Here is a 54818-nt window from a genome sequence, read left to right as displayed (position 1 = left end):
CAATCCCACTTTCCAGGGCTGCCCGAGTCGCATGAATCGCGTCTTCAATCCTGAATTTTTTCTCTTTCATTTCGGTTTCGGTCACGGCGCCGACTTTAATCACTGCCACGCCGCCGGAGAGCTTGGCCAGCCTTTCTTCGTATTTTTCTTTGTCAAACTCTGATTCTGACTTTTCTAAAAGCGAACGAATCTGTTTGATTCTTTCTTCAATTTTGTTTTTTTCGCCTTTGCCGCCAACTATCGTGGCGTTGTCTTTATTAGCCACCACTCGATGGGCCTGGCCAAGCATATTTAAATCTGCGCCTTCCAGTTTTAAGCCAAGATCTGGAGAAATCAGCTTGCCCCCAGTAATCGCGGCAATATCTTCCAGCAACTCTTTTCTTCTGTCGCCAAACCCGGGCGCTTTAATTGCCAAAGCATTAAAAGTGCCGCGAAGCTTATTGACCACCAGAGTCGCCAAAGCTTCACCCTCTATGTCCTCAGCAATCAAAACAATGTTCTTTTTGCCCGATTGGATAATCTTTTCCAGAACCGGCAAAAGCTCGTTCATAGCCGAGATTTTCTGGTCAGTAATCAGAATATAGGGATCTTCCAAAACCGCTTCCATTCTTTCTGCGTCAGTAATCATATAAGGAGAAACATAGCCCCGGTCAAACTGAAGACCCTCAACGGTTTCCCGAGACAAACCTAAGGTTTGGGATTCCTCAACCGTAACCACGCCTTCTTTGCCAATCTCATTAAACACCTCGGCAATCAGCTTGCCGATTTCCGGATCGTTATTCGCCGAGATTGAGGCAACTTCTTCAACTTTTTTCTTATCCTCTATTTTTACGCTTTGCTCTGACAACATCTCTAAAACTTTTGCCAAAGCTTTGTCGATTCCTTTCTTCAAAAGCACCGGGTTAGATCCGGAAGCAACTTGAGAAAATCCTTCATTGACAATTGCCTGAACCAAAAGCGCCGCAGTCGTGGTGCCATCTCCAGCAATATCAGCGGTTTTCTGGGCTGCTTCCTTAACCAATTCAGCCGCAATATTTTCCAGTTTATTTTCCAAAGAAATCTCTTTTGCCACGGTAACGCCGTCTTTGGTAATTATTGGCGAACCATAGCTTTTGTCTAAAATTACATTTCTGCCTTTTGGGCCTAAAGTCACTTTAACCACATTGGCGACTTTATCAACACCTTTTTTTAACGCCTCCCTAGCTTTATCTTTGTATAAAATTTGCTTACTCATAATTTTCAATTTTACAATTTTTAATTTTCAATAAATTTACAATTTTACAATTCCCAAACATATAAGGTTGATAAATCAATGAGAATTGGAAATTGAAATTTGGGAGTTGGGAATTTTGCCATTATTCTATAATGGCGAGAATGTCTTCTTCTCTGGCAATTAAATACTCAACCTCTTTGCCGGACTCGTCTCTGACCTTAATTTCGTCTGGCCCGTACTTTTTGAAAAGCACTTCTTGGTTAACCTTAATCTCCATCGCTACCCGCTCGCCTTTATCATTTAATTTGCCCGGACCAACGGCAATAACTTTACCTTTTTGGGGTCGCTCTTCTGAAGCGGTCTCCGGAATGATAATCCCGGAAGAAGTGGTTTTTTCTTCTTTTAATGGTTCAATCAGAATATAATCTGATAATGGTTTTATTTTCATAACTCTTTTAATCAGTTAATTATTTAATTAGCAATCTACAATATAGATTGCTAATAAGTCATTATAATCTATCTTCCCCTTTTGTCAAGATAAAACAAAAAAATACAAGCAAAAACTAATCCAGATTAACTGAAAGACCAACCCCGGAATCATTGGAATTTTTCTTTGGATATTTTTATGGAATTCAAAAACAGAAAGCTTTTTTAATTTGGCTGAAGGATAAAAAATATAAGCCAATAATAAAATGTCCGGCAATAAAGCGCCAAAAACTCCGGCAACCCAGGACAAATTAGAATGAAGAATGATGAATAACGAATTAGGGTTAGGAAAATCGGGCCAGAGCGGGCCTTTGATTGATAGAAATAAAAAAATAATCAAACTGATTAAGATATCTAGGCCTAAAATAATCTTGCCCTCTCGGGTGAATCTTATTCGGCATTCAGCATCATTTAGCCCCCCTTCTCCATCTCGCTCCGCTCGGAACAAAGACGCATTAAGCGTCTTTCCTTCCACCTCCGCTTCGCTTCGGAACAAAGACGCATTAAGCGTCTTTGTTCCACCTTGTTCGGCTCGCAACAAAGCTACGCCAGCTCTCTTTGTTTCTTCGCTCGCCTCACTGCGGAGAAAAGACTTTGAAAAAGTCTTTTCTCCCACCTTCGCTTCGCTTCGGAACAAAGACGCATTAAGCGTCTTTGTTCCATCCCAATGAGGAATGGCGTCTAAAACAAAATGGGACAAAACTCCAGCGCCAAAAGCCAAGATAGGATTTTTCAGATACTTGCCAATAACCAAACCAGTTAAAACATGGGTGGTGTCTAGCATAAACCTAAAGAATTTCTAATTTCTAATTTTCAATTTTCAATGAATTTTCAATATTTCAATTTTCAGAGGTTTAAATTTTTTCAAATTTTGAGATTTTTTTACATTTTAATCTGTCATTTTGACTTTTGATTTATTTCATTCATTTATTCGTATAAATCCGCTATTCGCTGATAAAATATTAAGGAGATTAATTCATCATTCCTGATTCATCATTCACTTTCCCCTTCCGGTTCTTCTAGCTCGCCTTTAACTTTAATTGAGGTTAATTGGTCAACTTTGCCAACCATTAAATCAAGCCGTTTTTCAGTGTTGTTAAAAGCTGACTGGGCATTGCCCAGGTGCTTGCCCAAAAGCCGGAAATCTTCAGCTAATTTTTCGCCGTCTTTTCTGATTCTCTCAAATCTCTTTAAAATACCTTGGGTTTGTTTAGAAATCTGAACATCACGAAACCAATGCTCAACTGTTTTTAAAGTCAGGTAAAACAGATTTGGCGAAGCAATAATCACTTTCTTAGACCAAGCATAAGAAATCAAGTCGTCCTTGCTTGCTTTGGTCGCCGGATTAACGATCTCATAATAAACCGCTTCAGCCGGCACATACATAATCGCGTAATCCAAAGTCCCCTCTGAGGGCAAAATGTATTTTTGGCCAATCTCGTCAATCCGGGCTTTAACATCCTGGATAAAGGTTTTTTCTATTGCTTCTTTCTCCAGATCAGTTTCCACCACTTGAAGTTTGGAAAAGTTTTCCAAAGGGAATTTGGCATCAATCGCAATTATCTTGCCATCGGGCAGTTTAAACGCCGCATCGGCCCGTTCGCCTGAAGAAAACATATGCTGAAGGTCGTAAAGCTCTTTGGGATAGTGCTGGGAAAGCAGATGCTCAAGAGATGCCTCGCCCCAGTTGCCCCGTAGCTTTGGCGATTTAAAGATTTTTTGAAGATTGTCAACGCTTTGGTAAATCTCGCCGACTCTTTTTAAATCTTCTTTAACGCCAACAAACTCTTCGGAAAACCGCTGAATGTTTTTGCCCACAGTATTATCCAAACTGCCCCTAACCGCGCTTAATTGATTGGCCAAATGCTCCATCAGCTGAACCTGCATCTTGGAGATTGACTCGCCTAAAGAATTGATTGACTGATTTTGAATCTGGTCGTCTTGCTGTTTTTTTAAAAGCAGATAAATGACAAAGCCAAAAATAAACGCCAAAACCACAAACCCCAAAATTACAATCACTAAAATAATATCCATCCCGTTAGAAATTTAAGCAAGTTAATTCTTTATTCAATAATACGAAGATAGTTGTCGGTTTTGCCTTAATCAAAAACTTAATTCGTTTAATTATCGTTGAATTTCTAACGGGATCCATGGCAAACTTTAATTTTCAATTATCAATTCTCAATCAAGCTCCAGTTTTTAAATTTTCAGACTTCAAGAAATTTGAATTATAATCATTAAAATTTATCTGAATTTTAGTGTTTGTGATTTGAGATTAAATTATTGAAATTCACTGGAAATTGTCCGCCAAAGGCGGATCTGCCTCTGGCAGAGAAATTGTAAATTGAAAATTAGGATTTATTCATCTTATCCTACCTCCTTGAATATTTTTTGGGAAAACTCGTCAATTACCTGTTTAAGTTTTGGCTCCAAACCGGAAACTCCGGCCAACTCGACAGTCAAAACCACTCCTTTAGGCCCCTGGTAGCTTAACCGAACAATCTGTTTGGGAGCGGTTTTAGTTCTTGAACCAAATCCGCCTTGATACTGGCCAGAAAACCCGGCTCCGGCCATGCCGCCGAAAAACTCGGAAAGCAGATCGTCTAAGCTTTGCCAACCATAACTGCTTTGGCCGGAAAACCCAAACGGGCCAAAGCCAAAATCAAATCCGCCAGCGCCGAAATTCCGCCTGGCATCATACTGCCGCCTTTTCTCTTGGTTAGAAAGCGTTTGATAGGCTTCATTAATCTCCTTAAACTTAGTTTCATTCCCGTCTGCCCGGTCCGGATGATATTGATGGGCTAATTTACGGTAAGCTTTTTTAATTTCTTCGATTGAGGCAGTTTCAGAAACGCCTAAAATTTTGTAATAATCCTTCATAAAAATACGATGCTAATCTACAGATTACAGATAATAATATAATGCTAATTTACAAATCTTGTCTATAAATTCTAAATTCTAATATCTAAGCCCTAAACAATTCCAAAATCCCAATATCCAAATTCTAAACTGTTTTACATTTTCAATTTTGGTCATTTTAATTTATTTAGGATTTAGGATTTAGAATTTTTGTTTATCTGCATCAAATAGTAAATTGGCACCATCTGGAAATCATATAGTCAGAACTTCTTTTTCTACGGTAATAATACTCACTTTAATCACTTTTAACAACAGTAAAACTTCTAAAATTAGCCAAAAAACCGCGTAAAGAACAAAGCTGAATAACTGAAAAATGCCAAACCAAAAAGCAAAAAGCGCGGCCAGAATCACAAAATCAATTATTCTCCGGGTTGATTCAGGCAAATTTTGGTAATAAAAATTAAATGAAGACTCAATCGCTTGAGAGATTGTTTCTTGAGGCGAAATCTCCCGACCAACCAAACTGCTGATTTCCTTTAAAATGCCGGTTTTAGTTTCTTGCTTAACCCCCTGTTTAATAATCTCGGCTTGGGGACCAGGCAAGCCAGAAGGCAGCATTGTCTCCAAAATCTTGCTTAATTGTTTTTCCGTCAAACCCTCGGTTAACTCATCAACGGTTTTCTCTTCGCCAAAACTCGGATAAAAACCGCCGAACAGACCAATAAAATCAATTTTGTCCGGAGCTGATAAGCTGCCAAACCTGACTGACCATAAACTCAAAGAAATCAGCAAGCTTAAAACAAAGATTAACCCGCCCCGGCTGACCGCAATTATCTGAATCGGACTTAACTTTAATGAATTATTAATCACCTTTTTTCCTGCTTGCCTGGATAACCAGGCAAAAACCAAGCTCAAACCAAGCAAAATTCCGAAAACCGTTAAATCAACAAACCGAAAAAACGGGGCAAAAACCAAACCAAAACCAACTAAACTCAAGCCAAAAACCGCGCCAAAAGAAAAAACTAATCCAGAGATTAAATAAACGCAAAGCCAGACAGAAGCTGTTGCTAACATTAAAATCTGGTCCAGCCGAGTATAGCTGTTAGCCGGATTGGTTAAACGCAGAATCAGCCCGGCCACCGCAACGCTCAAGCCCAAGTTTAAAGCGATTAAAAACGCCTTTTTAAAAAATAAGCTTTTTGCTTGAGGGTCAGAAACTGAAACTAATTTGGTTTTTAATTTGTTTTCAAACACAGCAGTATCTATCTTTTGTCCTGATTATATCATGTTCAACGCGATTGTGCCACGCCGAACAAAAAACATCAGATTAAGCTACTAAACAAATTAATCCTCGCTCTTTTTCTGGTCTTTATCTGATTCTGAACTTTGGTCTGATTCTGGTTTTTCTTGGCTTGTTTGAGTCTGCTGATACATTTTTGCTCCAATTTCCTGAAGCAATTTAGTCAGCTCTTCGGTCTTGGTTTTAATGGCAAGCAAATCATCGGTTTCTTTTATTTTTTTCAGCTCTTCGGTTTTTGCTTCTAACTGTTTTTTTAGCTCCTCGGCTATCTTGTCCCCCCAGTCGCGCAAAGACTTTTCTGTTTGATAAATCAAATTATCGGCCAAGTTTCTTGCCTCAATTAACTCTTTCTTTTTCTTGTCTTCTTCCTGATGGAGCTCGGCTTCTTTTCTCATCTTTTCAATGTCTTCTTGGGACAGATTGGTTGACCCCTCAATTCTAATTGACTGCTTTTTGCCGGTGGCTTTATCTGCCGCGGTCACAGAAAGAATCCCGTTAGCATCAATATCAAAAGTGACTTCTACTTGGGGCACGCCCCGGGGCGCCGGCGGAATCCCGTCAAGAATAAACCGTCCCAAAGATTTATTGTCTTGAGCCATTGGCCTTTCTCCCTGCAGAACATGAACCTCAACCGAGGTTTGGTTATCTGCGGCAGTGGAAAAAACTTCGGTTCTGGCAGTTGGCACGGTGGTATTCTTGGGAACCATTATGGTGGAAACTCCGCCCAATGTTTCTATACCCAAACTCAGCGGCGCGGCATCCAGAAGCAAAACATCTCTAACTTCGCCCTGAAGAATCCCGGCTTGGACTGCGGCACCAATTGCTACCACTTCATCCGGATTGATATCTTTGTGCGGTTCTTTGCCAAAATATTTCTTCACTGCTTCTTGCATTGCCGGCATTCGGGTCTGACCGCCAACCAAAACGACTTCTTCAATCTCTTCGGGTTTTAATTTTATCTCTTTTAAAGTTTGGTCAACCAGCTGAATTGACTTTTCTATATAATCCCTGACCAGATCTTCTAACTGGGACCGGGAAAACTTCATTAGAAGGTGTTTCGGGCCGGAAGCATCAGAGGTGACAAAAGGCAGGTTAATCTCGGTCTCAAACATGGTTGAAAGCTCGTGTTTAGCTTTTTCTGCCACTTCTTTCAAGCGCTGCAAAGCCAAGCTATCTTTTGACAGATCAATTCCTTCTTGCTTTTTATATTCAGCGACAATGAAATCAATAATTCTCTGGTCAAAATCGTCGCCGCCCAAGTGAGAATCCCCGCCAATTCCCTTAACCTCAATCACGTCGTCGCCAATCTCCAATACTGAAATGTCAAAAGTGCCGCCGCCAAAATCATAAACCAAAATTTGCTCGTTTTTTCTTTTGTTAAACCCATAAGCCAAAGCCGCAGCAGTTGGTTCGGGCAGAACCCGTTTGACTTTGAAACCGGCAATCTCTCCGGCGGCTTTGGTCGCGGCCCTTTGGGAATCATCAAAATAAGCCGGGCAAGTAATGATCGCTTCTTCAATTTTTTCTCCCAACTTATCTTCAGCATCCTGTTTAAGTTTGCTTAAAACCATGGCTGAGATCTCTTCTGGTTTATAGTTTTTCTCTCCCATCTTAACCTCAACTCCGCCATTATTGGCTTCAGTAATCTCATAAGGCAGCATTTTCTTATCACTCTGAATCACCGAATCAGAAAAATGCCGGCCGATTAATCTTTTCACTGAAAAAATCGTGTTCTGGGGATTAACCGCGGCTTGCCTTTTAGCCGTGATTCCAATCAAACGCTCGCCGGCTTTGGAAATCGCCACCACTGAAGGAGTTAATCTTGAACCTTCTTTATTCTCCAAAACTCGGGGCTGGCCGCCTTCTGTGATTGCCACCACCGAATTAGTTGTTCCTAAATCAATTCCAAGTATTTTTGCCATATGTTTTTAATTTTTTTAAAAAAATTAATTATCTATAATCTTTAATTCATATAATCCATGATCTGCCGCGGCTATTTCGCCACTTTAACTCTCGTTGCCCGAATCAATTTCCCGTTCAGAATGTAACCATCAGCAATAATTTCTAAAATTATTCCTGATTCTCCGTTTTCTTCCGCTTCAACGGCTTCGTGTTTCTCCGGGTCAAACTTATCTCCCTTTCTTGCTCCAATCTTCTCCAAACCATGCCTTTTTAAAATGCCCTCAAGCTGGGAGTAAATCAAGAAAAGCGGTTTTGAATTTTCTTTGTCTTGATCCTTTAAATTGTTTTTTAACAAAGCAAAGCTGTCTAAAACAAAAAGCAGTTCTGAAATTAATCCTTCGTTTGCCAACTTGATTAGACCGCTTAACCGTTCCTCTTCTTGCCTTTTGTAATTCAAAAAATCTGCTTTTGCTCTTTGCCAGCCAGCCAGATACTCGTTCCGAAGCTTTTCGCACTCCGATAATTTTTCTCCAGCTCGCTGGTCTTTATCTTTAGTTTTTTTGCTTTCTGCCATTGTGATTTAAAATAATTAATTCTTAATCTTTAAAAAAACAATCCTTCAGGCGACAAAATGTCTGCCAGTTTTTTTTGTAAAACATTCTGGTTGGTCCGATGCTGATTAAAACTCCAGGGGAGCAATTTTCCCCGGGGCCGCTAACCAGCCAGCTTAACTCATCGCTGCCCTGATAAAAAGGATTTTTCCTGCCAACAAACATTGCCGCCGGGAGATTCTCCGCTTTTTTAAAAATCTCTTCCCTTGCTTCCCGCAAAAAATCTACCACCCGGCCCAAAGCCAGATACTGGACCCGGGTCTCAAAATCCGGCTGATTAAACAACTCCTCCAAACCATCAACAAACAAATTCAAATCCTGGTCAATCCCAGCAGTTAATAAACCGAGCTGGCGGCTTAGAAGTTTGACTAATTCAGACAAAGACTCTATTTCCGGCTCCAAACCAAATTCTAATTCTGCTGCCAAGACCTCCTCTCCTAAAATCTGCTCAACTAAAAACCGATAAGCTTTGTTGGTTGGCAAATTGCCGGAGGAAAAATAGATTTTCCTCAAATAGCCTTCAGCCAAAAGCTGAGCCAGCTCGTTCCTGACTGTTGCCGGACTAAAATCCAGATGATGCTGTTCAACTAAAAAATTAGAGCTAATTGGCTTAACTTCTTTGACATAATCGTCAATTAAAGCGGAAAGGATTTGCTTTTGCCGAGGATTCATTTTAGAATTATCTGTATTATACTCTTTAGCAATCTAAAGTCAAGACTGCTAAAAATAGTTTGTGTTTATGCTAAAATAAAAATATGCGCTTAATCAAAGAAAACATTGTCTGGTATGACCTCTATCCCTCAACAGACGAGGAAATCGATTTTCTGGGGAAATCTTTTGAACTCAACTCCAGCTTAATTGAAGAGCTTAAAAACCAATCGCCGAGACAAAAAATAGAAAAACACCAAGACTTTATTTTTTTAGTCATCCGTTTTCCAATTTACAATGAAAGCAAAAAGACCTGCACTCCGGTGGAAATTAATTTTTTAATCAAAGAAAAAGAGGTTGCCACAATAAGATATGAAAACTGCCAGCCAATTGACGAATTCTTCAAAAATGCGGAAGAATTAGAGGGTTTTAAGAAAAAATATTTTGACCAAACCACAGCTGAATTTTTAAATGGTTTGTTCGGCCATCTATTCAGTTATGCCAACCGGGAACTGGCCCATATTGACAAAGAGGTCAACTTAATCACCGACAAAATCTTTAAGGGCAAAGAAAAAGAAATGATTAAACAGCTTTCGGTTGCCAAAAGGGACATTTTAGATTTCCGGAGAATTATGAAACCAATCCAGGGATTGTTAAAATCTTTAGCCGGCTTAAACCAAGAGCTTTACCAAGAAAATAAATCCTCTTTGTTTGATCAAATTTACGGACTTTATCTGGACACAATTGACTTGGCCGAAAACCAAAAAGACACCATTGACAGCTTAGAGGCAACCAACTCTTCGCTTTTATCTTCAAAACTTGATGAGGTGACTAAAATTCTTTCCTGGTTGGCTTTTCTTTTGGCGCCGTTTACAATTATCGGCACGCTATTCCAGATTAACACCCAGTTTACGCCAATTATTGGCAAACCGGCTGATTGGTATATCATTACCGGCATCACTCTTGTCTGCAGCTTTGGCTTATACCTTATTATGAAAAAGAAAAATTGGCTGTAAGAAAATTAAACTGCTTCATTGCTCCATTGTTTCACTGCTATACCCCTGTTTAAAATTATAATTTAAGGAAGTGGGACACAATTTAACAATAAACTATGTTGACAATCAAAATTTACAATACTTTAACCGGGAAAAAGCAGGCTTTAAAACCTTTAAGTAAAAACAAGATTAATCTTTTTGTCTGCGGCCCGACAGTTCAAGACCAGCCCCATCTCGGCCATGCTCGGACTTATTTAGTTTATGATTTTTTTGTTAATTTTTTAAAATTTGCCGGTTTTGATGTTTTTTACCTCCAGAACATCACTGATATAGATGACAAAATCATCAACAAAGCCAGGGAAAAACAAACTACGTCTAAAAAAATCGCCCGGGAATATGAAAAAATCTATCATCAACAGATGAAAAAACTGAAAATTAATTCAGTCACTCGGCATGCTCGGGCAACTGAATTTATTCCCCAAATTATCAGCCAGGTCAAAAGAATGTTTGATAAAAAGATTGCTTACCAAACCGGCGACGGAATTTACTTCAACGTCAATAAATTCAAAGATTACGGCAAATTAGCCAAAAGAACCGGCTTGCAAGCCCAAGATTCGGTTTCCCGGATTGATGACTCAATTGATAAAAAAAACAAAGCTGATTTTTGCCTTTGGAAATTTTCCAAGCCCAATGAACCAAACTGGCCCAGCCCTTGGGGCAAAGGCCGGCCTGGTTGGCATATTGAAGACACGGCTATTTCCGAGCATTTTTTCGGGCCCCGGTATAATATCCATGGCGGCGCCATTGATTTAATTTTCCCCCATCATGAATCCGAGATTGCTCAAATGGAATCAATCTCCGGGAAAAAGCCCTTGGTTCAGATCTGGATGCATACTGGTTTTCTTTTAGTAAACAGCAAGAAGATGAGCAAATCTTTGGGCAACTTCATTACCGTCTCTCAATTACTTGAAAAAGAAAGGCCAGAAACCGTCAGGTTTTTTATCGCCAATTTCCATTACCGAACTCCGATTAACTTCAGCTTCAAAGCTTTTAACCAGTCTAAACAAGCTTGGGAGAAATTAAATCAGTTTTATTCCCAGATTATCGGATTAAAACCAGGGAAAACCGTTAAACCCAATCCTAAACTTGAAAAACTAATCTCAAAAACAGAAAAAGAATTTCTTGCCAACTTAGCTGATGATTTTAATACCGCTAAAGCTCTTGGCTTATTATTTGAATTAATCAGAAAAATATACCAAGATGACCCGTTTTTAACTCAAATCAGCCGTCAAACCCAAGAAGAAATAATCCGGTTGCTTGAAAAAATCAACTCAATCTTTAAGATTTTTATCAGAAAAAAATCTGAAGTTATACCCAGGAAAATCACAGTTTTGCTTGCCCAGCGAAAAAAACTAAGGGAAAATAAAAAATGGGAGCAAGCAGACAAAATCAGGCGGGAAATTGAAAGGCTCGGCTGGCAAGTGATTGATTCTCCCAAAAAACCAATTGCCAAAAAAATAAAAAATGCCTAAAAAGAAAGTTCAAAACTTAGAAAATCTGGCCGGACAGTTGCCGCCTCAAGATTTAGAAGCGGAACAATCTGTCTTGGGCGCAATTATGATTGATAAAAATGCGATTACTAAAGTCGCTGACCTTTTGGTTCCGGAAGATTTCTACCAGCCCAATCATGCAAAAATCTTTGAGGTAATGCTGGAGCTTTTTTCTAAAAGCCAACCAATTGATGTTCTAACTGTTTCCAGCCGGTTGAAAGAAAAAAAGCTCTTAGAAGAAATCGGCGGAATTGGCTACCTTTCTGAACTGGTCAACGCCGTGCCAACTTCAAGCCATATTGAACACTACTCAAAGATCGTCAATAAAAAACGGGTTTTAAGAGATTTAATCAGCGCCTCTTATAATATCAGCGAACTGGCTCGGGAAGAAAAAAAAGATGTCAATGAAGTCCTTGATCTGGCTGAACAAGAAATTTTCCGAATCTCCCAAAAAAGCGCTGGCCCGGCCTTTGTCCATATTGGCGATGATTTAAAAAAAGCTTTTGAAAGAATTGATGAACTGCATCACCAGCGGGGAAAACTAAGAGGCGTGCCAACCGGATTTGCCCCGCTTGACAACCTGCTTTCCGGGTTACAGCGGTCTGATTTAGTGATTTTAGCCGCCCGGCCTTCTTTGGGGAAAACCGCTTTAGCTCTTGATATTGCCCGGAATTCGGCTTTGAAAGAAAACGTTCCGGTCGGAGTTTTCAGTTTGGAGATGTCCCGGGACCAGATTATTGACCGATTAATTGCCGCTGAAGCCAATGTTGACCTCTGGAAAATCAGAACCGGCAATCTTTCCGAAAAAGGCGAACCCAATGATTTTGAGTTAATCCAAGAAGCAATGGCTAAATTAGACGAAGCGCCGATTTATGTTGATGACGCGCCTATGCCGACCATTATCCAGATGAGAGCCATGGCTCGACGCTTACAAGCAGAAACCGGCTTAAGCCTGTTAATTGTTGATTATCTCCAGCTGATCCACTCGCCCTCAAATTCTGACAACTTGGTCCAGCAAATGACCGAAATCTCCCGGGGCTTAAAAGCTTTGGCCAGAGAATTGAGCATTCCGATTTTGGCAATCTCCCAGCTTAGCCGGGCAGTTGAGCATCGGCCCCAGCAAATGCCCAAATTGGCTGATTTAAGAGAATCCGGCTCAATTGAGCAAGACGCTGATGTGGTGATGTTTATCTACCGGGAAGACCGGGTAAAACAAGAAACAGAAAGGCAAAACTTGGCTGATATTATCATTGCCAAACACCGGAATGGGCCTCTTGGCAAAGCAACATTGTATTTTAACCAGGACTTTGCCAGTTTTAGAGAACTGACCAAAGAAGAAATCTCAGAGCGCAGCCTTGGCGAAGAAGAATTTTAAACAATTTCCAATAAAACCCTGTTGATTTACCAATTATTAGTAAATTGGCGGGAGGACATAACAATAAAACGTAGATTTTAGATTTTGGCTCTAAAATCTATCTTAATTCCATAATTCATTATTCATTATTCATAATTCATTTTTTATGCTCCCGGATTCATTAAAAAAATTCATTGAGTCGTTTTCCAAAATCCCGGGTATTGGACCAAGACAGGCCCAGAGGATTGCTTTCTGGTTTTTGAAGAAAAACAAAAACCTTATTTATTCTTATGCTTTTGCCTTAAAGGATTTAGCCGATAAAACCGCTATCTGTCCTAAATGTTTTTTTGTTTTCGAACCAAACTCTGGCCCCAACCGGCTTAACTTCTGCCAGATTTGCCGTAATCCAAGCCGGGACAAAACCATCTTAACTCTGGTTGAAAAAGAGACTGACTTAATTAGTTTGGAAAAAACTAAAAAATATCAAGGGCTTTATTTTATTTTAGGCGGCTTGTTCTCACCCTTAAAAAAGAGCAATGGCCAAGAGATAAGAATCAAAGAGCTGTTGGAGCGGCTGAAAAACGATTCTTCTATCAAAGAGCTGGTTTTGGGATTAAGCCATACTGCTGAAGGAGATCTGACTGCGATGGAACTGGAAAAACTTCTCTCGCCATTTAATCTAAAAATCACCCGTTTGGGTTTGGGTCTGCCCAGGGGCGCGGAGATAGAGTTTGCTGATGAAGACACCCTAACCAACGCCTTAACTTCAAGAAGATAAAGCGTTGGCAATATCTAATTCCTAATATCTAATTTCTAAATAAATCCACAAATCTTAAAATATTCTTAAAGACCAGCGATATTGATATCTTAAAATCTGCATAAGTTCAGAAACATATTGGTTTCCATAAAGACCTAGTTTTAGAAGCCCGACTTCTTTAGACGCGGAAAACAATTTATTGAAGTGAGACTTCAATAAATTAAGAAATCCTAAATTGAACTATTCCTGCGTTTGACAGCGGTATTTTTTCTTGCTATAATAAATATACTGATCGGGCAACCCGAGACATAGTCTCGGGTTGCCCACGCGTCTAATGCCCGGGGGCAGAAATTACACTCCCGGGCGAAAAAACATCAGGGGTGCCAATGGCGCCCCTGTTTTCATTTAAACATTTTTTAAATTTTGGGCTTTTAGAATTATCTGAAAATTGTCTGCTAAAAGCGAATCAACCCGTAGCTAAAAATTTTGGTTATTGGAATTTTGGATTTAAAATAGAAATCACTAGCTAATGCTAGTGATTTCTATTTCAGTATATTCCGGCCTAAAGCCCCGCTTAACTCGGCGCCTGGTTTTTGGCCCGTATTTAAAAGCGATCACTTTTCTGCCTTTTAAATGGCGGAGAATTTTAGCCTCAACTTTTGCTTTTTCTACTCTTGGTTTGCCTAAATGAAATTCCTTATCATTAAAAACTAAATAAACATCTTCAAAAGAAATTTTCTCATTAGACTCGGCTTTGATTTTCTGAACCTTAAGCTTATCACCTTTAGCAACTAGATACTGGTGGCCTTTAATTTTCACTACTGCTTTCATATCTATTAAATGAATTATGAATAAAGAATTATGAATTATGGAACTAAATTAATAAGTATTGATGAAGATTGCAGCAAAAGCATAAAAGAGAACAAAAACCTGCCAGAAAAGATTTATTAAGCCAATTAAAAAAGCAAAGGTTTTTTCTTTGCTTAATAAAGCTAAAGCCAATATAGCATTAATCGCTAAAATTATCAATCCTAAACTTGGCAGAGAAAATAGGGCGGTTTTATCCCCAAACAGATCTTTACCTAAAAAGATATTGTATTTGACAATAAAGGGGAAATTTTCCTCTGGCACCTGAAAATAAATTAGAGCCCAGGCCAATAAATTCAAAGCTAAACCCAAGCTAAATAAGATTAAGATTTTTTGTTTATCGGTCATAAAATTACCTTAACACACTTTGATTTTTTTGAAAAATCTGTTATAATATAATTTAGCTCTTTAAAAAGCGCGGCAGTTTCCTCCTTACTGCCGTGCCCAGTGTTACTAAAACTCTTTAATTTTTAGTGGTGCTGGGCATAACAAAATCCCGCTTTAAAAGCGGGATTTTGTTGTTTTTATTGAAAGAAACGCATGTTTTTAACAACTTCGTTTTCATATAGTTTAGCAGCCCCAACGGGATTTGAACCCGTGTTTTCGCCGTGAGAGGGCGATGTCCTAGGCCGGGCTAGACGATAGGGCCATCTATATTGTTACAAGATTTTAACAGAATGGTGCGCAGAGTGAGAGTCGAACTCACGCGGGCAACGTGGCCAACGGTTTTACAGACCGCTCCCGGCCCCTACGGGACTACCTGCGCAAAAATTTTCTTTTATAAAAATATAGAATCTTTTATGCTTAATAATAATTTTTTATCAATATACCTTAATGCTATATAGAACAATTACGATTGACTATTGGGGATTGTCTTTTCATCTATCCCGCCTGAATTATTCCGACTGTCTCTTTAAAGCCTATCTGCTCCCTCTTTACTCCCTATATTATTATCCGCTTCCTCTTGTTTTTCAATCTCTTGTTCTTGTTTTTGTTTAATCTCTGTTTCCTGGACTTTTAAACTGAATTCTTCAATCAGTAAAGACAAGCTCGAGTTTTTTTCGCCTTTTAACCAAATCTTAGCCAAAAGCCGCCTCGCCTCTTCCAGCTCGCCTTTTTCTAAATAAAACCTGACTAAATGAACCCATTCATCAAGCTGGTTGACTCTTTTTTTGATTAATTTAAGCTCTTCTTTAAGCGGGTCAAATGATCGGGAGAGCGATTTTTTCGAAAATGTCTGCTCAATCTTTTTTTCCAAAGCGCTTCTCCTGACCGAAAGCCAATAATATGGGTCAAACTTCGGCCGGTTTCTTAATTCTTTTACTTGGTCAATTTTCCCGGTCAACCAATTCTCTGTTTTTAGAGTCAAAATTCTTAACCAGCGCAAAAACTTTTCCAGCAAAATCAGAAATCTATTTTCTAACTCTCGGGATTCAAGCCTGGGTTTGATTTTGCTTTGGTAAAAATTGCTGATTTTCTCTACGGCTGAATTTTGTTTAATCAAAGCTTCAATCTCTTGATCTGAAACAGATTCGGTTCTTTTAATTAAAAAAACAAACGCTCCGCCAAAGCCGATTAAGATTAAACCCAACGGGATTAGTTCCCAGATCATATTTCAAAACGGACAAATTTCCCTACCTTTATGTTCTCGCCCAATTTGGCCACTGTTTTGACAATCAAGTCATTAATTGTTTCTTCCTCGTTTTTAAAATGGGGCTGGTTTAAAAGGCAGGTTTCTTTGTAAAAACTATCCAGTTTTCCTTGGACAATTTTCTCCGCTACTTCTTTGGGCTTGCCCAAAGCTTCAGCCTCTTTTAGCCAAGCTTGCTTTTTCTCTTTAATCTCGTCTTCGGGAACGGTTTCCGATGAAACCCATCTGGGCGAAGCCGCGGCAATCTGAAGGCAAATTTCATGGGCCAGGTCTTTAAACTCCTGGTTTCTGGCAACAAAATCAGTTTCACAGCGCAAGTCTAAAAGAACGCCAACTTGGCCGCCATTGTGGATATAAGCATTGATCAATCCGGCGCCAACAGAACGCTCTGATTTAGCTGCGGCCTTAATCGCTCCCTTTTCATTCAGCCAAGCAACTGCTTTTTCAAAATCTCCGGCTGAAGCAACCAAAGCTTCTTTGCACTTCATCATCGGCGCCAAAGTCGCCTGTCTTAATTCTTTTATCTGTTCAATTGAAGGCGAATACATGCCAATAAATAATTCCTAATTTCCAATTTCTAATTCCTAATTGTTAAATTGCGAACTCTTGACAAATTCATTCTGCGGTTTTTGTTGGTTTTTCCCCCGCGTCAGTTTCAATTGTTTTCTCCTTTGGCTCTTCAGAAGATTTTTTAGCTGCCTTTTGCTGTTCCTGGTAAATTTGCTTTATCTGCTCCATCACAAACTCAATCCCGATCCTAGTGTTATCATTTAAAGGGATAAATTGATTCGCCTGATCCGGGTCATCTTCTAAACCCAAAAGCCCAAAAATTTTCACCCCTTTTCTTTGGGCTTCTTTTAAGGCAGTCCGATGCTTTTTGCCGCAAAAAACAAATAGGGCGTCAGGAAGAAACTTGAGCTTAACCAATCCCTCAAACTTTCCCCTTATCTCTTCACTTTCTTTTTTCATTAAACCCCGCTCTTTTTTTGTATAAGTATCAACCTCCTGGGAGTTTAATTTTGCTTCAAGCTCTGCCAAATAATCCAGTCTTTTTTTAAGAGTTTGAAAATTAGTAATTGTTCCGCCCAGCCAGCGGCCGGTAATATAAGGCAGATTCAGCTCTTCTCCGTATTTTTTCAAAACCGGCCCAGCCGCCGGCTGAGTGCCGACAAAAAGAATCGTTTTGCCTTGCAAAATTAGATTTTTTAACTCTTCAAAAGTCTTTTCCCAAAGTTCAGCTGCTTTTTCTAAATCTATTAAAGCTAAATCATTTTTAAAAGTAAAAACGAACTTTTTCATCTTTGGATGAATAAAAGACCGCCGGCCGCCCAGATGCAGGCCCCTGGCAACAAATTCTTTGATTAAATCGTTTCTTTCCATTAATTTAAAAATCAGTTATAAATCCCGCTAAGCGGGATTAGGACTAAGTATAAGCCAAAAATTCCAAAAAGTCAAAGTCGTATCGCATGCTCTGACGAAGCGAGCCGGGTAACAATAGCAAAACCGTGTCTGATGACGCGGCAAGGCCATCTTGCATAAAATGATCAAAACAATTTTTCCTGATTCAGTTCTTTATCCAAAGCTAAATTAACCAATTTATCGGCTAATTTGTTTTTCTCCCGCGGCACAGCTTCGAATTTCACTTCGCCAAAATCTTGTTTCAGGTTCCAGATCTCAATAAAATACGGGAAAAACTCTTTTTCTTTTAATTTGTATTTTCCTTCCAGCTGGCTGGCAATTAATTGGCTGTCTGTTTTCAGTAAAATTTTGACTTTTTTTGCTTTGGTTTTGCCGAGCAAAGCCTTAGTTTTCTTCAAAGCAAAGATAATCGCTTGGTATTCAGCCTGATTATTTGTCGCTTTACCAATATATTGGCTCCACTGGTATTCTTTGTTTTTATTGCCGCGCAGGTTCGCGGTTAACCCGCTCAAATCCGCTACCACGCCAATTCCTGCCGGCCCCGGGTTATTCCGCGACCCGCCGTCTGTATAAATAATTATTTGACCCATGAATTATAAATAAAGAATTATGAATTTTATTTGCGGTAAAAAACCAAATAAAAAATTAATAATTCAACGTTTCAATTCCAGGCAATTTCTTTCCGGCTAAATACTCCAGCATCGCTCCCCCGCCAGTACTAATAAAAGTATTTAGGAATTGAGAATTAGAAATTGGAAATTCCGCTTTTCTTAAGAAAGCGGCAGTATCACCACCGCCAATCACCTTAAAAGCTTTTTTGTTAGCAAAAATCGCTTTGGCTATCTCTTTTGTCCCCAAAGAAAAAACCGGGTTCTCATAATAGCCCATTGGTCCGTTCCAAAGAATCATGCCGGCGCTTTTAATTATTTTTTGATATTGCCGGATTGTTTCTGGTCCGAGATCTAAAAGATAATCAGTGGCCGGTAATTGATTATCAGTAAGGCGAAATTTTTTGCTGTTCTTAGATTTAGCAATGGCAAAATCAATCGGCAGATAAACCTGCTTTAATTCAGCTAACCGGCTTGCCTGTTTTAAAAAATCTTTTTCAAAAACAGACCGGCCAATTTCTAATCCCAAAGATCTTAGAAAGGTATTTGCCAAGGCGCCGCCAAGAAGAATCTGGTCAGCTTGCTTAATAAAACTTTTTATCAATGGCAGTTTTGTTTTCAGCTTTGAGCCGCCTAAAATAATTACCAAAGGTTTTTTAAAGCCTTTTTTTATCCGGTCCAGATTTTTTATCTCTTCAACTAAATTAAATCCGGCAAAACTGGGCAGATATTTGGTAATCCCAACAAGAGAAGAAACTTTTCGGTGCGACTCGCCAAATGCCTCGTTAATATAACAATCAGCCAAACTAGCTAATTTTTTAGAAAAAGAAACTGAATTAACATAACCGGATTCTGAATATTCGCCAGAATAAAATCGGATATTTTCCAATAAAACCACTGACCCCTTGGGCAAGCCGGACAAACTTTGTTCCAACTGCTCAAGCCGGTCAAAAACAAAATAAACTTTTTTATTCAAAAGTTTTGACAAATACTTTGCTACCGGCGCTAAAGAGTCGAGTCGGCCGCCTTCTTTAGGATTGCCCAAGTGACTGACCAACAAAACATACCGAGATTGAGAATTAACATATTTGATTGTTTTCAAAGCCCGGACAATCTTGAAATCATCAACCACCCGATTGCTTTCAATCTCGACGTTAAAATCAGCCCGAATTAAAACTCGCTTATTTTTAAAATAAGTTTTTTTAGGCAATCTCCTCACTTAACTTTATAGGTCAGGTTTACATTAACAATGACCTCGCCGGTACCGGGTTGAATCGGTGAAGCCGGCAGGGAATCCCCGCCCAGACCCAAAGCGGATTTCTCTAAATAAGCCCCGGGATAAGAAGATAAATCATTAATGCCGGTTAAGCGAAACTTTTTAAAGCCAAATTGAGATTTCATTTTTTGAAACTCTGCTTGGGCTTTTTCAATTGCTTGCTGTTTAGCTTGTGATCTTAATTCTTCAGTCTTTTCATCGCTCAAACCAAAAGAGATATTCTCAATGTTATTAGCCCCTTTGTCAGTCAGGCCGGCCAAGATCTCGCCTGCCAAACCAATCTCTCTAACTTTAAAGCCCAGCCCTTGATTTAAAGAATAGCCAATAATCTCCAAGGGGTTAACCCCGCCATAGGGGCTGTCCGGAGTCAGCTGCTCATATTCAGGATAAAGATTATAATACCTGGTTTTAATATCTTCTTCCTTAACGCCTTTTTCTTTTAGATAATCAACTATCGCCCGGACTTTTCCGTCATTTTCCCGCTGAACTTGATCCGGCGCCCCGCCTTTAGTAATCACCGAGATATTTATTTCCGCCAAATCCGGCTGATAAATCACTTTGCCTTGCCCAGAAACATTGATTACTGCCGGCGCGCCGGAAAAAGAATAATTAATTAAATGGAAAAAGAAAGCGGTTCCCAAAGCCATCAGGGTAAATAAAAACAACGACAAAGCAATGAACAAAATGTTTTTAAAACGGCTTTCTATCATAGAAACTTTTTTAAATTAATTCTCTATAAAAGATAGCACGTTCAACCGGCAATTGCCATAATTTCCTTTGCTTGCTGCTGGTTCAAAGAGGCTCGGCCAATCAAAAAACCGTCAACCTCCGGGTACTTCAAAAAATCAGCGATATTTTTACTATTGACCGAACCGCCGTAAAGCACCTTCGGAATCGGCAATTGATAATCAGCAACCAATATTTCTTTCAAATATTTAATCGCCGCGGCAGCATCAGCCGGATTGTCAGCCAGATTGCCGGAATTATCGCTGATTGCCCAGATTGGCTCATAAACAAGAATCAAATTGCTTTTCTGGGACAAAGACAGCCTTTCCGCGCCCAGCAGACTTTGAACTAACTGACTCTTCAAAAAAGAATTAACTGCTTTTTCTCCTTGAAAATGGGTCTTTTCATCTTCACCAAGGCAGAGCATTGGTTTTAAACCAAAACTTAAGGCCGAGATGAGTTTTTTATTAATCATCTCATTAGTTTCATCCAAGTATTGCCTTCTTTCCGAGTGCCCCAAAATAACATAATCAACCCCAGCGGTTTTTAAGCCCAGAGGCGAAATCTCGCCAGTATAAGAGCCGGAATTCTCCCAAAAACAATCTTGGGCGCCGAAATAAAGATTGCTGACTTTAGCCCCAAGATTTAAGATTCTAAACAAATGCTCAAATGGCGGGCAAATAACAATAACAGAGTTTTTGGCTTTTTTTGAGCCCGTTTTCATTGCCTCAAACAGTTTTACCGCCTGGTTAAAGTTCTGGGGATTAAGTTTCCAATTAAAAACCAAAAGCATGTTCTTTAATATTTTTAGTATAGCAAATTTATCTGATTGATTTTTAAGAGTTGTCCTAATCCCCAAATTTACCAAAATAAATTCTAACAAACTCAAACAACGCTTTTATCATTCCTTTTAACCTGACTTTTGACTGCTTGCGGTTTTCCCATTCAATCGGAATCTCAACAATGTTTAAGCCAAGTTTTTTTGCCCGCACCAAAAGCTCAACATCAAAGCTCCAGCCAGAAATTCTTTGCCGGGCAAAGACCTGCCTGGCTTTGCGATTAAAAACCTTGAAGCCGGCTTGAGTATCATCATAAGGCAAACCAAATAAAAACTTGGTAGTTAATCTAAATACCTCGCCTAAAAACTGGCGATGAGCCGGTTGGGACTCAACAATCCTGGACTCTTTTAGCCGCCGCGAGCCAATCACTAAATCAGCGCTCTGTTTAAATAAAGGCAGGGCTTTTTCAATTTCTTGAATCTTGGTTGAGTTATCTGCGTCCATAAATAAACCCAGCTCTCCTTTAGCCCGCAACATCCCTTGTTTAACGACAAAGCCCTTGCCTCGGTTAATTTCATTATCAATAAAAATTAGATTAGAAAAAGACTTTTGGTATTCCAGAATCAAATCTTTGGTTTTGTCGGTTGAACCGTCATTAACTACAATTACCTCAAAATCATAACTTTGTTTCTTAAGATAAGAAAAAACCGAGTTTAAAGTTTCAATAATATTGAACTGTTCATTATAAGCTGGGATTACTACTGAAACAAAGACTTTATCTCCCATGTTCTTTTAAACGAGTTAAATAATCCTGTAAAATAATCATCGCACTAGTTGAATCTTTGTTTTTAGTTGATTGATTAAGTTTTTTCGCCATCTCGGTAGTTAAAACCTCGTTGACAAAAGCAATTTTAACTCCGAATTCTTTTTCTGCTTCCAGAGCAAAGCGCCTAATTTTGCCGCAGATTGGAGTTTCTTCAAATTTAAAACTCAAGGGCAAACCAAAAACCAAAGTTGAGGCGCCTTTTTCTTTAATAATCTTGCTCAACTCTTTTTTTGCTTCAGTTAAAGAAGAAAAGCTAATCTCTCCAAGCAGCAACGCTACCTCTGTTTTTGAGTCCGCTGATGCTAAACCAAAGCGCTTTTCTCCAAAATCAATTGCTAAAATAATCATTCCGTTTAATACTTAATACTTTCTACTTGATACTTTTCAATTCTGTTACCACTAATGGTTTATCTTGAGTGATTACTACTGTATGTTCAGACTGAGCGGACAAAGAGTTATCCAAAGTAATAAAACTGCCGTCTTCTAACTCTAAAATCTCGCCAGAACCGAAGCAGGCCATTGGCTCCAAAGCTAAAATCATGCCGGGTTCAAGCTTTACTCCTTGGTTTTTTTTGCCAAAATTGGGCACTGCCGGCTCTTCATGGACCGCATAGCCAACTCCATGGCCAACCAGATCTTTAACCACCGAAAAACCGGACTTTTTTATGGTTGTTTCAATAGCAAAACCAATATCGCCAATGGTTTTACCAACCAAGCATTGTTTGATTCCTGCTTCCAAAGCTTTTTCTGTTGCTTTGATTAGTTTCTTTGTTTTAGCAGGAATCTTACCGATCCCAACCGTAAAAGCTGAATCAACATACATCTCAGCATAAATCAAACCAGCGTCAACTGTAACCAAATCTCCTTCTTTAAAAACTATCTTTTCTTTAGGAATCCCGTGGACAATTGTTTCATTAACCGAAACACAGATATTAGCCGGATAGGGTTTTAAATGCGGCGCCGGCCGGTATTTAAAAAACGAAGGCCGGCTATGATATTTTTTCATCAAATAACCAGCCCGGCGGTCTAATTCGGCCGCAGAGATGCCTGGATAGCAAAGCTTTTTCAATTCACTCAAAACTAAAGCCAAGCGCCTGCCAGCTGCTTGCAGCAGCTTAATTTCCTTATCAGATTTAATCGTAATCATTATGATACCAATAATATACGAATCTAATGCTAATCAGCTAATATGCGAATAAATTGTTTATAGATTTAATTTTATAATCTCTGTTATTCGCAAATTTGTAGATTCGGATAAAATTTGTAGATTAGTATAATAAATTGTTATTCGCAATTCGTAGATTAGCATAAGATTTGCAGATTAGCATCATTTTATATTATTTTCTTTAGTTTACTCCACAGTTCTTTAAAAACCTCAGGCACGTCTTGCTTACCGTTAACATAGATCAACCGTTTTTTAGTTTTATAATAATCAATTGTCGGCAAAACCTCTTTTTTAAAAAACTTCAGCCGGTTTAAAATTGCTTTATTATTGTCATCTTTTCGTTTTATAATTGGGCCGCCGCAAACCGGACAGATTTTAGGATTTTGATCCAACAGTTTATACGGCACTGGCTGGCCGCATTTTTTGCAGACCAATCTTTTTAACAATCTTTTTTTTGCTTCTTGGTCAGAAATATCCAGATGAATTGCGATTGGCTTTATCCCAAACATCCATTGGCAAACCTCATCCATCACCAAAGCTTGGGCAATAGTTCTTGGCGTGCCTTCAAAAATAATATTTGGAGTTGAAGCCGGAAGATTTAACAGCTCGGTTTGCCAGAGATAATCAGTCAGCCAATCCGGCGCCAAATAACCTTTATTTATCTTAGCACTAACTTTTTTTGCCAAAGCCGAATCTTGCTTAATAAAAGCCCGCAGCATATCACCAGAATAAATATGCTTAACCGGCTTAAGCTTGTTTTTTAAAAGCTCTATTTGGGTGCCTTTGCCAGACCCAGACTTGCCGATAACGCAAAAAATTCTAAATTTAGCCATACATAACAATGTTAATAATTGAAATTATAACAAGTTTTATGTATTAAAAACAAACCCGCACGGTTAAGTGCGAGATTATTTAAATTTTAAATCTTTAAAAACAGCAATTTAAAACGCTTCGTATTCGCGCATTAACAGCTGAGCCCGCAACTGGCGAACAGTTTCTAAGGCCACTGAAACAACAATTAAAAGCGAGGTCCCTCCTAAGGTTAAAGTGCTGATGCCGGTCATTGATTGAACCGCCAAAGGCAGAATCGCAATAATCCCCAGAAAGATTGCTCCTAAAAAGGTAATCCGGTATAAAATTCTGCCTAAAAACTCGGCCGTGTTTTGGCCCGGCCTGATTCCGGGGATAAATCCGCCTTGGTGCTGAAGATTTTTTGAAATCTCGTTCGGATCAAAAGTAATTAAAGTATAAAAATAAGTAAAAGCAAAAACCAGAATAAAATAAGAAAATCCATAAATCAACTGGTTATTGAAAAATGACTGCAGATTCAAAGCTAATTTCAATAAAGTTTCGTTTTTGCTCAAGCTCAAAATCTGAGCTAATAAACCCGGAAAAAGCAAAATTGAGATGGCAAAGATAATCGGAATCACGCCGGCCTGGTTAATCTTCAGCGGCAGATAAGTGTTAGCTCCGCCGTAAACCTTCATTCCCCGAACCCTTTTGGCATAACTAATCGGCACCCTCCTTTCCGCCTCATTAATTAAAACCACACTGCCAATCGTCACCAAACCAAGAACAAGGAAAATCAGATAAGATGGAATCTGGGAATAATCAAAAGTGATAATATTTGTTCTAATCGCATTCGGCAGATCGGTGACAATACCGGCAAAAATAATCAAAGAACTGCCATTGCCGATTTTCTGTTCTGAAATCAGCTCGCCTAACCACATAAAAATAACCGAACCGGCAGTAATCAAGCTTAGGTTGCGGAAAAGCTCAAATCCGGAAAGCTCTAAAATCACTCCCTGGTTTTTTAAATAGCTCAAAAAAGCAAACCCCTGGATAAAAGCCAAAACTACGGTCAAGAATCTGGTATAGCGGACAAACTTTGCCCGGCCGGCTTCGCCTTGCTCATAATACATTTCTTTCAAAGACGGGAAGATCATCGTCAGAAGCTGAAAAATAATTGAGGCAGTAATATACGGGCCGATTCCGAGCATTGCCACGGAAAAATTAGCCAAAGCGCCGCCGGAAAAAATATTCACCAAACCAAGATATTGGTTCTGCAAGAAAAAAGCTTTTAACCTTTCCGTGTCTGCGCCCGGAACCGGCACCGCAGCAAAAAATCGGGTTACCAATAAAAGTCCGGTAACAATCAGAATTTTCTTCCTTAAATCTTTGGCTTTAAAAAGCGAGAGAATAGCTTTAAACATATCTAATCAGCAGTTCCGCCTGCTTTTTCAATTAATTGCTTGGCAGTTTTTGAATAAAACAAGCCCGAGAAACTTAATTTTTTATTTAATCCGCCCTTGGCTAAAATCTTAACCCGAGTTTGTTTTTTCACCAAGCCGCGCTGAACCAGGGTCTTTAAATTAACAATCTCGCCTTGATTAAACGTTTTGTTTATCTCGCTAAGATTAACTCCGAATTCCGCGGCTCTGGTTTTAGACGGACGATTGACAAACCTAATTCCCCGTTTTTTCGGAATCCTTAAAATCGCTTCTTTTTTTTCAGATTTTATCTTTGCCCCAGCCCGAGCTTTCTGTCCTTTCATCCCTTTGCCTGAATAAGTTCCTCGCTTGCCGCCGCGGCCGATTCTTTTTTTCTTTTTCAGCTTATTTTTCGGCTGGATTTCATTAATTAAAACCATAAATTTTACTAATCTGTTAATAAATATTTAATATGCGTCCGGTGAAATTTGTAAACAATAAATAATCTGTATATTTATATATTCAAAATTATTCTTTATTGGCTTAATTTCTTCAGAGCTTTAATTGCCGCGGTCGCATTAGTCAGCTTATTGGTTGTCCGGCCAAGATTTTTTGCCACCGCGTCTTTTACTCCGGCAAAAGAAAGTATAATCCGGGCCGGGCCGCCGGCAATTAACCCTCGTCCCTTTTTACCCGGCTTAATTAAAATCCTGGCGCTTGAGTGTTTGGCTTCAACTTCGCGGCTTATTGCCCCGTCAACAATAGGAACCTCAATAATATTTTTCTGGGCTTGAAAGATAGATTTCTCTATTGCTTTAGAAACATCGCCGGCCTTGGCCACTCCAACTCCAACCTTGCTCTGAAAATCGCCAATCACCATCACCACACGAAAACTCAAGCGTTTGCCTCCGCCAACAACTCGGGTCACCCGATTAATCTCAAGCAGTTTTTGCTGCCATTGGTCTTCTTTTCTTTTTGAAACTGTCACTCTCGCCATAAACCTGTGAATTTGCTAATTGTTTATATCCTAAATTAAAAGGCCAATCCGCCTTCTCTAGCGCCTTCAGCCAATTTTTTGATCTGGCCATGGTAAAGATACCCGCCTCGGTCAAAAACAACTGTTTTAATTCCCTGGCTTTTTGCTTTTTCCGCTAAAAGTTTACCGGCACTGAAAGCCCGGTCCAATCCGGATTCATTTTTCTTTGCTTTAGTCAAATGCTGGTCAGAAACTGACGCCAAAGTAATCTGCTTCTCGTCATCAATTAATTGGGCAAAAATATGCTTGTTAGAACGGAAAACAGACAAGCGGGGCCGCTTGGCAGTGCCAAAAACTCTTGCCCGAATTCGCTCATGCCGTCTTTCTTTTTTTTGCTTTCTTATCTTTGCTTTAGATTCTAACATAGTTTTATTCGTGTGCGCCTATTCGTTAAGGCTATTCGCATAGATATTGACTAAGCGGCGCCGGCCATCTTCTTGCCCGCTTTTCTTTTAATTATCTCGTCTTGATAACGTATCCCGGTGCCTTTGTAGGGCTCAACTTTTCTTGTTTTTCTAATCTTGGCGGCGAAAAGTCCGACCAATTCTTTATCTATTCCGGAAACTTTAATCTCTCCTTTGCCCGCCTCAATCTCAATACCTTCAGGAATTTGCAGTTTAACCGGGTGAGAATAGCCCAAGTTTAAAACCAGTTCTTTACCATTGACTTCCGCCCGATAACCAACTCCTTCAAAAAGCAGAACCTTCCCAAACGGCTGGGAGACGCCAACCACCATATTATTAATCACTGCCCTTATCGTGCCCCAGAGAGAGCGATATTTTTTATTCAGATTCTCCGGAGGAATAATCTCTAACTGGTTATTTGCCAATGATAATTTGAATCCGGACAAAGCCAGTTTTTTAGTCAGACTTCCTTTTGGCCCCTTAGCAGTAACAGAATTGTCTTCCCAGTTAAGCTCAACCCCTTCAGGCAGAATAATAATTTTTTTCCCGATTTTGGACATAAATTAACTGATTAAGCAAATTAATTCTCCGCCAAGCTTGTTTTTCTTTGCCTGCTCGCCTGTCATTAAGCCCTTGGGAGTTGAAACGATTAAAATCGCTCCCCTGGGCCAGCGAAAATCGGCAAACCCAGAATACAGCCTTTGGCCCGGTTTAGAAATCCTTTTCAGTTGGCTGATTGCTCCTTGACCATCATTATATTTTAAAGTTATCTCTAAATATTTTTTTTCTTTTTTCCCGCCTCGGCCGACAGCGCTAATAAAACCCAAGCCATTAAGAACTTCGGCTAATTCAGACTTAAATTTAGAATAAGGAACTTTAACAGTTTCTTTTTTAACTGCCTGGGCATTTCTGATTGAGGTGAGCATGTTAGCAATCGTATCCATATAATCCTACTAATGTACTAATAAATACTAATAATACCAATACCATTATAGACAACTCTCAATGTTATACACTTTGTGAGACTCATATAAATGATATAAATAAATGATAGATATTTGTATATTTGTGTTGATTCGTATATTCGCGATTACCTTCTTACCAGCTGGATTTTTTTACGCCCGGAATCAATCCTTGGCTAGCCATTTCCCGAAAGCAGATCCGGCAAAGATTAAAATCCCTTAAATAACCCCTTTTCCGGCCACAACGAAAACAGCGCCTGACTATTCTGGTTGAGTATTTGGGCTTTTTCTTTGCCCGGGCAATAACTGATTTTTTCGCCATACAATATCGTTAAATAAAAGCTACCTTTGAAAGGGAAAACTCATTAATTGATAAAGCTCTAGGGCCTGGTCCCGATCTCTTACTTGGGGAACAACAGTAATCTGCAAACCGTAAAGACGGCTAAAATCTTTTTCCATTGTTTCCGGAAAAACAATATGCTCTTTAATCCCAAAATTTAAAATCCCGTTTTGAGAAACTGATTTTTGAGGAATCCCTCGAAAATCCCTAACTTGAGGCAAAACTAAATTCAAAAACCGCTCTAAAAAATCATACATTCTCTGGCCCCTTAAAGTAACTGACAGGCCGATTGTCTCTCCCTGCCTTAATTTAAACCCGGCAATTGATTTCTTTGCTTGATTTAAGCGCGGTTTTTGGCCGGTAATCAAACTTAGGAGTTCGGAAACTTCATCAAGCACCTGATTCTTCTGGCTCTTTTTATCTTCGCCAGAAACTAACCGCCCGATCCCGCAGTTAACCACGACTTTTTCTATCTTGGGAATCTGGTATATATTACCTAAGCCAAGCTTTTTTTTCAACTCGGCGGCAATCTCATTTTCAAATTTTTGTTTCAAACTCATATTTTTGCTTGGCATTTTTTACAAATTCGGGATTTATTCTTACCTTCAACAACATAGCCGATCCGAACCGGCTTTGAACAAGAAGAGCAAACCAGCATCAATTTAGCTAAATCAACCGGCTGGGGCAAATCAATAATTTCGCCTTTTTCTCCGGCTTTTTTTGGCCGCCTAATTTTCTTAACTAAAAACAGCCCTTCAACTATTGCTTTGCGCTTGCTTGGGATAACTCGAATTACTTTTCCTTGCTTGCCTTTGTCTTTTCCGGAAATCGCCCGGACCAGGTCGCCTTTTTTAATTTTTAATTTTGGCTGTGTCATAAAATTACAAATCTACAAATTTTTATACTTTTACGGCTTTAAAGAATTTCTCCGGCTAAAGAAACAATTTTGTCAAAACCCTTTTCCTTTATCTCTCTGGCAATCGGGCCGAAAATCCTTCCGCCTTTAGGCAGTTTGCCTTTATCCAAAATCACCACGGCATTGTCATCAAAACGGATATAAGAGCCGTCCTTTCTTCTTTTGGACTTTCGCTGGCGGACAATCACTGCCTTGACTTTATCATGTTTTTTCACCGGTTTTCTTGGTTCTGCTTCTTTAACCGCCACCATCACAATATCACCGATCTCTCCGTATTTCTTAGCTGAACCGCCATAAACCCGAAAGCATTGGACTAATTTTGCTCCGCTATTATCCGCCACTCTTAACATTGTTCTTAACTGAATCATAATAAGGTTACTAATTTACAAATTATTACGAATCTGCGAATTTGATATTTGTATATTTTGTCTTGATTTATATCTTCGTAATTTTAATAATTATTTCTTGGTTTTACCGATAATCTCCCAGCGTTTTTCTTTAGAAAGCGGCCGGGTTTCCTGAATTTCAACAAAATCCCCTTCGCGATACCGGTTTCCGAGATTATGAGCTTTAAACCGTTGGGAAAATTTAATTCTTTTTTTGTAAAGCTTATGATGCTTTACTCGCTTAACCAAAACCACCGCGGTCTGCTCCATTTTGGCTGAAACCACTTCTCCTTTTAATCTTCTTTTTTTTACTGGTTTAGATTTTTCTTCCATATTTCATCTTTAAAATTGTCTTTGCTTGGGCAAGCTGTTTCCTTGTTTTCGACAGCAAAGAGATGTTTTGTAATTTACCCATTTTCAAGTCAAATTTCAAGTTCCGCTGCTTAACTATCAGTTCTTGAATTAAATTAACTAATTCTAACTCGGTTTTATTCTCTAAATCTTTATTTTTCATCGTTGCCATTGACTTAAACGCTAATTTCGGCTAACCACTCTGGTTTTAAACGGAAGCTTATAACCAGCCTGTTTCAAAGACTCAACTGCGATTTCTCTTGTCACCCCGTCAACCTCAAAAATAATCCGCCCGGGCCGAACCGGAAAAACATAATGATCAACCGCGCCCTTGCCGCTGCCCATAGTTACTTCAGGCGGTTTTTTGGTTACCGGCTTGTCCGGAAAGACTCGAATCCACATCTTGCCGCCTTTTTTCACCCGTTTGGAAATCACTTTTCTAGCTGCTTCAATTTGGTTCGCGGTTAGCCATTTTGCTTCTAAGGACTGGATTCCAAAAGAGCCGAAAGCCAATTCTGTGCCTCGGGTTTCTTTAACTCTTTTTCTTGAACGGCCTTTGTGCCATTTTCTGTGTTTTATTTTTTTCGGCGCCAGCATATTGCTAAATCTCTAATTTTTTAGTTTCATCAAAATCCGTCTGCTCACCTTTATAAATCCAGACTTTAATCCCAAGAACCCCATAACTGCAATAAGCCCGATTTTCAGTATAATCAATCTTTGACCTTAAAGTAATCAAAGGAATTTTACCGTCGCTTAACCATTCGGTTCGGGAGATCTCAACTCCGCCCAAGCGGCCGGAAACTAAAATCTTTGCCCCTTTAACCTCTTTATAGCTCATAATTTTGCTCAAAGTGCTTTTCATCACCCGCCGGAAAGGGGCTCTTTTCTCCAAAGCCAAAGCAATGTTTTCTGAAACAATCCGGGCAGAGATTTCGGGTTTTTTCACCTCTTCAACGCTAATCTGAAGAACAAAGTCTTGGCTGTAATTATTTTTCTGTCGAAGCTTGCTGATATTTTTTTCCAGCTCCTGGCGAAGATCATTAATTCCGGTGCCGCCTCGACCGATAATAAACCCGGGCCGGGCGGAAAAAATAAACAGCTTTACCTCTTGGCCGCTTCTCTCAATCTCAATTCTCTCAATTCCGGAACGTTTGAACTTTTTATCAATTAAATCTCGAATTAGATGGTCTTCTTCTAAAAGAAAACCCAAATCTTTCCGTTTGAAATATCGGGAACGCCAGTTTTCAAAAATCCCTAAACGATGTGAAATTGGATTAGTCTTATGCGTCATAAAGTTACAAATTTACGAATAATTACAAATCTACAAATTATTTAATCTCATTAATTTATCTATAAATATAACTGAATCAATTTACAAGTTTTAATATTGGTATATTAGTATCAATTTGTATATTAGCAGCCTTTTAAATTGCCTTTCTCCGAAAAACTTTCTGTTTCACTCCGCTTGCCTTAGCCAACCTTTCTTTTTTCATCGGCCGCCTAGGAGGGGAACCGGCTTTTTCTGACCGAATAGCTGATTTTTTTGGCTTTTTCATCTTTAAACTTTGTTTTTTAGCAACTCGCTTGAGTTGTTTGCCCCGGATTGGAGACAAAAATAAAGTAATATGCGAGCTTCTTTTTCTAATCGGCGCCGCCATCCCTCTTGCCCGGGCTCTCATTCTTTTCAAAGTCGGACCCGGATCAACCAAAATATTTTCAACAAAAAGATCGGCCCGAGAAAGATTGTAATTGTTTTCTGCGTTGGCTCCGGCAGAAATCAATAATTTATACAAAGGTTTAACGCTTTTCTGGGGCAAAAACTTTAACTGGGATTCAGCCTCAACAAAACTCATCCCCTTGAGCAGGCGGGCTACTTGCCTGACCTTTTTCGGGGCAACTCTTAAATATTTTAATTTAGCAACAACTTTGTCCATCCTGTTAGAAATTTAAGAAGGTTAATTCATTATTCGAAAAAATAAAGACAATAGTTGACTTTATTTTGGTTAAAAATTTGATTCGTTTAATCATGGTTGAATTTCTAACGGGATCCATAAAATTTTACTAATGCTTTTACTGATGATAATTAAATTATTTAGTCGGTTTTTGTTTGGCTGCCTCTAAAGCTTTTTGCTTTTTGCCGCCATGTTTAATAAACTTTCTGGTTGGAGAAAATTCGCCTAATTTATGCCCAACCATCTCCTCAATTACTGCCACGGGAATAAAGTCTTTGCCATTATGAACCCCAAAAGTAAGACCAACCATTTCCGGGACAATGGTGCAGTCTCTTGACCAAGTCTTAATCACGGTTTTGTCTCCGGGTTTCAGTTTGGCTGCTTTTTTCAACAATTTTTGGTCAACGTATGGTCCTTTTTTTAAACTTCTTGACATATTTTCTTGCTTTGTAAAACTTTAAAACCCAAAATTTGAGGTTTAATTATAGCAAATTTTTTCAGTTTATTTAACCCCAGTCCAACAGGTTATTTTTTCTTTTTCGGCCGGCGCTGAAGAATTAATTTATTTGACCATTTTCTTTTTTTTCTGGTTTTTCTTCCGCCGGTAATATTACCCCACTTGTCTTTTGGCCTTTTTGTCCCCCGAGTAGTCCGGCCTTCGCCGCCCCCATAAGGATGGTCCCTTGGGTTCATTGCTTTGCCTCTGACTGTTGGCCGCCGCCCCATTAATCTAGATCTGCCGGCCTGTCCCAAACTGACCAACCGATGCTCAAAATTAGAGACCTGGCCAATCGTCGCAAACCCGGAAGAAGAAACCTTTCTTACCTCTCCTGAAGGCAGCTTAAGATGAGTGTATGTCCCCTCATGAGCCATAACTGTTGCATAAGCTCCGGCTGAACGGGCTAATTTTCCTTTTTGGCCGGAATGAAGCTCAATATTGCAAACCTGGGTCCCAACCGGGATATTTTCTAAACGGATCCGGTTGCCAATCTTAATCTCGGCTTTTTCAGCAACCTCAATCGTATCACCAACTTTAATGCCTGACGGCGCCAGCAAATAAACCCTTTTACCATTGCTAAGCAAAACCAAACTGATAAAAGCAGTCCGATTTGGGTCATACTCAAGAGTCTCAATCTTTCCGCTCAAGCCGAGAAATTTCTCGCCAAAATCAACTAAGCGATAGCGCCTTTTCGCCCCGCCGCCCCGATGCCTAACCGTAATCCGGCCAAAAGTGTTTCTTCCGGCAGTTTTTTTCTTGCCTTGAACTAAAGATTTCTTCGGTTTAACCTTGGACAAACCAGAATAATCAACCACTTGATAGTGCCGCCTTCCGGGTGTTTTTGGTTTTGAGGTTTTAATTGCCATAATAATTCAATTTTATTTTAATATTCAGCTCAAATGCCTTAATTCGTGTGCGCCTATTCGTTAAGGCTATTCGTGTACTTTAAAACAAATCAATCTTCTGCCCCGCAGCCAGATAAACTAAAGCTTTTTTAAAACCCGGGCGATAACCCTGGGTCCGGCCGAGATTTTTTGGTTTTTTCGGCAGATTAATAATTCTGACTTTCTCGACTTTAACTTTGTAAAATCTCTCTACTTCTTGTCCAACTGATTTTTTATTAGCTGAATTCTTCACCACAAAAACATAAGCATTATCCTTTTCTTTCAGCAAACTGGCTTTTTCGCTCAGATGCGGATGCCCAAGAATAATTTTTGTTCCGCTGCCGCCGCCAGTCGGAGCCAAAGCTTTTTTTTCTGCCTTGGGTAGATTTGTTTTTTTGCTCGCTTTGGCTTTCTTTGTTTTGGTCTTTTTAAAAATTCCTAAAGCTGACATTTTATTTAGTTAAATGCTTAATTAAATTTTCTAAACCGCTCTCCGGCATTAATAAATAAGGAAAATTAACCAAATCTAAAATATTAATATTCTTTACCGGAATGACTTTCAAATAATTGAGGTTGTAAAAAGCGCGGGCTTGGGTCGGAGATTCAAAATCATTAACCAGCAAAGTTTTTTTAGCCCTGCTTCCTGATTTTAAAATATTTTTCAAATAAGCTTCGGCCAGCTTAGTTTTTGGCTCTTTGAGTTTTATTTCTCCCTCTAAAATCAGAAATCGGTTTTGCTTTAGCTTGGAAGACAGAATCTGAAACAAAGCTTTTTGCTTCATCTTTTTATTGATTTTCTTTTGATAAGATTTTTCTTTAGTTGGCCCGTGGGCAACGCCGCCGCCAACCCAGATCGGCGACCGGATTGAGCCATGCCTGGCGCGGCCTAAGCCTTTCTGCCGCCAGGGTTTTTTCCCGCCGCCGCTGACTTCGGCCCTGGTTTTGGCATGAGCAGTCGGCTGGCGCTGATTTGAACGTAAAACATAAACAACCTGATGAATTAAATCATTGTTCAGTTCCAAGCCAAAAATATTTTCTGGCAACTCTATTTCCTTAACTATCTTCCCTTCAGAATTCCAGACAGAGACTTTTATTTTTCCAGTTTCACGTTTCATGTTCTATGTTTTATAACCCTTTATTTCGACTAAACTGCCAAAATGCCCCGGGATCGCGCCTTTAATAAATAGAATGTTTTTTTCCGGATCCAGGTCAACAACCTTCAATCCTTTAACTGTAACTCTTTCTGCGCCCATATGGCCGGCCATTCTGGTTCCTTTAATTACTCGCTGGGGAGTTGTCGCGCCGATTGAGCCCGGCCGCCTTAAGCTATGCTTTTGGCCATGGGTTTTTGGCCCGCCGTGAAAGCCGTGCCGCTTAACGACACCGGCAAAGCCCCGACCTTTGGAAAAACTGGAAACAGCCACTTTCTCTCCTTTAGCGAAAATCTCAACCGTAATCTCCTTCCCTTTTTCAAATTCAGCCTCTTCGCCTTGGTTAATTCTAAACTCGCGCAGATAATGCAGATTGCCTAAATTTTTTAAATGGCCTCTTAATGGTTTGGTCAACTTTTTTTTCTTGCTAAAACCAACCTGGACCGCCGAATAGCCGTCTTTGTCTTTGGTTTTGACCTGAGTAATAAAAACCGGACCGGCTTCAACCAAAGTCACCGGCAGAGCCGCTTTTGTTTCCGGCTCAAAAATCTGCATCATGCCTAATTTTTTCCCTAAAATAAACTTCATAGTTTTACGAAAATACGAATTTGTACCAATATACGAATACTATAAATCTATGATTGGTAAGAAATTAATTTGCATTCATTTGTAAATTTGTAATTATTCGTGAATTAGTAACCTTATAGCAAGTTGAAAAGCGTCTGATCAGGACGCTTTTCAATTAATTTTTGCTTAAACCTGAACCCTGATTTCCTGAAAACCCTTTCTGGTTAAACTGCCATTTTAACTTCAATCTCTGTCCCGGCGGGCAAGCTTAAATTAGTTAATGCCTCAATGGTTTTCGCTGAAGGGTTTAAAATATCAATCAGCCGTTTGTGGATTCTCATTTCAAATTGCTCTCGCGAATCCTTATGAACGAAAGTGGAGCGATTAACCGTATATTTTTTCACTTCGGTCGGCAAAGGCACCGGGCCAACCACTTCAGCGCCATAGCGGGTCGCGGTTTCAATAATCAACCGGCAAGAACTATCTATGACCTTATGGTCATAAGATCTAATCTTGATTCTCATCTTTTGTTTAGGTTCAGCTGCCTGAGGCATTAATTAACAGAGTTATTTAATAATCTTGGTTACCACGCCGGCGCCAACAGTTTTGCCGCCTTCTCGGAAAGCAAATCTCTGTTTTTCTTCCAAAGCCACCGGGTAAATCAGCTTAACGCTGAAATTAGCCGTGTCTCCAGGCATAACCATTTCCCTGCCTTCGGGCAAAGTCACCTCTCCGGTTACATCAGTGGTTCGGATATAAAACTGGGGCTTATAACCGCCAACAAAAGCAGTGTGTCGGCCGCCTTCTTCTTTCTTCAAAACATAAACTTCACATTCAAACTCTGAATGGGGCGTTACTGAACAGGGCTTAGCAATCACCTGCCCTCTTTGGACATCTTCTTTTTTAGTCCCTCGGAGCAGAATCCCGGCATTATCACCCGCCTGGCCCTGATCAAGAGATTTATTAAACATCTCAATCCCAGTTACCACGGTTTTAGCGGTTGGTTTAATCCCAATAATCTCAACCTCTTCGTTGACTTTAATTATTCCCCGTTCTATTCTTCCGGTTACTACGGTACCCCGGCCTTCAATTGAGAAGATGTCTTCAATCGGCATCAAGAACGGCTTATCCACTTCCCGAACCGGCTCCGGGACATATTCATCCAAAGCTTTAACCAACTCAAGAATCGGCTGGACTGCCTGATCCTCCAAGCTTTTTGCTTCAGAGGCTTTTAAAGCAGAGCCGCGAATCACCGGAATCTCGTCGCCGGGAAACTCATATTTTTTCAACAATTCACGGATATCAGCTTCAACCAAATCCAGCAACTCCGGGTCATCAACCATATCAACTTTATTCATAAAAACAATAATCGCCGGCACACCAACTTGACGGGCAAGCAAGATATGCTCCCGGGTCTGGGGCATTGGCCCGTCCGGGGCCGAAACCACCAGAATTGCGCCGTCCATCTGGGCCGCGCCGGTAATCATATTCTTAATGTAATCAGCATGTCCGGGCGCATCAATGTGGGCATAATGCCGGCTTTCTGACTCATATTCGTTATGGTGAAGGTTAATAGTCAAGCCGCGGGCTTTTTCTTCCGGCGCCTTGTCAATCTCTTCATAACTGTGAGCCTTGGCAAACCCTTTCATTGCCAAAACATTGGTAATCGCCGCGGTTAAAGTAGTTTTCCCATGATCAACGTGGCCAATCGTGCCAACATTGAGATGAGGTTTTGTTCTTTCAAATTTTTCTGCTGCCATATTTAATTTGTTCTTTGCTTTTAATAATTAATAAATTTTGTATGTATATTAGCTTAAAAACAGGTAAAAGTCAATCATTCCTGCTTAAGATTGCTGCTGATTTTTAGCTTCACTTCCTGCCGGCAACAATCTGCTCCTCGATGTTTTTAGGCACTTCTTCGTAATGGTCAAACTCCATCGTAAAAGTTCCCCGGCCTTCAGTCATTGATCTTAATTTCGTTGCATAACCAAACATCTCTGACAAAGGCACCATTGCGTCAACCACCTTAAGGTTAGCCCGCTCGCCCATTTTTTCTATTCTTGCCCGTTTAGAACTTAAATCTCCGGTCACATCGCCCAAAAATTTATCCGGCACCAAGACTTCAATCTTCATCATCGGCTCAAGCATAACTAAATTAGCCTTTTTCACTGCTCCTTGAAAAGCGATTGAGCCGGCAATCTTAAACGCGGCTTCAGATGAATCAACTTCATGAAAAGAGCCATCATACAAACTGACCTCAATATCAGTGATTGGATAGCCGGCTAAAACGCCTTTGTCCATTGCCTCTTTAACGCCTTTTTCCACTGCCGGAATAAACTCATTCGGGATCGCTCCGCCCTTGATTAAATTATTAAACTTAAATCCTTCGCCTCGCTCCATTGGCTTAACTTCAAGCCAAACATGGCCGTACTGACCCCGACCGCCTGACTGGCGGATATACTTGCCTTCTTCTTTGGCTTCACTTTTGACTGTCTCCCGATAAGCCACCTGAGGTTTGCCAACATTAACCTCAACGCCGAACTCCCGTTTCATCCGGTCAACCCAAACATCTAAATGAAGCTCGCCCATACCGGCAATAATGGTTTCCAAAGTTTCTTCATCGGTCCTGACTTTGAAAGTCGGGTCTTCTTCTTGCAGCTTTCTTAAAACAATGCCCATCTTTTCCTGGTCCGCTTTGGTTTTCGGCTCAATCTTCATTGAGATAACCGGTTCAGGAAAAGTCGGCCGTTCCAAAAGAATCTGGTGGTCAACATCGCAAAGAGTATCTCCGGTCGTAGTGTTCTTCATCCCAACTAACGCAGCAATGTCGCCGCTATAAACCTCGTCAACTTCTTCCCGATGGTTGGCGTGCATCCTCAAAATTCGGCCGATTCTTTCCTGTTCTTGTTTGGTCGCATTATAAACATAACTGCCGCGCTTTAGAGCTCCAGAGTAAACCCGAAAATAAACCAGACTGCCGACAAACGGGTCTGAAGCGACTTTAAACGCCAAAGCAGCCAACGGCTCATCATCTGCGGGCTGGCGAATAATCTCTTGTTCTGTTTTCGGATCAATCCCTTTAATCGGCTTAATCTCCTTCAGATCAATTGGTGAAGGCAGAAAATCAACCACTGCGTCCAATAAAAGCTGGACGCCCTTATTTTTCAAAGCCGAACCGCAAAACACCGGCACCAGTTTATAAGCTAAACAACCCTTTCTCAAACCCAATCTAATCTCGTCTTCGGCCAGCTCTTCGCCGGATAAATATTTCTCCAATAAAGCATCGTCCTGTTCTGCGGCTTTTTCAACCATCTTCTGCCGAGCCTGAACCGCTTTTTCCTTTAAGTTTTCCGGTATCTCTTCAATCACTAAACTTTCCCCTCTCTCGCCTTCGGTTTTGACTGCTTTCATTCTGATCAAATCAATCACGCCGGCAAAATCGTTTTCCAAACCAATATTAAGCTGAATCGGCACTGCATTCGGAGTTAAACGTTCGCGAATCGAAGCCAGCGAGGCATCAAAATCAGCGCCCAAACGGTCAAGCTTATTAATAAAACAGATTCGCGGCACTTTGAACAAATCTGCTTGGCGCCAGACAGTTTCCGACTGGGGCTCAACCCCCTGAACTCCGTCAAAAACCACCACTGCGCCGTCTAAGACTCTTAAAGACCGTTGGACCTCAACCGTAAAATCAATATGCCCGGGAGTGTCAATAATATTAATTCTAAACTCCGGTTTGTCGCCTTTTTCTTTATAGGTCTGGGTCCAAAAACAAGTTGTTGCCGCGGCAGTAATCGTAATCCCCCGCTCCCGTTCCTGAACCATCCAATCCATAGTCGCCTCGCCCTCATGAACCTCGCCAATTTTATGGGTAATCCCAGTGTAATACAAAACCCGCTCGGTAACCGTAGTTTTGCCGGCATCAATATGGGCGATAATCCCGATATCTCTGGTTTTTTCTAAACTGTATTCCCTCATAAAGCCCTACTAATATACTAATAAATACTAATTTTACTAATTAACTATTTTATATTTACGATTCGTTTAAATCTTAGGCCTTGTTTGGTAAAATTGGCAATAATGCCCAGCCGCAGATTAGATCTTTTCAGATAAGAATAAACTTGTTCAATATTTCTTTTTAAAAATCGATCACCCCTCTTAATCTCCAAGATTAGTTTATTTTCTATTAAAAAATCTAAATAATAATTTCCAATTCCCTCCCCATTAAACTCAAGGGGCAAATAAACCTGTTCCCTGAAATAAATTTTGTTGTCTCCCAAAACTTTAGCAATTGCCTTCTGATAATATTTTTCTTGATAACCATAACCCAATTCATTAAACACTGTAAACAAAATTCCGACTATTTTATAACTTAATTCAGGATAAACTAAATCAATTATCTTTTTACTGCTGTCTGCCATTATAAAATTAGTACCATTGGTAAAGATTAGTACATTAGTAGGCTATCTATCGAGCGAAGTGCGCAAAGGCCCGGTTGGCTTCAGCCATTTTCTGGACGTCAGTTCTTTTCTTGATTGCCGCGCCTTCATTATGAGACGCCTGAATCAGCTCTTCAGCCAATTTTTCTGCCATCGCCTTGCCTTTTCTTGACCGGCTCGCCTGAAGAATCCAGCGCATTGCTAAAGTAATTTTTCTCTCGCCCTGGACTTCAACCGGCACCTGATAATTCGCCCCGCCAATTCTCTTTGATTTAACTTCTAAAAAAGGCGAGACATTTTTAATCGCCTGCTCAAACACAGCCAACGGCTCTTGCTTGGCTTGCTTTTCAACCAAATCAAAAGTTTGATAAACAACCCTCTGGGCAACAGTTTTCTTGCCCTTTCTCATTATCTGATTAATAAACCGGCCGACCAACTGGCTTTGGTATTTTGGATCCGGCTGATATTTTCTTTTGTAATCGACTTTTCTCCTCATAGTATAAATCGCCTACCAATTTACTAATCAATACTAATTATACTAATAGGCCTGAACTAATTAATTCTTCCACAAAGATTTATAATTTATAAATAAGTAGTTATTGGTACAAATTAGTATATTAGTAACCTTACTCGGTTTTGGCTTTCTCTTTCTTGGCGCCGTATTTAGAACGCTGCTGTTTTCTCTTGCCGACTCCAGTGGTGTCAAGCACGCCCCGGACAACATGGTAGCGGACTCCGGGCAAGTCTTTAACCCGGCCGCCCCGAATTACCACCACTGAATGCTCTTGGAGATTATGGCCCTCGCCCGGAATATAAGCAGTTACTTCCATGCCATTGGTTAACCTGACCCGAGCCACTTTTCTCAAAGCCGAGTTTGGTTTTTTCGGAGTCGTGGCAAAAACCTTAGTGCAGACACCGCGCTTGAACGGCGACGGCGCCGCTTTATACCGATTTTTCAATGGGTTAAAATAGCGTCGCAGAGCCACGCTTTTAGTTTTTTTAACAATCGGCTTTCTGCCTTTTTTAATTAATTGTCTGACTGTTGGCATCTTTTTATAAAGATAAAAAAAATCAACCCAAACGGCTTTTTAAAGATTATCAAAAATAAAAGCAGAAATCAACCCCGGACTAGATTTTTGGCAGCTTTTTGTAGCGAAGCTGAAACCTAATAAAATAATCCAGGATTGGTTTAACTCCTTTATCAAGCATCATCAATGCTTATAAGCAATCAACAAAAAGCGCTGAGCCACTGCCAAAAATTCAGTGCGGGGCTAAACCCCCAAACCAATCCCGGTCAAAAGCTGAAACAGCCAGCCAACCAAAAATCCGACAATGCCAATGCCCCAAAACAAAAACATCAAAAAAATAATCAAACTATACTGGTTTAAAAACTCTTCCAATTTATACCAAGACGCCGGCAAAAGCCCGAATAAAACTTTTGAGCCGTCCAATGGCGGGATCGGCACCAGATTAAAAATACCAAGCATTAAGTTAATCAGAATGATAATCGCCAACAACTCGCCCAAAGCGCTGTTAAATCCAATCAAGCCCAAACGAAACAAACTGCTTAAAAGCAAAGCCAAAGAAAAATTAGACATCGGCCCGGCCAGAGCAATCAGCAAAGCGCCTTTTTTCGGGTTTTTTAAATTAAACGGATTATACGGCACCGGTTTGGCCCAACCAAGAATAATCCCAAATCCGCCGGCTAATTTTGAGGTTAAATAAAACATCAGCGGCAAAATCACCGAGCCGAATAAATCTAAATGGGAAACCGGATTCAGAGTCAGCCGTCCGGAACGTTCGGCCGTGTCATCGCCCAAAGCTTTAGCCGCATAGCCATGGGAAATCTCGTGAATCACTGCAGAAAAGATAAAAACAATAAAGTAAAACAAGGTCAGCATAAAATACTATAGCATAATTCCCAATTTCCAATTCCTAATTTCTAAGCAGCTTTCAATTTTTCTGGCTTTATCGGATCTCGTCGTAGCTACGCTAAATCTCGCATAACGAGACGAAGCGAGATTATTTTTAATAGAGCCCCACTAATTTACCAATTGTTGCTAATATCTACCAATGAATTTATTAGTATAATTAGTATTGATTAGTAAATTGGTAGGACAGAGCAATGAAGCAATGAAGCAATAAAACCCTATCCCGCCATACAGATGAGTTTCCAACAACGGGGCATAAATTAAAATTAATTTAATTTGCAGTTTTCAATTTGCGAATTTAAATTCTTAATGGATTTATAAATAATAAAGCAACGCGCTGCTAAATTTGTATATTTGCCCAGATTGGTATATTAGAGATTGCTCCTTGATTATTCCCCTAATTTAAAGTATATTATTAATAATTCTCAAAACTCCCTAATTCATCACTCTTAATTCATAATTCATCATTCATCATTTATCATTATGGCTCGCGTCTGTCAAATCTGCGGCAAAGGCTCAAAAATGGTTGGCAAAAGAAAGCTTTTGCGCGGCAATTACAACCCAACCGTAAAAACCAGAAAATATCCCAATCTTCAATGGCTGACTTTGGCGTCAGGCAAGCGGGTCAAGGCTTGCGCCCAGTGCTTTAGAACTCACAAGAAAAAACTCAATGCCTAATTTTTTGTTCATCACTGAAAAAGAAATTGTTTTAAAACTGATCTTAGCTACGGTTTTGGGAATGCTGATTGGTTTGGAAAGGCGGCTTTCCCACAAAGAAGCGGGCTTGCGGACCTTTTCTTTAGTTTCTTTGGGCAGCGCCTTGTTTGTGATTTTAGGCAATGACATTATTCCTAAATACTGGTTTAATCTTGTTGGCGCCTCAATTGACCCAACCCGGGTCTTAAGCCAGCTGATTGTCGGCTTGGGCTTTTTGGGCGCGGGCTTGATTATCTTCCACGAGAAAAAACTTCACGGCTTGACCACCGCGGCCACGGTCTGGGTTTCTTCAGCCATCGGCGCCGCGGTTGGTTTAGGCGCTTATATTTCGGCAATTACCGCGACCTTAATTGTTTTATTTGTTTTAATTATTTTGTGGCGTTTGGAAAAACAGCTCAAAATCTCTGAAGATGAATACTAAAGGAAAATTCCTAATTTCTAATTTCTAAATAAAATCTTAAATTCAAATTTTCAATATAACAAAAACTAAAAAACCAGCGCTTGCTGGTTTTTTAGTTTAAAAAATTCTATTATTATAAAAAGAACATTCTCAATTCATTACTCATCATTCATTATTTATAATTCATAATTCAAAAAAATCTATCGGGTCGTAGTACAATGGTTAGTATGCAGGGCTGGGGGTCCTGCGATGGGAGTTCGCCCTGTCAGGCGACAGGGCGCCCCGTTGCCTAACGGGGCGATTCCTTATAAAGTATCATCTATGTTTACTTATGTTTATTTTCTTCTTTTAAAAAATAATCAGGTTTACACTGGTTTAACAAAGCGGTTGCGGGAAAGAATTGAAGAACACAAACGCGGCAAAGTTAAATCAACAAAACACAGAAGGCCAATTTCTTTTATCGGATACGAAGCTTATCAAAATGAAAACGACGCCAGAAGAAGGGAACGGTTTTTGAAAACAACAGAAGGAAAACGATTATTTAATAAACAATATCGAGAAGCGCTTAAAAAATTAAAATCAATCGGGTCGTAGTACAATGGTTAGTATGCAGGGCTGGGGGTCCTGCGATGGGAGTTCGATTCTCCCCGACCCGACCATAATTGACCCTCCCGATCCTTTTTGAAAGCGCAATCCGAGTTCGCCCTGTCAGGCGACAGGGCGCCCCGTTGCCTAACGGAGCGATTCTCCCCGACCCGACAAATTTTTAACTTTTTCGATCTGTTCTTGAAATAGTATCCGGACTCATCCTTAACATTCCAACATTCTTGAGAATATTGGAATATCATTGTATAATCTTAATTATGGAGAAAATTAAAACAAGCAAACAATTAGAACGGCATTTTAAAGGAATCGCGAACCACAGGCGGATTGAAATTCTATTATTGATCAAAAATACTGAAGGGATAACTGTAGAAGAAATCGCAGACAGATTAAATTGCAACATCAAAACTATTTCCGAGCATACCAGAAGACTAGTTCAAGCAGGGCTGGTTAATAAAAAATATCAGGGGCGAAACGTATTACATTCACTTTCCCCTTACGGCCACGAGCTTGTCAAATTCATAATAACATTCCAACATTCTTAAGAATGTTGGAATGTTATTTTAATATTTATTTTATTTATTCTAGATTATCAAAAATTGTTACCTCTCCTTTTTCGTATTCTCCCATTTCTGGACCATCATAAACAAAATGATCGCCGTCTTGCTCAAAATACAAAGCGGTATTCCTGTCTAAAATAATTTTAAAACCCCGACCAAAAGACGACTCCGATGGCACAATCTCAACTCTTTTAACTTTAGAAAATAAATCATTGGCTTTTTCAGTCAAGTCCGTAGCCAAACCAAGTTCACGGGCAAGCCAGATCATACCCTTCTCTGGCCAAAACCGTAACAAAATCCTCGTCAGCAAACTCGCCTTAGTTCCTTTCAGGCTTTTAATGTCAAATTTTAAATTCTTAGTTTCAAAATCCTCAAAACTCTCCATAGATTTATGCTGAATTTTTATTCAGTGTTGGGGTCAAATATTTTTCCACCAAAACATTATAATTTTTAATAACGCTTTTAGAGATATTAAAATAATTAGTTTCTTCTAACGGCAAACCCTTCAGCTTTTTGTTTTTATCATAATAAGGCGCCTTGATAATAAGAAAATATGGTTTTTCATAACAATTTACAAAAACAATGATTGGCTCCCAAAAATTCTCCAGCCGTTTCAACATTTTGAAATCATTTTCGTGCCATTTTTGCTGCCAGCGAAATTTAACCTCAATAAAGAACGGCCTGCCTTCTTTGTTAATCACCAATAAATCCGGAATTGAACGAATTTTCTCCCCAATCTCGGTTTCTCTGTCAAAAACTTTTTCAACTTGAGTTAAGTTCTGTAAAATTGATTCATAGCCAAAACGATAAACCTGATTACCTGCCTCGCGCAAAATCTCGCTCACCAGCGCCTCGGCCATTCTGCCTTTTAAGATATTTTCCGGATCCATAATTATATAAATTGGTTCTATATTAAATCAATCAACCTAGTATACCTCGCTTTCTCAAATTCCCTTTGGTTAACGCGCAAAAACGTCCATTTTGTTCTCGTGCGCCTGCTTACCTCGTCAACCCATCGTTTGCCCTGTAAATCCTTTGCCGCCACGTCCACATCTTCCCGCCCTTTCGTTTCTACAATCACCATACCACTTTTTATCTTGACGATGAAGTCCGGAATATAGCGACGCAAAAATCCGTCCTTGGCGATATAGGAGATTTTTAGATTGATTGTTCTTGTTTCGTTTTTGATAAAAGCGTCAACATCGGTTGCGCCATCAAGAAACCGCACAAACTTTGCTTCAAAGTCATTATCAACGGGCGTAAAGTTCAAAACGGATTTTTGCGCCGCCACCGCTGTTTTTGTCCACGGAAACGGTTTAATCTCGGACGCTCGCATTTTGCGTTCTTCCAGTTTCGCTTCCTCGGATACAATCGTCAAATTATTGATAGCGTCAACAAAAACAGAAACAATCGCGCCGCGCACTTTGGGGTGATTAAGTTTTTTCAGCGTTTCAAGTTTGGCAATGTCAACTTTTTTACCGAAAAGATGTTGCGCGATATATTCTTTGACTTCCGGCGCGACTTTGTCAAAATGCCCGGGGATTCTCGCAAATCTCAAAACAGCGTTAGTAATGCTTGCAATATACATCTGCGGATTGTCAGCATAGGGAAATTCCAGCACTTCTTTTGCTTCCTCTTTTTTCGTCAATATATCAACCTTGCGCATAGTTACATCTCGCGCCTGCAAGGAATCATAGTCAAACAATTTTTTATCCAAAGCGCTTGCCTGTAATTTTTCAATTCCCTTTACCGAATGCGTCAGCCCGCCGGAAAGCATTGGCGCTTCAATATCAAACTTCTTCTTGCTTTCCTCTGTTTGAATAATAATCGGCGGCGTGTATGCTTCTTCAAGTGAGGTAAACTCTACTTTTACGCCCTGCTCGGCAAGCGCTTCCGCAATCAAGTCGTGAAATTGCGGATGTTCAATTACAATCAACTGCTCCTCTTGTTCGGGGTCTTCGGGCCACATTCGGCGTAAACCTCTGCCAAGCGTCTGCTCCGGCAAAATTTTGGCTTTGGCGCTGTATGAGCGCAAGGGCACAACTACCACCACATTGCGCACATCCCAGCCCTCGCGGAGCATAAGCACGGAAACAATGGCGTTATAGGGATTTTCGGGTGAGTCAATTTCGCGGGCGGCTTTGCGCGCTATTTCCAAATCTTTCTCGGCGATTTGGTCTTTCTTTCTGCCGGAATGAATAGTCAAAATTTTGCCGCCAAAATCAGGGAATGTCGCCAAGTATTCGGCAACATCATCAGCCGAAGCATTGTCTTCCGCCATCATAAACAACACCGGCTTTTTGTCTGTTTTTGCAATCATTTTGCGCATTGCCTTCCACTGATTTACTCCAGCGTCAATCTGAACGCGATATTTTTCAGACGCTTTTTTGCTTTCAATTTCCGGCACATTCTCAAGCTCGGCTATTTTCGGACGCTTTACGATATTGTCTTCAATCGCGCTTCCTAAATTGTAATCAGTAATAATATGCGCAAAGAGATTGCCTTTTTGGTCTTTTGGCGTTGCTGAAAAATCTAATTGACACATTAGCCCTGCGCTGTCGTTCAAATCCGCAATGGCTTTATACCAAACAAGCTCCTCGTCCCAAACATGGTGTGCCTCGTCATTGAGCACCATCACATTGGAAAGATGAGACAACCTGTCTTTAAGTTTTGCCAAAGAAATGGCAATTTCGCTCGGCGGCTTTGGGCCTAAAATATCCTGTACCGGATTTTCTGCTTCGCCGTTTTCTCGCTCCACAAATTTTTGCCAGTTCAAAAGGTAAAGCGTTGACGGTTTTGTGCTTTCCCGCTCCTCATCGGGCCCGATAACATCAAGCTGAAAATCTGCCGACCACTCTGGGGGAATAAACGGAAATTTTTTAAAAATCGCGCCCTCAAAAAATTCCGGGTTCTTTGAATCACCCATCAAGCGGTCAAGCACAATCAGGTTGGGTGCGATAAGTAGAAAATCCTTTGTAAAATCGTCCCGTTTCTCTTTGGTAGCGTTGAAATACGACCAGACAACCGCCATTGCCATTACCATTGTTTTGCCAGAACCGGTCGCCATTTTGAAAGCGTACTTTGCCCACTTGTCCGCGCTTGGATCAACCGGCACCCTTGCGTCCAGTTTTTGGGCCAACTGATACAAACTGCGCGCTTCCAAAACCTCGTAGCAGTAAATCAAATGTTCAATCGCTTCTTTTTGCGCTCGCCAAAAAGCAAAAAGTGCACCGTCTTTCAATTCGTGGTCTTCCAAAAACCACCACTCCAAAAGCCGCCGCGTCGTCTCGCTCGTGCCTTCTTTGTATCCGCCCTCGCACCACGCCGCCACCGCTTGCTGTAATGCGCGGACAAGGGGTAATGCCGATTGTTGTTTAGCTTCTTTCATTTGTAATTTCACTAACTTTAACTTTTTTACTCCACTGGAAATTATTACCACTCAAAATGAGGGTCAGTTCGGTGTCCCTATCTACCGATGGATTGGGATCGTATCCGTTATTCCTTCCGAACCACCACCCACTAAATACACTTAATTGCTGTCCATAATTATTTTCCCGATGAACAATCGGAACTTTATATTCCTGTTGCAAGAATAAGGGCTGATAAAAAGTTGCTGGCACCAACTCTGCTCTAAATTGATTCATTTGGTCATTTTCCAGTGGGTTCGGCGTCTCGTCCCACTTTGCTTTAACACTGTTTCCATTCCACCGAATTTCAAGCTGGCAGATTCCGGGATTCTGCCTACCAGTAATTTTGAACCGTAATTTGTATAAGGTGCCAAAGTTCACCTGCTCACTAATAAAACCTAAAAACTTCACCTTTGGACGCGAGATCCAGTCCCATATCAAAACCAAAATCAGTCCAACTGCACCCCCAGCAAGTGCCCCCAAAATATCCACTGGAAGTTTTAAGGCGACAAGAGAATTGGCGATAACTGATTGGCTATTTGGCACGACAGCGATTTCTATTTGAGAAAAAACCCAAAATCCAAATGTGCTAAGAATGAGAATAAGCAAGATTGCTGATAGCCAATTAGTAATTTTTATTGATTTTTTGCTTTGGTTAAAAATTCTCTCTATCTCGGTAATTTGCCTTTCCGCGCTGACATGCAGTCCGTTTAGATAGCTGCCATGTACCTCAACTGCATTTACCGCATCATCGTTTGAAGAAAAGCACGGAACGGAAGTGCTCTCATCCGTTCGTCCCCTCAACCCATTCCTGATAATTATATTTGCATTTACTGCGCTCTGTATGTATTCCCGCCAGCCTTTTAATACCCCCACCAAAACTTTCAGGGATTCAATTTTCTTCTCTTCCTCTTTTTTCCCGCGATATTGAAGAAAGGCGATAATAACCGCCGCTACTGAAATCGTTGTTGTGATGATGAATTTCCAATCCATAATTATGAACTATTATTTTGTGCCGCAGATATTTCATTGATCAATCTTTTGATGTGTCTATTCAAATAAATACGATACGGGCCGTAGTAAAAAGCAATGTCATCTTTGTAGTTGCATCCCATAACAACTTCTCCCATCCTTATACCGTTTGGAACACGCCCTATAAAGCGGTTAAAGACAAAAGTATTTGTATCTATGCGCCTATTGCCGCTTCGTACATGACACGCGGCATTTCTCAATTTGGAAACAAGATCGGTTACATCATTTACTCCATTTTGAGTATCAACATCGTCGGTAAATGTGATTCTTTTACCGCTGGAATCACAAAGTTGCAAAAGATCGTGCAGTCTAATCAAAATCTCTATAAACGCTGACTCGGCAAACAAAGAATCAGATTCAATCACTCTTGAATTAAGAAGTGCATTTATTCTGGCTAGTTCAAACTGTTCTTGGTTCATGCTTTTACTTCAACTAATTTGGTAGTGTCATTTCCGAAAATATCAATGACTTTGACGAGGACATTGTATCTTCCGGCCTTTGGGTAGATGTAATCCATTGATAGCTCCAGCTTCGGCTCTTTGCGCGTGCGGTAGCGTTGGTTCATGTTGTGAAAGGTATCATCCTCTTCCGTCTCTTCCTCGTGCTGATTAAACATCCAGTCCACCGCCCAGTAGTCAATAAAATCGCTCCAGTTTTTCACTTTGCCTTTTACTTCCTCCGGCAGTAGTTCGGGGTTCGGGATAATAAAATCATTGAGCGTAACTGTAACCCGCTTGCCCTCAACTTTCGGCTCAACTTCCAAGTAGGCAAGCTCATAAAACTCGACACCCGCCTGTGCGCCGCGCGCGGGCAGGTCATGCTTTTGTGCGTCCGCAACAGATAACTCCATCACTTCGCGCGGGATTTGAAATGTGCCGAGCTTCACGCCATATTTTTCCGCTTCTTCTTTTACCAAATCGTGCAAGCCCATTTCCCATTCCCAGCCGAGCACGTCCAGTTTTTTGATATTGTTTGCTTTGCATTCTTCCAGCGCCTCACGGATTTCGGAAAGCGTAACCGGCGCGTCCACCGCGCCAACGCGGACAAAACTTTTCGCTTTCTTGCCGTGCAAATGAATAAAGCCGTCCACTGGCTCGGCATGGTAAAGCTCCAAAATAAATTTGGTGTAGTTCTTGTATCTGCCATTGAGTTTTGCCCAGCGATGGCGTTCGTATTTTCCAAGATTTTGCACCACAAACGGCTTTGCTTTTGCGTCCAATAGTCGTTTGCGCGCCGTGTGTATAGCAAAGCGTCCCAAATCTGACATAATCCAGTGTCGTCCGAGTTTTTCCGCAACCGCGCCAGTAGTGCCGGATCCGCAGAAAAAGTCTGCAACAATGTCGCCTTCCTTTGAGGATAAGTTTATGACTCTCTCTAAAAGTGCTTCTGGTTTTTGTGTATCATAACCTAGTCTCTCTTTCGCTTGTGAGTTAATCGGTGAGATATCAGCCCATACATCCTGCATAGGAACCCCTGGCATCTCGTCCAAGTATCTTTTATATTCTGCTGTACCTTCTCGTGTATAAACCAACCTGCCTTCATTTTCCCATTTCTCCATAGTTTTCCTAGGCGCTCGCCAGTTCTTAGTGACACCTTTCCATTCGTATCTGTATCCGCCACCAGGAGCAATTAAGTTGTCTGTTCTGTATTGTCTAGCACCTCCATCTACCCTGCGATAATGGGACTCTGTGTACCCCTTTGAATACGATAAATAGACTTGATTGTAGACATAATCTGTTCCCTTTGTATAAAAGAGAATGGTATCGTGAATGTTACCCATAGTCTTCCCATGACTGTGAGCTGACGTTCGCTTCCAAATAATTTCATTTCTAAAATTCTCCCTCCCAAAAATCTCGTCCATTATCGCTTTAACATAATGCCCGACATGCCAATCCAAATGCACATAAATTGAGCCGTCATCCGCCAAAAGCTCTTTCATCAACACAAGACGGTCATACATCATTTGAAGGTAGGACTGCATACCCTTGCCCCACGTGTCGCGGTACGCTTTCACTTCAAGCGCGGACGGCTCTTTGGTAACTTCGGCTTGGTCGCCGATATTGACGGTAAAGGAAAAATCGTCGCCGGTGGCAAAAGGCGGGTCAATGTAAATAAGATTGATTTTTCCGGCAAAGTCATTGAGAAGCGAGCCCATCACCAAAAGATTGTCGCCCCAAATGAGCCGATTTTTCCAGCCGCCTGCCCGTGCCGTACCCGGCACGGCAGACAGGTCATCTTTGCCGCCAAACAAATCCTCTTGCCGCACTCCGCGAGGCAGATTGATTGTTTCAATGGTCTGAAACGGCAATCCAACCCGTTCAACTTCTTTACGCTTTCCGGGCCAGATAAGTTCAGTTTTATTAATTAAATAGTTCTTGTCATTATTTTTCTCCCTTTTCATTTTTTTTATTCTTATTTAAAAAAGACGATTCTTTAAAGCCTTTTCCTAAAAGATATGCGGCTAACGCAGAAAAAATTGGCAACCCAGCTTCACTTGATATAATTTTTTCTTCCATTAAAACGAAAAGTATAAAAAGTGCGAGAATGCCAAATAAAATTTGAGCGTTTGCCTGCAAAGATGCCAAAAGCATTTGGGACATAGAAAGCGGATCACCGGAATTAGGCCAAATTTTTTCAGCTGCCCTACACACTGATACGAGATATTGAATCATTAAAATAATGACAATAACAAAAGATATAATACTGGCATAAATTAAAGATATGTTCATAAAAAACTATCCTATATTAATTATAAAAAAGATTTATGACTTCCGACTCATCTCCCTATTTTACCCCATTTTTTTAATTTTTAACCGGGATAGTTAAAGCTTAACTAAATAGGTTTTAATAAATGTTTCGGCGGCTTGGACGGTCTCGGTTTTGAGTTTTGGGTTTGATTCAGCCACCCATTTGGCACTTCTAAGTAACCAGCTGGGTAATGATCTTTATCAAAACATCTTTATCTTTTGAATCGCTGGTGGCAACCAAAAGCGATAGCGCTGTCAAAGCATTATCATTTATTTTCTTTTCTCCGGACTGGCGATAAAGATAATTGTTTTTATTAAGAAAATAAATAAACAAAAAAGAGCCGCTCCGCTTATTACCGTCAATAAAAGGATGGTCCTTAATCATAAAATACAAAAGGTGAGCCGCTTTTTCTTCTAGCGATGGATAAAGTTCTTTTTTGCCAAATGTCTGGTAAATATTGCCCAAAATCGCCTGGAACTTGTTGTCATTTTCCTGCCCGAATAAAGCGCTTGCCTGCTTTTTGCTGATTAAATCTTTTTTGATTTGGTCAATTACGTTCCTGGCCTCTTTGTATGACAAAATAAATTTTGCTTTTTTCTTTTTAGCTAAACGTAATTTTTCTTTATCATACTGTTCAAGCAAAGTCAGTGTTTTTGAATAATTTGCCAATAGGTTTAGAATCTCTTGCTCTTGCCCAACAAGCAATTCGTGTTCAGCTTTTTCCTGCAAAAACGAGATCGCGCCTTGTAGTTCTTTTAACTGATTTTGTGTCTGCAAAAGCCGTTTTTGATTAAGGACATAACCTTCCAATAAATATCTTTTCAAAACATTGGTAGCCCACTTTCTAAAATCAATAGCCCTTGCCGAATTGGTACGATAACCAACCGCCAGAATAACATCTAAACTATAAAATGTTACTGGCTTATCTGAATCTGCAATGTGCATTTTTTGCACATTGCTTTTTTTGTCAACTTCTTTATCCGAAAAAATCTTATTTATGTGTTTTGTAATAACTGACCTTTCTTTGCCATAAAGATTGGCAATTTCATCTTGTCGAAGCCAAACAGTTTCTTCTTCCAAGCGCACCTCTAATTTGGGGGCTCTTTTTGACTCATAAATCACTATTTCGCCTTTTTTGAAATCTTTTTTTGCCATACCGTTTAAAACCATTGCCCATTAAAAATTAATATCAATATTTTACCTTATTTTTTGGTTTTTTAGCCGGAAAAACTAATCCAGCCCGCCTTTGAAAAAGGCGGGCTGGCAACAATAAAACAATTCAGCAATGAAGCAATTTATCTAACAATCAACTCACCCCTCATCTCGCTGTGGCCCGGGCCGCAGTAAACAGAGCAGAAAAACGGAAAAACGCCGGTTTTATCAGCCCGGAACATCACCACTTTCTCCTCGCCCGCAGTAAAAGTCTCATTAACGCCAAATTCTGGAATCGCCAAGCCATGCTCAACATCAAGGCTTTTAAGCTTTAAAATCACCAAATCGCCCTGATTGACCTCGATTCGGTTCGGGTTAAACTCCCACCGCTTGGCAGTAATCTCAAAAGTTTTTTCCTGGCCAACCTGTTCAGTTGGCACTGGCTCGGGAGACAAGCCAATTTCCTGCTCTGGCGCTTGGATTTTGCTTTGATTGTAAAACCACAAACCCGCGCCTAAAATTAAAGCAACGGCAATGCCGATGATAATCTCTTTATTTTTCATCTTTTTGTTTATTTTTAATGATTTTAGTTTTCAAAAATTCAATGGCAAAGTTAGGCGAACTCTCAACCAGCAAAGCCAGCGCTCCGGCCAATAAACCAATATCCCTGATCGTGGTTTCGTTAATTCCGGCAACAAAAATCACGACCAACAAGTGCGCTCCGCCAAACAAACTCGCTAACCAGATCTGCCAATCAATCAAAAACAAAAACCCAATCACAAGGTCAAAAATTGCCGTGCCAATCATTAATCCGCTTAAAGAAATAGATTCGGGTAAAAACTCCCGGAACTGCAACCGAATAAATCCGGCCCAAAGCTCCGGCTCTTTTAAAATCAAAACCCCGATCCAGAAGAAAACGATTCCCAAACCAACTCTTAAAATATGGTACCACGATTTTCCCATTTTATCTTATCCAATAATTATAACCAGCATCAGCCAGATGGTAAATGCTGACATTAAGCACCAAAAGCACCAGGATTTAATCACCTTTGCCTGCAAATAAGTAAAAATTACTGACATCAGCGAACCGCTGACAATCATTGCTTTCAAAATCAACCCCCAAAACCAGATTGGCTTCATCTCAATCACTAGAAATCCGGCAACTAAACTAACCGCCAGATAAAACAAAAAACCCAGAACATCGTTATGAATTAAAAGCAAACGATTGTATCTGCTTTCCAAAACCGTGGCGCAGTTCTCGCCCAAAACACAGATTGGTTGTTCCAGGGCTTTTCTTTTTTTAATTAGATAAGCGGTCTCGCTGATGCCAATCGCTGACAAAGTAAAAATTAAGGCCAAATCAGTCATCGTAGCTTTCTCTAATTACTAATTTCTCTGGCTGCGCCAGATCTCGCCAAACGAGACAATTTCTAATAGAATCCTACTAATTTACCAATTATTACTAATATCTGCCAATCAATCTTATTAGTATTATTGGTACTGATTAGTAGATTAGTAGGAGAACATAGCAATGAAACTTCAGACTCCGCAGGAGCCACCGGAGTTATATTCTGGCGGCTGAATTTCGGATAAGACTTTTTGATAGCCAGAGCCGCTGGAATATTTAATCCCTAAAACTTCTTTTGGTTTAACCTGCTCCCAACTCAAGTTCTGCTTTTCCTGAAAATATTTGGCTAAAGTCAGATAAGTGTCAGGAAACCAATAAGAATTAACTTTTAAAGCGATTGAATAAATTTCCTGTTCGCTTAAACCCTGTTTAGCCAAAAGCTCTAACAAGCCGAGCATTGCCATGCCGTGATTGCAGTCAGGAAAAGAAGTGGGATTATTACAGCAAGGCCGATAAATGTTTTGGCTGATTCTTTCAACCAAATCCTGCTGTTCCGGAGTTAAACTGACAAACTCATATTGGCTATAATGCTTCATTGGCCCGCCCACAGCAATGGTCCAACCACCAGTAGAAGCAAAATTAGCCGGATTGCCATACTGCTGCATTGGCCCGATTTCCAAAATGAAGTTTTTGTTTGCCAAACCAAAAGCCCAGAAAAGATTTAACAGATAGCCGGAGTTTTCCTCGGTCATCACAATCTGGCCGTTGTTCTCGCCTTCTAAAAGCTGACGCATTTCTTCGGTCAAACCGCCCCGATTAGTATAGATTGATTCAAATTTCTCTTTATCAATCACGCCTTTTTCTACCATCTGTTTGCCAAAATCCCGCCATTCAATCGGCAAAACCACACTCGCAGGCAAAACTTCGGCGAAATAATCATCTGACTGGACTGCTGGCAATGATGCCTGATTTTTCTGATTAGTTGCCGGCTTGTTTGGATTAAGATACCAGCTTAAGCCGATCGCGATCAAAAACGCGATTCCGGCAATCTCAAATAATAATTGTTTGCTTTTTTCCTGATTAATCATATTTTTTAATCTATTTTTCTAATTACTTAATCACCAATTTTTACAGCAGTTAATTATCTGCCCGACTAAAGTTTTAAACTTATCATTGCGCTGGCAAAAGTACAACAAGCCAAAAATCAGCCACAAAGCCAAAATCAAAACCGCCGATTCCAACCATTGTCCAGTTTGGCCTAAAATTAAAAAACCAACAAAAATCAAACTTAGATAAAACGGCAATCGGAAAATCAGCAATTCCTGCTTGACTTTTTTCTCAACCAAATAATAAAACCCGACAATGCTCCCGCCAACCAAAGCCGAGATTAAAACCAGATTGCCAAACTTGCCCAACCAGAATAAAACTAAAAACAAAACCCAGGCAGAAAAAACACTAGCGCACAAGATACAGAGCCTAAACCCAAATAGCTGTTTTAAAGCTAAGTAAACAAAAAACAAAACAACAATACTGGTAAAAATCCAGATCATAGCCAAAGCTGAATTATCAAACCAATTAAAATCAAACTGGAAAAAGTAATGGCCAAGCCCTGAAAAGGAAAGAATTTGTTTTGCCTTAGTTTAGCCAGCTGCTGGCTTAGATAAGGCGCAATAAACAATACCAAGGCGCCAATAACCGCGCCAGCTAAAAACCGGTCAAAAACATAAACCCGATTCAGCCAAGTGCCGTAATCTCCTTGCCAAAAAACATTAACTGAACCATAGTCTTGAAACAGCGGCCGTAAAGGCAGAATGGTCAGCAAGAATGAACT

At 40.2% G+C, this 54818-nt stretch carries 71 protein-coding genes and 3 tRNA genes (1 of these 74 running past the window's edge); 9 read left to right on the top strand and 65 right to left on the bottom strand.

Annotated features, from left to right (window positions below):
- From groL to AB1721_00630, 9 genes are all read right to left on the bottom strand, one after another.
- Window positions 1–1237, bottom strand: partial view of a chaperonin GroEL gene (gene groL / locus AB1721_00670; GenBank protein ID MEW5805233.1) — the 5' portion only. 413 nt of this gene lie to the left of the window's left edge; only the first 1237 of its 1650 coding nucleotides appear in the window; it begins with the start codon at window positions 1235–1237; the stop codon falls past the left edge of the window.
- A 118-nt stretch (window positions 1238–1355) separates the two neighbouring features.
- Window positions 1356–1661: a co-chaperone GroES gene (locus AB1721_00665; GenBank protein MEW5805232.1), complete on the bottom strand. Its 306-nt coding sequence runs from the start codon at window positions 1659–1661 to the stop codon at window positions 1356–1358.
- A gap of 84 nt (window positions 1662–1745) precedes the next feature.
- Window positions 1746–2483 (bottom strand): hypothetical protein, encoded by a 738-nt coding sequence (locus AB1721_00660; protein MEW5805231.1) that lies wholly within the window; start codon window positions 2481–2483, stop codon window positions 1746–1748.
- 209 nt (window positions 2484–2692) lie between these two features.
- Window positions 2693–3733, bottom strand: coding sequence for a DNA recombination protein RmuC (locus AB1721_00655; GenBank protein MEW5805230.1), 1041 nt, complete (start codon window positions 3731–3733; stop codon window positions 2693–2695).
- A 333-nt stretch (window positions 3734–4066) separates the two neighbouring features.
- Entirely contained in the window at window positions 4067–4579 is a 513-nt protein-coding gene (locus AB1721_00650; protein ID MEW5805229.1) for a DnaJ domain-containing protein, read from the bottom strand.
- 231 nt (window positions 4580–4810) lie between these two features.
- Window positions 4811–5812, bottom strand: a complete 1002-nt coding sequence (locus tag AB1721_00645; GenBank protein ID MEW5805228.1) for a hypothetical protein — start codon at window positions 5810–5812, stop codon at window positions 4811–4813.
- A gap of 90 nt (window positions 5813–5902) precedes the next feature.
- Window positions 5903–7780 (bottom strand): molecular chaperone DnaK, encoded by a 1878-nt coding sequence (gene dnaK, locus AB1721_00640; protein MEW5805227.1) that lies wholly within the window; start codon window positions 7778–7780, stop codon window positions 5903–5905.
- Window positions 7781–7851: 71 nt separating this feature from the next.
- Window positions 7852–8334 (bottom strand): nucleotide exchange factor GrpE, encoded by a 483-nt coding sequence (locus AB1721_00635; GenBank protein ID MEW5805226.1) that lies wholly within the window; start codon window positions 8332–8334, stop codon window positions 7852–7854.
- Window positions 8335–8356: 22 nt separating this feature from the next.
- Entirely contained in the window at window positions 8357–9043 is a 687-nt protein-coding gene (locus AB1721_00630) for a hypothetical protein (GenBank protein ID MEW5805225.1), read from the bottom strand.
- A gap of 83 nt (window positions 9044–9126) precedes the next feature.
- Here AB1721_00630 and AB1721_00625 point away from each other — a divergent pair, with 83 nt between their 5' ends.
- The 4 genes from AB1721_00625 to recR all read left to right on the top strand — a co-directional run bounded on the left by AB1721_00625 (window position 9127) and on the right by recR (window position 13696).
- A complete protein-coding gene (locus AB1721_00625) occupies window positions 9127–10035 on the top strand; it encodes a CorA family divalent cation transporter (protein MEW5805224.1) in 909 nt (302 codons plus the stop codon).
- A gap of 95 nt (window positions 10036–10130) precedes the next feature.
- Window positions 10131–11546, top strand: a complete 1416-nt coding sequence (cysS, locus tag AB1721_00620; GenBank protein MEW5805223.1) for a cysteine--tRNA ligase — start codon at window positions 10131–10133, stop codon at window positions 11544–11546.
- Window positions 11539–12939, top strand: coding sequence for a replicative DNA helicase (gene dnaB / locus AB1721_00615; GenBank protein MEW5805222.1), 1401 nt, complete (start codon window positions 11539–11541; stop codon window positions 12937–12939). The genes cysS and dnaB overlap by 8 nt, the downstream gene beginning before the upstream one ends.
- A gap of 145 nt (window positions 12940–13084) precedes the next feature.
- The gene (gene recR, locus AB1721_00610) at window positions 13085–13696 is read left to right on the top strand and encodes a recombination mediator RecR (GenBank protein ID MEW5805221.1); all 612 of its coding nucleotides are present in this window, start codon (window positions 13085–13087) and stop codon (window positions 13694–13696) included.
- Window positions 13697–14197: 501 nt separating this feature from the next.
- Here recR and rplU read toward each other — a convergent pair.
- From rplU to AB1721_00400, 42 genes are all read right to left on the bottom strand, one after another.
- The gene (gene rplU / locus AB1721_00605; protein MEW5805220.1) at window positions 14198–14506 is read right to left on the bottom strand and encodes a 50S ribosomal protein L21; all 309 of its coding nucleotides are present in this window, start codon (window positions 14504–14506) and stop codon (window positions 14198–14200) included.
- Between the two features lie 48 nt (window positions 14507–14554).
- On the bottom strand, window positions 14555–14890 hold the full coding sequence (locus tag AB1721_00600; GenBank protein MEW5805219.1) for a hypothetical protein: 336 nt from the start codon (window positions 14888–14890) through the stop codon (window positions 14555–14557).
- Between the two features lie 226 nt (window positions 14891–15116).
- Window positions 15117–15191, bottom strand: a tRNA-Glu gene (locus tag AB1721_00595).
- Window positions 15192–15220: 29 nt separating this feature from the next.
- Window positions 15221–15308: transfer RNA gene (locus AB1721_00590), tRNA-Tyr, on the bottom strand.
- 147 nt (window positions 15309–15455) lie between these two features.
- On the bottom strand, window positions 15456–16154 hold the full coding sequence (locus AB1721_00585; GenBank protein MEW5805218.1) for a hypothetical protein: 699 nt from the start codon (window positions 16152–16154) through the stop codon (window positions 15456–15458).
- On the bottom strand, window positions 16151–16741 hold the full coding sequence (locus tag AB1721_00580) for a translation elongation factor Ts (GenBank protein MEW5805217.1): 591 nt from the start codon (window positions 16739–16741) through the stop codon (window positions 16151–16153). The genes AB1721_00585 and AB1721_00580 overlap by 4 nt, the downstream gene beginning before the upstream one ends.
- A 67-nt stretch (window positions 16742–16808) precedes the next feature.
- Window positions 16809–17573, bottom strand: coding sequence for a 30S ribosomal protein S2 (gene rpsB, locus AB1721_00575; GenBank protein ID MEW5805216.1), 765 nt, complete (start codon window positions 17571–17573; stop codon window positions 16809–16811).
- A 164-nt stretch (window positions 17574–17737) separates the two neighbouring features.
- Window positions 17738–18202 (bottom strand): ribonuclease HI family protein, encoded by a 465-nt coding sequence (locus tag AB1721_00570; protein MEW5805215.1) that lies wholly within the window; start codon window positions 18200–18202, stop codon window positions 17738–17740.
- Between the two features lie 55 nt (window positions 18203–18257).
- Window positions 18258–19430: a phosphoglycerate kinase gene (locus tag AB1721_00565; protein ID MEW5805214.1), complete on the bottom strand. Its 1173-nt coding sequence runs from the start codon at window positions 19428–19430 to the stop codon at window positions 18258–18260.
- 5 nt (window positions 19431–19435) lie between these two features.
- Window positions 19436–20206 (bottom strand): SIMPL domain-containing protein, encoded by a 771-nt coding sequence (locus AB1721_00560; GenBank protein MEW5805213.1) that lies wholly within the window; start codon window positions 20204–20206, stop codon window positions 19436–19438.
- Window positions 20207–20247: 41 nt separating this feature from the next.
- Window positions 20248–21015 carry a triose-phosphate isomerase gene (locus tag AB1721_00555; protein ID MEW5805212.1) on the bottom strand — a complete coding sequence of 256 codons (768 nt, stop codon included), beginning with the start codon at window positions 21013–21015 and terminating at the stop codon, window positions 20248–20250.
- Window positions 21016–21070: 55 nt separating this feature from the next.
- Window positions 21071–21787, bottom strand: coding sequence for a dolichyl-phosphate beta-glucosyltransferase (locus tag AB1721_00550; GenBank protein MEW5805211.1), 717 nt, complete (start codon window positions 21785–21787; stop codon window positions 21071–21073).
- Window positions 21777–22175 carry a Holliday junction resolvase RuvX gene (ruvX, locus tag AB1721_00545; GenBank protein ID MEW5805210.1) on the bottom strand — a complete coding sequence of 133 codons (399 nt, stop codon included), beginning with the start codon at window positions 22173–22175 and terminating at the stop codon, window positions 21777–21779. Before ruvX ends, AB1721_00550 begins: the two co-directional genes overlap by 11 nt.
- A 22-nt stretch (window positions 22176–22197) precedes the next feature.
- Window positions 22198–22974 (bottom strand): type I methionyl aminopeptidase, encoded by a 777-nt coding sequence (map, locus tag AB1721_00540; GenBank protein ID MEW5805209.1) that lies wholly within the window; start codon window positions 22972–22974, stop codon window positions 22198–22200.
- 185 nt (window positions 22975–23159) lie between these two features.
- Window positions 23160–23825: a nucleoside monophosphate kinase gene (locus AB1721_00535; protein MEW5805208.1), complete on the bottom strand. Its 666-nt coding sequence runs from the start codon at window positions 23823–23825 to the stop codon at window positions 23160–23162.
- A gap of 108 nt (window positions 23826–23933) precedes the next feature.
- Window positions 23934–25205, bottom strand: a complete 1272-nt coding sequence (gene secY / locus AB1721_00530) for a preprotein translocase subunit SecY (GenBank protein MEW5805207.1) — start codon at window positions 25203–25205, stop codon at window positions 23934–23936.
- Between the two features lie 2 nt (window positions 25206–25207).
- Window positions 25208–25642: an uL15 family ribosomal protein gene (locus AB1721_00525; GenBank protein ID MEW5805206.1), complete on the bottom strand. Its 435-nt coding sequence runs from the start codon at window positions 25640–25642 to the stop codon at window positions 25208–25210.
- Between the two features lie 95 nt (window positions 25643–25737).
- Entirely contained in the window at window positions 25738–26199 is a 462-nt protein-coding gene (locus AB1721_00520) for a 30S ribosomal protein S5 (protein MEW5805205.1), read from the bottom strand.
- A 35-nt stretch (window positions 26200–26234) separates the two neighbouring features.
- Entirely contained in the window at window positions 26235–26603 is a 369-nt protein-coding gene (gene rplR, locus AB1721_00515) for a 50S ribosomal protein L18 (GenBank protein MEW5805204.1), read from the bottom strand.
- 50 nt (window positions 26604–26653) lie between these two features.
- Entirely contained in the window at window positions 26654–27202 is a 549-nt protein-coding gene (gene rplF / locus AB1721_00510; protein MEW5805203.1) for a 50S ribosomal protein L6, read from the bottom strand.
- A gap of 3 nt (window positions 27203–27205) precedes the next feature.
- On the bottom strand, window positions 27206–27586 hold the full coding sequence (rpsH, locus tag AB1721_00505) for a 30S ribosomal protein S8 (GenBank protein ID MEW5805202.1): 381 nt from the start codon (window positions 27584–27586) through the stop codon (window positions 27206–27208).
- A 154-nt stretch (window positions 27587–27740) separates the two neighbouring features.
- A complete protein-coding gene (locus AB1721_00500) occupies window positions 27741–27926 on the bottom strand; it encodes a type Z 30S ribosomal protein S14 (protein ID MEW5805201.1) in 186 nt (61 codons plus the stop codon).
- A 20-nt stretch (window positions 27927–27946) separates the two neighbouring features.
- Window positions 27947–28519 carry a 50S ribosomal protein L5 gene (rplE, locus tag AB1721_00495; GenBank protein MEW5805200.1) on the bottom strand — a complete coding sequence of 191 codons (573 nt, stop codon included), beginning with the start codon at window positions 28517–28519 and terminating at the stop codon, window positions 27947–27949.
- Window positions 28501–28821 carry a 50S ribosomal protein L24 gene (gene rplX, locus AB1721_00490; GenBank protein MEW5805199.1) on the bottom strand — a complete coding sequence of 107 codons (321 nt, stop codon included), beginning with the start codon at window positions 28819–28821 and terminating at the stop codon, window positions 28501–28503. The genes rplE and rplX overlap by 19 nt, the downstream gene beginning before the upstream one ends.
- A gap of 38 nt (window positions 28822–28859) precedes the next feature.
- Entirely contained in the window at window positions 28860–29228 is a 369-nt protein-coding gene (rplN, locus tag AB1721_00485; GenBank protein MEW5805198.1) for a 50S ribosomal protein L14, read from the bottom strand.
- Between the two features lie 90 nt (window positions 29229–29318).
- Window positions 29319–29579, bottom strand: a complete 261-nt coding sequence (gene rpsQ / locus AB1721_00480; protein ID MEW5805197.1) for a 30S ribosomal protein S17 — start codon at window positions 29577–29579, stop codon at window positions 29319–29321.
- The gene (gene rpmC, locus AB1721_00475; protein ID MEW5805196.1) at window positions 29563–29769 is read right to left on the bottom strand and encodes a 50S ribosomal protein L29; all 207 of its coding nucleotides are present in this window, start codon (window positions 29767–29769) and stop codon (window positions 29563–29565) included. Before rpmC ends, rpsQ begins: the two co-directional genes overlap by 17 nt.
- An 11-nt stretch (window positions 29770–29780) precedes the next feature.
- Complete coding sequence (rplP, locus tag AB1721_00470) at window positions 29781–30194, bottom strand: 50S ribosomal protein L16 (GenBank protein ID MEW5805195.1); 414 nt, start codon at window positions 30192–30194, stop codon at window positions 29781–29783.
- 4 nt (window positions 30195–30198) lie between these two features.
- On the bottom strand, window positions 30199–30888 hold the full coding sequence (rpsC, locus tag AB1721_00465) for a 30S ribosomal protein S3 (GenBank protein MEW5805194.1): 690 nt from the start codon (window positions 30886–30888) through the stop codon (window positions 30199–30201).
- 133 nt (window positions 30889–31021) lie between these two features.
- Window positions 31022–31531, bottom strand: coding sequence for a 50S ribosomal protein L22 (rplV, locus tag AB1721_00460; protein ID MEW5805193.1), 510 nt, complete (start codon window positions 31529–31531; stop codon window positions 31022–31024).
- 154 nt (window positions 31532–31685) lie between these two features.
- Window positions 31686–31985, bottom strand: a complete 300-nt coding sequence (gene rpsS / locus AB1721_00455) for a 30S ribosomal protein S19 (GenBank protein ID MEW5805192.1) — start codon at window positions 31983–31985, stop codon at window positions 31686–31688.
- Between the two features lie 89 nt (window positions 31986–32074).
- Window positions 32075–32914 carry a 50S ribosomal protein L2 gene (rplB, locus tag AB1721_00450; GenBank protein ID MEW5805191.1) on the bottom strand — a complete coding sequence of 280 codons (840 nt, stop codon included), beginning with the start codon at window positions 32912–32914 and terminating at the stop codon, window positions 32075–32077.
- A 79-nt stretch (window positions 32915–32993) separates the two neighbouring features.
- Entirely contained in the window at window positions 32994–33383 is a 390-nt protein-coding gene (rplW, locus tag AB1721_00445) for a 50S ribosomal protein L23 (GenBank protein MEW5805190.1), read from the bottom strand.
- Between the two features lies 1 nt (window position 33384).
- A complete protein-coding gene (gene rplD / locus AB1721_00440) occupies window positions 33385–34047 on the bottom strand; it encodes a 50S ribosomal protein L4 (GenBank protein MEW5805189.1) in 663 nt (220 codons plus the stop codon).
- A gap of 3 nt (window positions 34048–34050) precedes the next feature.
- Window positions 34051–34671 carry a 50S ribosomal protein L3 gene (rplC, locus tag AB1721_00435; GenBank protein MEW5805188.1) on the bottom strand — a complete coding sequence of 207 codons (621 nt, stop codon included), beginning with the start codon at window positions 34669–34671 and terminating at the stop codon, window positions 34051–34053.
- A 203-nt stretch (window positions 34672–34874) separates the two neighbouring features.
- A complete protein-coding gene (gene rpsJ, locus AB1721_00430) occupies window positions 34875–35204 on the bottom strand; it encodes a 30S ribosomal protein S10 (GenBank protein MEW5805187.1) in 330 nt (109 codons plus the stop codon).
- Between the two features lie 12 nt (window positions 35205–35216).
- Window positions 35217–36410 carry an elongation factor Tu gene (gene tuf / locus AB1721_00425; protein ID MEW5805186.1) on the bottom strand — a complete coding sequence of 398 codons (1194 nt, stop codon included), beginning with the start codon at window positions 36408–36410 and terminating at the stop codon, window positions 35217–35219.
- A gap of 109 nt (window positions 36411–36519) precedes the next feature.
- Window positions 36520–38628 carry an elongation factor G gene (gene fusA, locus AB1721_00420; protein MEW5805185.1) on the bottom strand — a complete coding sequence of 703 codons (2109 nt, stop codon included), beginning with the start codon at window positions 38626–38628 and terminating at the stop codon, window positions 36520–36522.
- Window positions 38629–38672: 44 nt separating this feature from the next.
- Window positions 38673–39071 (bottom strand): GxxExxY protein, encoded by a 399-nt coding sequence (locus AB1721_00415; protein MEW5805184.1) that lies wholly within the window; start codon window positions 39069–39071, stop codon window positions 38673–38675.
- A 46-nt stretch (window positions 39072–39117) separates the two neighbouring features.
- Window positions 39118–39585 (bottom strand): 30S ribosomal protein S7, encoded by a 468-nt coding sequence (gene rpsG, locus AB1721_00410; GenBank protein MEW5805183.1) that lies wholly within the window; start codon window positions 39583–39585, stop codon window positions 39118–39120.
- A gap of 130 nt (window positions 39586–39715) precedes the next feature.
- A complete protein-coding gene (gene rpsL, locus AB1721_00405; GenBank protein ID MEW5805182.1) occupies window positions 39716–40138 on the bottom strand; it encodes a 30S ribosomal protein S12 in 423 nt (140 codons plus the stop codon).
- Window positions 40139–40360: 222 nt separating this feature from the next.
- Window positions 40361–40990: a site-2 protease family protein gene (locus AB1721_00400; GenBank protein MEW5805181.1), complete on the bottom strand. Its 630-nt coding sequence runs from the start codon at window positions 40988–40990 to the stop codon at window positions 40361–40363.
- A 513-nt stretch (window positions 40991–41503) separates the two neighbouring features.
- On the opposite strand from AB1721_00400, the gene AB1721_00395 reads away from it, so the two are divergent.
- The 5 genes from AB1721_00395 to AB1721_00375 all read left to right on the top strand — a co-directional run bounded on the left by AB1721_00395 (window position 41504) and on the right by AB1721_00375 (window position 43285).
- Window positions 41504–41698, top strand: a complete 195-nt coding sequence (locus AB1721_00395; protein MEW5805180.1) for a 50S ribosomal protein L28 — start codon at window positions 41504–41506, stop codon at window positions 41696–41698.
- Entirely contained in the window at window positions 41691–42158 is a 468-nt protein-coding gene (locus AB1721_00390) for an MgtC/SapB family protein (protein MEW5805179.1), read from the top strand. The genes AB1721_00395 and AB1721_00390 overlap by 8 nt, the downstream gene beginning before the upstream one ends.
- Window positions 42159–42458: 300 nt before the next feature.
- On the top strand, window positions 42459–42731 hold the full coding sequence (locus tag AB1721_00385; protein MEW5805178.1) for a GIY-YIG nuclease family protein: 273 nt from the start codon (window positions 42459–42461) through the stop codon (window positions 42729–42731).
- Window positions 42722–42796 (top strand) — tRNA-Pro (locus AB1721_00380). The genes AB1721_00385 and AB1721_00380 overlap by 10 nt, the downstream gene beginning before the upstream one ends.
- Before the next feature lie 204 nt (window positions 42797–43000).
- Entirely contained in the window at window positions 43001–43285 is a 285-nt protein-coding gene (locus AB1721_00375; GenBank protein MEW5805177.1) for a winged helix-turn-helix domain-containing protein, read from the top strand.
- Between the two features lie 34 nt (window positions 43286–43319).
- Here the strand turns inward: AB1721_00375 and AB1721_00370 are convergent, their stop codons facing one another.
- The 14 genes from AB1721_00370 to AB1721_00305 all read right to left on the bottom strand — a co-directional run.
- A complete protein-coding gene (locus AB1721_00370) occupies window positions 43320–43685 on the bottom strand; it encodes a hypothetical protein (protein ID MEW5805176.1) in 366 nt (121 codons plus the stop codon).
- A gap of 4 nt (window positions 43686–43689) precedes the next feature.
- A complete protein-coding gene (locus tag AB1721_00365) occupies window positions 43690–44190 on the bottom strand; it encodes a hypothetical protein (GenBank protein ID MEW5805175.1) in 501 nt (166 codons plus the stop codon).
- A 17-nt stretch (window positions 44191–44207) separates the two neighbouring features.
- A complete protein-coding gene (locus AB1721_00360; GenBank protein ID MEW5805174.1) occupies window positions 44208–46688 on the bottom strand; it encodes a DEAD/DEAH box helicase family protein in 2481 nt (826 codons plus the stop codon).
- Window positions 46675–47700, bottom strand: a complete 1026-nt coding sequence (locus AB1721_00355; protein MEW5805173.1) for a hypothetical protein — start codon at window positions 47698–47700, stop codon at window positions 46675–46677. Before AB1721_00355 ends, AB1721_00360 begins: the two co-directional genes overlap by 14 nt.
- 2 nt (window positions 47701–47702) lie before the next feature.
- The gene (locus AB1721_00350) at window positions 47703–48158 is read right to left on the bottom strand and encodes a hypothetical protein (protein ID MEW5805172.1); all 456 of its coding nucleotides are present in this window, start codon (window positions 48156–48158) and stop codon (window positions 47703–47705) included.
- Entirely contained in the window at window positions 48155–50140 is a 1986-nt protein-coding gene (locus AB1721_00345) for a site-specific DNA-methyltransferase (protein MEW5805171.1), read from the bottom strand. Before AB1721_00345 ends, AB1721_00350 begins: the two co-directional genes overlap by 4 nt.
- The gene (locus AB1721_00340; protein MEW5805170.1) at window positions 50121–50468 is read right to left on the bottom strand and encodes a hypothetical protein; all 348 of its coding nucleotides are present in this window, start codon (window positions 50466–50468) and stop codon (window positions 50121–50123) included. The genes AB1721_00345 and AB1721_00340 overlap by 20 nt, the downstream gene beginning before the upstream one ends.
- Window positions 50469–50658: 190 nt before the next feature.
- Complete coding sequence (locus AB1721_00335) at window positions 50659–51642, bottom strand: virulence protein RhuM/Fic/DOC family protein (GenBank protein ID MEW5805169.1); 984 nt, start codon at window positions 51640–51642, stop codon at window positions 50659–50661.
- Window positions 51643–51782: 140 nt separating this feature from the next.
- On the bottom strand, window positions 51783–52202 hold the full coding sequence (locus tag AB1721_00330; protein MEW5805168.1) for a cupredoxin domain-containing protein: 420 nt from the start codon (window positions 52200–52202) through the stop codon (window positions 51783–51785).
- Window positions 52192–52602, bottom strand: a complete 411-nt coding sequence (locus AB1721_00325; protein ID MEW5805167.1) for a hypothetical protein — start codon at window positions 52600–52602, stop codon at window positions 52192–52194. Before AB1721_00325 ends, AB1721_00330 begins: the two co-directional genes overlap by 11 nt.
- Window positions 52603–52608: 6 nt before the next feature.
- On the bottom strand, window positions 52609–53007 hold the full coding sequence (locus AB1721_00320) for a vitamin K epoxide reductase family protein (GenBank protein ID MEW5805166.1): 399 nt from the start codon (window positions 53005–53007) through the stop codon (window positions 52609–52611).
- Window positions 53008–53178: 171 nt separating this feature from the next.
- Window positions 53179–54075 (bottom strand): hypothetical protein, encoded by an 897-nt coding sequence (locus tag AB1721_00315; protein MEW5805165.1) that lies wholly within the window; start codon window positions 54073–54075, stop codon window positions 53179–53181.
- A gap of 30 nt (window positions 54076–54105) precedes the next feature.
- A complete protein-coding gene (locus AB1721_00310) occupies window positions 54106–54537 on the bottom strand; it encodes a hypothetical protein (GenBank protein ID MEW5805164.1) in 432 nt (143 codons plus the stop codon).
- The coding region (locus AB1721_00305) for a hypothetical protein (GenBank protein MEW5805163.1) at window positions 54534–54818 on the bottom strand (285 nt) is incomplete at its 5' end. The genes AB1721_00305 and AB1721_00310, both read right to left, overlap by 4 nt.

It is taken from the genome of Patescibacteria group bacterium (assembly GCA_040753135.1).
Lineage (GTDB): Bacteria > Patescibacteriota > Minisyncoccia > UBA6257 > Brennerbacteraceae > JBFMGR01.
This window is presented reverse-complemented; position numbering and strand designations above follow the sequence as displayed.

Bases quoted from the DNA above. Each gene is read 5' to 3' on its own strand.
- AB1721_00665 (MEW5805232.1), bottom strand. From the start codon at position 1,661: ATGAAAATAAAACCATTATCAGATTATATTCTGATTGAACCATTAAAA.
- AB1721_00660 (MEW5805231.1), bottom strand. From the start codon at position 2,483: ATGCTAGACACCACCCATGTTTTAACTGGTTTGGTTATTGGCAAGTAT.
- AB1721_00655 (MEW5805230.1), bottom strand. From the start codon at position 3,733: ATGGATATTATTTTAGTGATTGTAATTTTGGGGTTTGTGGTTTTGGCG.
- AB1721_00650 (MEW5805229.1), bottom strand. From the start codon at position 4,579: ATGAAGGATTATTACAAAATTTTAGGCGTTTCTGAAACTGCCTCAATC.
- dnaK (MEW5805227.1), bottom strand. From the start codon at position 7,780: ATGGCAAAAATACTTGGAATTGATTTAGGAACAACTAATTCGGTGGTG.
- AB1721_00635 (MEW5805226.1), bottom strand. From the start codon at position 8,334: ATGGCAGAAAGCAAAAAAACTAAAGATAAAGACCAGCGAGCTGGAGAA.
- AB1721_00630 (MEW5805225.1), bottom strand. From the start codon at position 9,043: ATGAATCCTCGGCAAAAGCAAATCCTTTCCGCTTTAATTGACGATTAT.
- AB1721_00625 (MEW5805224.1), top strand. From the start codon at position 9,127: ATGCGCTTAATCAAAGAAAACATTGTCTGGTATGACCTCTATCCCTCA.
- cysS (MEW5805223.1), top strand. From the start codon at position 10,131: ATGTTGACAATCAAAATTTACAATACTTTAACCGGGAAAAAGCAGGCT.
- dnaB (MEW5805222.1), top strand. From the start codon at position 11,539: ATGCCTAAAAAGAAAGTTCAAAACTTAGAAAATCTGGCCGGACAGTTG.
- recR (MEW5805221.1), top strand. From the start codon at position 13,085: ATGCTCCCGGATTCATTAAAAAAATTCATTGAGTCGTTTTCCAAAATC.
- rplU (MEW5805220.1), bottom strand. From the start codon at position 14,506: ATGAAAGCAGTAGTGAAAATTAAAGGCCACCAGTATCTAGTTGCTAAA.
- AB1721_00600 (MEW5805219.1), bottom strand. From the start codon at position 14,890: ATGACCGATAAACAAAAAATCTTAATCTTATTTAGCTTGGGTTTAGCT.
- AB1721_00585 (MEW5805218.1), bottom strand. From the start codon at position 16,154: ATGATCTGGGAACTAATCCCGTTGGGTTTAATCTTAATCGGCTTTGGC.
- AB1721_00580 (MEW5805217.1), bottom strand. From the start codon at position 16,741: ATGTATTCGCCTTCAATTGAACAGATAAAAGAATTAAGACAGGCGACT.
- rpsB (MEW5805216.1), bottom strand. From the start codon at position 17,573: ATGGAAAGAAACGATTTAATCAAAGAATTTGTTGCCAGGGGCCTGCAT.
- AB1721_00570 (MEW5805215.1), bottom strand. From the start codon at position 18,202: ATGGGTCAAATAATTATTTATACAGACGGCGGGTCGCGGAATAACCCG.
- AB1721_00560 (MEW5805213.1), bottom strand. From the start codon at position 20,206: ATGATAGAAAGCCGTTTTAAAAACATTTTGTTCATTGCTTTGTCGTTG.
- AB1721_00555 (MEW5805212.1), bottom strand. From the start codon at position 21,015: ATGCTTTTGGTTTTTAATTGGAAACTTAATCCCCAGAACTTTAACCAG.
- AB1721_00550 (MEW5805211.1), bottom strand. From the start codon at position 21,787: ATGGGAGATAAAGTCTTTGTTTCAGTAGTAATCCCAGCTTATAATGAA.
- ruvX (MEW5805210.1), bottom strand. From the start codon at position 22,175: ATGATTATTTTAGCAATTGATTTTGGAGAAAAGCGCTTTGGTTTAGCA.
- map (MEW5805209.1), bottom strand. From the start codon at position 22,974: ATGATTACGATTAAATCTGATAAGGAAATTAAGCTGCTGCAAGCAGCT.
- AB1721_00535 (MEW5805208.1), bottom strand. From the start codon at position 23,825: ATGGCTAAATTTAGAATTTTTTGCGTTATCGGCAAGTCTGGGTCTGGC.
- secY (MEW5805207.1), bottom strand. From the start codon at position 25,205: ATGTTTAAAGCTATTCTCTCGCTTTTTAAAGCCAAAGATTTAAGGAAG.
- AB1721_00525 (MEW5805206.1), bottom strand. From the start codon at position 25,642: ATGGTTTTAATTAATGAAATCCAGCCGAAAAATAAGCTGAAAAAGAAA.
- AB1721_00520 (MEW5805205.1), bottom strand. From the start codon at position 26,199: ATGGCGAGAGTGACAGTTTCAAAAAGAAAAGAAGACCAATGGCAGCAA.
- rplR (MEW5805204.1), bottom strand. From the start codon at position 26,603: ATGTTAGAATCTAAAGCAAAGATAAGAAAGCAAAAAAAAGAAAGACGG.
- rplF (MEW5805203.1), bottom strand. From the start codon at position 27,202: ATGTCCAAAATCGGGAAAAAAATTATTATTCTGCCTGAAGGGGTTGAG.
- rpsH (MEW5805202.1), bottom strand. From the start codon at position 27,586: ATGGATACGATTGCTAACATGCTCACCTCAATCAGAAATGCCCAGGCA.
- AB1721_00500 (MEW5805201.1), bottom strand. From the start codon at position 27,926: ATGGCGAAAAAATCAGTTATTGCCCGGGCAAAGAAAAAGCCCAAATAC.
- rplE (MEW5805200.1), bottom strand. From the start codon at position 28,519: ATGCCAAGCAAAAATATGAGTTTGAAACAAAAATTTGAAAATGAGATT.
- rplX (MEW5805199.1), bottom strand. From the start codon at position 28,821: ATGACACAGCCAAAATTAAAAATTAAAAAAGGCGACCTGGTCCGGGCG.
- rplN (MEW5805198.1), bottom strand. From the start codon at position 29,228: ATGATTCAGTTAAGAACAATGTTAAGAGTGGCGGATAATAGCGGAGCA.
- rpsQ (MEW5805197.1), bottom strand. From the start codon at position 29,579: ATGGAAGAAAAATCTAAACCAGTAAAAAAAAGAAGATTAAAAGGAGAA.
- rpmC (MEW5805196.1), bottom strand. From the start codon at position 29,769: ATGGCAACGATGAAAAATAAAGATTTAGAGAATAAAACCGAGTTAGAA.
- rplP (MEW5805195.1), bottom strand. From the start codon at position 30,194: ATGCTGGCGCCGAAAAAAATAAAACACAGAAAATGGCACAAAGGCCGT.
- rpsC (MEW5805194.1), bottom strand. From the start codon at position 30,888: ATGACGCATAAGACTAATCCAATTTCACATCGTTTAGGGATTTTTGAA.
- rplV (MEW5805193.1), bottom strand. From the start codon at position 31,531: ATGGACAAAGTTGTTGCTAAATTAAAATATTTAAGAGTTGCCCCGAAA.
- rpsS (MEW5805192.1), bottom strand. From the start codon at position 31,985: ATGTCAAGAAGTTTAAAAAAAGGACCATACGTTGACCAAAAATTGTTG.
- rplB (MEW5805191.1), bottom strand. From the start codon at position 32,914: ATGGCAATTAAAACCTCAAAACCAAAAACACCCGGAAGGCGGCACTAT.
- rplW (MEW5805190.1), bottom strand. From the start codon at position 33,383: ATGTCAGCTTTAGGAATTTTTAAAAAGACCAAAACAAAGAAAGCCAAA.
- rplD (MEW5805189.1), bottom strand. From the start codon at position 34,047: ATGAAACGTGAAACTGGAAAAATAAAAGTCTCTGTCTGGAATTCTGAA.
- rplC (MEW5805188.1), bottom strand. From the start codon at position 34,671: ATGAAGTTTATTTTAGGGAAAAAATTAGGCATGATGCAGATTTTTGAG.
- rpsJ (MEW5805187.1), bottom strand. From the start codon at position 35,204: ATGCCTCAGGCAGCTGAACCTAAACAAAAGATGAGAATCAAGATTAGA.
- tuf (MEW5805186.1), bottom strand. From the start codon at position 36,410: ATGGCAGCAGAAAAATTTGAAAGAACAAAACCTCATCTCAATGTTGGC.
- fusA (MEW5805185.1), bottom strand. From the start codon at position 38,628: ATGAGGGAATACAGTTTAGAAAAAACCAGAGATATCGGGATTATCGCC.
- AB1721_00415 (MEW5805184.1), bottom strand. From the start codon at position 39,071: ATGGCAGACAGCAGTAAAAAGATAATTGATTTAGTTTATCCTGAATTA.
- rpsG (MEW5805183.1), bottom strand. From the start codon at position 39,585: ATGAGGAGAAAAGTCGATTACAAAAGAAAATATCAGCCGGATCCAAAA.
- rpsL (MEW5805182.1), bottom strand. From the start codon at position 40,138: ATGCCAACAGTCAGACAATTAATTAAAAAAGGCAGAAAGCCGATTGTT.
- AB1721_00400 (MEW5805181.1), bottom strand. From the start codon at position 40,990: ATGCTGACCTTGTTTTACTTTATTGTTTTTATCTTTTCTGCAGTGATT.
- AB1721_00395 (MEW5805180.1), top strand. From the start codon at position 41,504: ATGGCTCGCGTCTGTCAAATCTGCGGCAAAGGCTCAAAAATGGTTGGC.
- AB1721_00390 (MEW5805179.1), top strand. From the start codon at position 41,691: ATGCCTAATTTTTTGTTCATCACTGAAAAAGAAATTGTTTTAAAACTG.
- AB1721_00385 (MEW5805178.1), top strand. From the start codon at position 42,459: ATGTTTACTTATGTTTATTTTCTTCTTTTAAAAAATAATCAGGTTTAC.
- AB1721_00375 (MEW5805177.1), top strand. From the start codon at position 43,001: ATGGAGAAAATTAAAACAAGCAAACAATTAGAACGGCATTTTAAAGGA.
- AB1721_00370 (MEW5805176.1), bottom strand. From the start codon at position 43,685: ATGGAGAGTTTTGAGGATTTTGAAACTAAGAATTTAAAATTTGACATT.
- AB1721_00365 (MEW5805175.1), bottom strand. From the start codon at position 44,190: ATGGATCCGGAAAATATCTTAAAAGGCAGAATGGCCGAGGCGCTGGTG.
- AB1721_00360 (MEW5805174.1), bottom strand. From the start codon at position 46,688: ATGAAAGAAGCTAAACAACAATCGGCATTACCCCTTGTCCGCGCATTA.
- AB1721_00355 (MEW5805173.1), bottom strand. From the start codon at position 47,700: ATGGATTGGAAATTCATCATCACAACAACGATTTCAGTAGCGGCGGTT.
- AB1721_00350 (MEW5805172.1), bottom strand. From the start codon at position 48,158: ATGAACCAAGAACAGTTTGAACTAGCCAGAATAAATGCACTTCTTAAT.
- AB1721_00345 (MEW5805171.1), bottom strand. From the start codon at position 50,140: ATGAAAAGGGAGAAAAATAATGACAAGAACTATTTAATTAATAAAACT.
- AB1721_00340 (MEW5805170.1), bottom strand. From the start codon at position 50,468: ATGAACATATCTTTAATTTATGCCAGTATTATATCTTTTGTTATTGTC.
- AB1721_00335 (MEW5805169.1), bottom strand. From the start codon at position 51,642: ATGGCAAAAAAAGATTTCAAAAAAGGCGAAATAGTGATTTATGAGTCA.
- AB1721_00330 (MEW5805168.1), bottom strand. From the start codon at position 52,202: ATGAAAAATAAAGAGATTATCATCGGCATTGCCGTTGCTTTAATTTTA.
- AB1721_00325 (MEW5805167.1), bottom strand. From the start codon at position 52,602: ATGGGAAAATCGTGGTACCATATTTTAAGAGTTGGTTTGGGAATCGTT.
- AB1721_00320 (MEW5805166.1), bottom strand. From the start codon at position 53,007: ATGACTGATTTGGCCTTAATTTTTACTTTGTCAGCGATTGGCATCAGC.
- AB1721_00315 (MEW5805165.1), bottom strand. From the start codon at position 54,075: ATGATTAATCAGGAAAAAAGCAAACAATTATTATTTGAGATTGCCGGA.
- AB1721_00310 (MEW5805164.1), bottom strand. From the start codon at position 54,537: ATGATCTGGATTTTTACCAGTATTGTTGTTTTGTTTTTTGTTTACTTA.